Origin of the sequence: Tatumella sp. JGM94, assembly GCF_018257595.1 — a bacterium.
Classification (GTDB): domain Bacteria; phylum Pseudomonadota; class Gammaproteobacteria; order Enterobacterales; family Enterobacteriaceae; genus Tatumella; species Tatumella punctata.
Genome location: NZ_JAERJN010000009.1, coordinates 57,893 through 115,563, shown reverse-complemented (window position 1 = coordinate 115,563; position 57,671 = coordinate 57,893). Strand labels below are relative to the sequence as shown.

Sequence of the window (57,671 nt, the reverse complement as noted above, 5' to 3'; positions counted from 1 at the left end):
TCCGTGCTATCGCCTCCGGGACCGGGTGTTCAGAAAGTCTGCAACTGGAAAATATGTCCGGTACCCCTGATATCCGGGTGGGTGATATGTTAGTCAGCTCCGGGCTGGGCGGGCGTTTTCCTGAAGGATATCCGGTGGCCGTTGTCTCTTCGGTAACAGTGGACACCAGACAGGCAGCAACAATTATTCAGGCCAGGCCGACGGCCGGGTTACAGCGTCTGCGTTACCTGTTGTTGCTGTGGGGCGCGGGTGATACAGACAGCAATTCAGTAACGCCGGAAGCGGTACATCAGGCGGCGGATCAGCGACTGATGCAAATGATGCCACAGGTACTGCCACCGGCAGGTGAAGCAGGTAAGACGGCCACCAGTGATTATTCAGCCGGCACCGGCAGCACCAGCACCACGCCATCAGCAGATACTGTGCGTGGAGAACGTCCTTGAGCAGCCGTTACCGCAGCCAGGGCCGCTGGGTCATCTGGCTATCTTTTATTATTGCTCTGATGCTGGAAGTGATGCCGTGGCCGGAGCAAATTTATATGTTCCGGCCATCATGGGTACTGCTTATTCTGCTGTACTGGGTACTGGCTTTACCCCACAGAGTGAATGTGGGGACGGGTTTTTTCCTCGGGGCGGTAATGGACCTTATTGTTGGTTCGACCCTCGGTGTCCGTGCACTGGCATTAAGTCTGGTCGCCTATCTGGTGGCTTACAAATTTCAGCTATTCCGTAATCTCGCCCTCTGGCAACAGGCCTGCATGGTGACGGTATTGTCGTTGTTTGTCGATGTCGTGGTGTTCTGGGCAGAATTTATGGTCAGCGATGTTGCCTTTCGTCCGGAAATTTTCTGGGGTGGGCTGGTTAACGGTATTCTCTGGCCGTGGTTATTTTTGCTGATGCGTAAAATTCGTTATCAGTTTGCTGTTCAGTAAGGAACCCTATGCACAGCTTATATCTTGCTTCCGGTTCTCCGTGGCGTCAGGAACTGCTGGCCCTGTCAGGGCTTACTTTTGCTCGTTTAGTGACTGACGTTGAAGAGTGCCGTCATCAGGACGAATCTCCGCAGGATTATGTGTGTCGTTTGTCGGTCGATAAGGCACAAGCCGGTGTCCGTATTGCACCGCAGGACTTACCGGTGATTGGCGCGGATACCATCGTAGTGACTGAAGGCAGAGTGCTGGAAAAGCCACGTGATGAAGTCCATGCCCGACAGATGCTGGCGATGCTTTCTGGAAAAACGCATCAGGTGATAACGGCGGTTACTGTGGCAAACCGGCAATTTTCTCTGACCAGTAAAGTCATTACTGAGGTTACCTTTCGTCAGCTCAGCACGGAAGATATTGATCAGTATATTGCCAGCGGAGAACCGATGGATAAAGCCGGTGCTTATGGCATTCAGGGCAAAGGGGGGCGCTTTGTCCGCTCTATCGCTGGCAGTTATCACGCGGTGGTCGGACTTCCGTTGGTTGAGACGGAAGAATTACTCGGGCAGTTACAAAAGTTAGCGGCGGAAAAGGATAATCATGACGGCTGAATTACTTGTAAATGTGACTCCTTCGGAGACACGGGTTGCCTATATTGATGGCGGTATCCTGCAGGAAATCCATATTGACAGGGAATCCAAACGGGGGATAGCGGGTAATATTTATAAGGGCAGGGTCAGCCGGGTGTTACCTGGTATGCAGGCGGCATTTGTTGATATTGGTCTGGAAAAGGCGGCATTCCTGCACGCGTCGGACATTATGCCCCATACTGAGTGTGTTGCCGGCGAAGAACAGAAAAAATTTAATGTCCGTGATATTGGCGAACTGGTACGCCAGGGACAGGACCTGATGGTACAGGTGGTGAAAGATCCGCTGGGTACCAAGGGTGCACGGCTCACCACGGATATAACCTTACCGTCGCGCTATCTGGTTTTTATGCCAGGGGCTTCTCATGTCGGTGTTTCTCAGCGCATAGAAAGCGAGCAGGAACGGGAGCGGCTGAAAAATGTCGTTGCAGACTATTGTGACGAAAACGGCGGTTTTATTATCCGCACGGCGGCAGAAGGCGTCGGTGAAACAGAGCTGGCGCGGGATGCGGCATTCCTGAAACGGCTGTGGGGTAAAGTGTCTGAGCGCAAAAAAAGGAATCAGACCCGTTCGTTACTTTACGGTGAGCTGGCGCTGGCACAGCGGATCTTGCGCGATTTTGCAGAAGCAGAATTAGATCGTATCCGTATCGACTCGCGTCAGACCTACGAGCTACTGCTGGAATTTACCGCAGAATATATGCCGGAAGTGACTCAGAAACTGGAACTGTACAGCGGTAAGCAGCCAGTATTTGACTTGTATGATGTCGAGAACGAAATCCAGCGGGCGCTGGAGCGTAAAGTGGAGCTGAAGTCCGGCGGTTATCTGATTATCGACCAGACTGAAGCCATGACCACCATCGATATTAATACGGGAGCATTTGTCGGCCACCGTAATCTCGAAGAGACGATTTTTAATACCAATATCGAGGCGACACAGGCTATTGCCCGCCAGCTACGGTTACGTAACCTGGGGGGGATTATTATTATCGACTTTATTGATATGGCAAACAGCGAGCATCGCCGTCGCGTGCTGCACTCCCTGGAGGGGGCTCTGAGCCGTGACCGGGTGAAAACCGGTATTCATGGCTTCTCTGCGCTGGGACTGGTGGAAATGACCCGTAAACGTACCCGCGAAAGCCTTGAGCATGTGCTCTGCGGACAATGTCCCTCCTGTCAGGGGCGAGGTTCCGTCAGAACGATTGAAACCGTGTGTTACGAGATTATGCGTGAAATTGTCCGCGTACATCATGCCTACGATACGGACCGCTTCCTGGTGTATGCTTCACCGGCGGTGGGTGAGGCATTAAAGAGTGAAGAGTCTCACGCACTGGCTGAGCTGGAAATTTTTATCGGCAAACAGGTCAAAATTCATGCCGAACCACTGTACACCCGCGAACAGTTTGATGTGGTTATGATGTAATCTTCCCTGATCTGACGGGGGAAGTATTCTCCGCTGGCGGGGGGATGTTAAGCCGCTGATCGGCTATACTGCAGGACGGGCAGGGATATCTGCCAGCCATATTGGTTGTGTATTGTCGGATTCGTGTACTGAGTGCATCTCAAGGAGAATTGTGTGAGGCGTTTGCCCCGGATATTATCGCTGATCGTTGCTGCGCTGATAGTGATTGTTGCGTTGCTGATCAGCGGATTACGTATCCTGATGCCTTATATGAACGACTACCGGCCCCGTATTATGTCAGTTGTCTCTGCCATCACTGACAGCAACCTGAGCGCCGGTGAACTGACCGGACGCTGGGAAAACTTCGGCCCCGCCATCGAAATCAAAGATCTGCAAAGCACCCTTGATGATGGCACCGAACTGGAAGTCTCTCATGTCCGGCTGGCACTTGATGTCTGGCAGTCATTACTCCATGCCCGTCTGCAATTCCGTGACCTGACTTTCTGGCAACTGCAACTGACGCTTCCTGCTTTACCCGCCACCTCCTCTGCCGGCAGCGGGCATCTGGCTTCCGAACAGCTGAATAACCTTTTTTTGCATCAGTTTGACCACTTTATCCTGCGTGACAGCAGCGTTACCTTTCCCGCCCCGTCCGGGCAAATAGTCAAACTGGCCATCCCCAGTCTGACCTGGTTTAATGAGCGTAAACGGCACCGTGCTGAGGGTGAAGTCAGCCTGAGCAGCTTCACCGGACAACATGGTGTGGTGAAAGTCAGGCTGGATCTGCGGGATGTTAAACAGACCATTGATAATGGCCGTATCTGGTTACAGGCGGATGCAGTTGATGTAAAACCCTGGCTGGGGCGCTGGATGCATGACAACACAACACTGCAAACTGCAAAATTCAGCCTGAATGCCTGGGTGACTTTAAAAGATGGCGTTATGGATTCAGGAGATTTACTGCTGAGTAAAGGCAGTGCCCTCTGGCAGGCAGGACCTCAGCAGCATCAGTTAACGGTTGATAATCTGACCGCACATCTGTCCCGGTCCGGTCCTGGCTGGACTCTGGCGATCCCTCAGACGGGGCTGGAAACGGATCAGCAGCGCTGGCCGCAGGGGCTTTTATCCTTATACTGGCAGCCTGAAGGGAACAATCTGCTACCGGCGGCAGATGCCTCTGAAATCAGGTTACGGGCCACGCATCTTGATTTACAGCGTCTCGCACCACTGATGCCACTGGTTTCTCCGCTGGCACCTGAGCTTGCCGAACACTGGCAGGCACTGCAGCCTCAGGGCAGTGTGGATAGACTGGCGGTCGATTTTTCGTTACAGCATCCGCAGCAAAGCCGTTTTCAGGCCAGCTGGCATGATCTGGGGTGGCAGCAATCCCAGTCAGTACCAGCGGTCAGCGGACTATCAGGTAGCGGCAGTGGCAGTTTCGATAATGGCCAGCTGACGATTGCCGGGGGACCTCAGAATATCACGATAGGGGATATGTTCCGCGCACCGCTTGAAATGCAGTCTTTTTCCGGGGATCTGACGTGGGATACCCGGCAGGGGAATTTGTTGCTGGACGGAAAAAATATGAAAGCGGTTGCCCGTTCGGTTAACGCGGGTGGTGATTTTCGTTATCAACAGTCGGCCAAAGGGCAGCCGCGTCTGGATATCCTGGCGGGCATCAGTGTATCTGATGCCGGAGATGCCTGGCGGTATTTTCCCCATCATCTGATGGGGAAAGGGCTGACCGATTATCTGAGCGGGGCGATTAAAGGGGGGAATACCCGTAATGCGACACTGCTTTTTGCCGGTAATCCCCATGATTTTCCGTTCAGGCATAACGAAGGGATGTTTCAGGTCAGTGTACCGTTACGTGATGCCACCTATGCCTTCCAGCCGGACTGGCCGGCGCTCAAAAACCTGAATATCGACCTTAATTTTTCTAACGACGGTCTGTGGATGAAAGCACCGCGGGCACAGCTCGGTAACGCTGTCGCGACGAATGTCACCGCAGATATTCCGGACTACAGTAAAGAAAAGCTGATTATTAATGGGGATATCTCCGGCAGCGGCAGCGATATCCATGACTATTTTAAACAAACGCCGCTGGAAACATCGCTGGCAGCAGCCTTAGCTCAGTTACAGATTAAAGGTGATGTCAGCGGCCATCTGAATCTGGATATTCCGCTGGACGGAAAAGCGGTGACAGCCACCGGAAATGTGGTATTTAACCACAATGATTTATTTATCCGGCCCCTGAAAACCACCCTGAAAAACCTGCGTGGTAATTTCCGCTATAACAATGGCGCATTAAGCAGTGATCCTGTTCAGGCGACATGGTTTGGGCAGCCAGTGACTTTCAGTTTTTCCACTCAGCAACAAAAAGACGACTTTACCGTCAACGTCGGTCTGCAATCTGTCTGGTCTCCGGCAACATTAACGGTACTGCCGGATGTTCTGCGCTCACGACTCAGAGGACGTTTTCCGTGGCAGGGTAACGTGGATATTCGTTTACCCTATCACGGTGAAGCCAGCTATAAAGTGAACATCAGCGGCGATGCCGGTGGTGTAAGCAGTCACTTACCTGCTCCGCTATCGAAACCAGCTGGCGGTCAGTTCCCGTTTTCGGTTAACGTGACGGGTGACCTGCAGAGTTTTATTCTGAATGGCAGTGCCGGTAACGCTCAGCGTTTCACCAGCCGCTGGCTGCTGGAGCCGGAGCTACGACTTGAGCGCGGAATCTGGAAAAATAATACCACTAAGATCCCTGCGCTACCTGCCACAGGGGCGATGGTACTGAATTTACCGCCACTGGAGGGTGAACAATGGCTGTCATTATTCGGCAGTAATCACCTGTCATCCGCGAAATCAATACCATCTTCAGTGCCAGCTGTCGGACAGCTGAAACTGCCGGGGAATATAGAGTTACATACACAGTCACTGAATCTGGGCGGGCAGTATTGGAATGATCTGACGGTCTCCCTGTCACAGTCAGTTGCGGGGAATACACAGGTTACAGCTTCGGGTAAAGAAATTCGTGGTCAGTTACGGATAAACCAGCGTCAGCCATGGCAGCTGGATCTGAATTATCTGTATTACAATCCGCAGTCAGTATCAGGGACGCTGTTGAATCGTCAGGATACAGATACCCCGGCACTCAATTTCAGCCAGTGGCCAGCTCTGCAGATGAATTGCCAGCAGTGCTGGTTTGCCGGGCAGAATTTTGGCAGAGTTGCCGGTCGCCTGACCCCCTCAGGAAGCAAGTTAGTACTCACTAATGGCCAGGTAGATTCCGGCCAGGCCCGGCTGAAGATCAGCGGAGAATGGGACAATATTCCGGGGGCTCCGCGTTCGGCCCTTAAAGGTCAGCTGAGCAGTAAGGATATTGGTCAGACCAGTCAGTGGTTTGGTGTGACTACCCCGGTCAGGGAAGCTCCTGTGACTCTTGATTATGATTTACACTGGCGGAATGTCCCCTGGAAACCGGACATTTCAAGCCTGAGCGGTATACTGAAGCTGAACACTGGTAAAGGTGTGGTTGAAAATATCAGCACCGGCAGAGCCGGTCAGTTACTGCGGCTGGTGAGCGTGGATGCATTATTACGTAAACTCAGCTTTGATTTTAAAGATACTTTCAGCAATAAAGGCTTCTACTTTGATTCGGTCTCAGGCACCGCATGGATTGAAAACGGGGTATTACAGACTGACAATTTGCTGATCGACGGGCTGGAAGCGGATATTGCTATGCAGGGCAAAGCTGATTTTGTCAGACGGCGCTTAGGCTTTGAAGCGGTGGTTGCGCCTGAACTTTCGACCTCGGTCAGCGTGGCTACTGCATTTGTGATCAATCCGGTGGTTGGCGCGGCGGTATTTGCCGCCAGTAAAGTACTGGCGCCGCTGTGGAATAAAATTTCACTGCTACGCTATCATATTGGTGGCACGATGGACGATCCGCAAATAGAAGAAGTACTGCGTCAGCCACGGTCTGAGAAATGACTCAGATTTGACGACAGAGCAGAATTACAGCAGGCTATATCTAAACGCGATAATACGAGTGAGAAACGATGACACTGAGTCTGGTAAGTGAGCACCTGCTAACTGCTAATAACATTACACAGCAGGATCTATTTTCCCGGTTAGGCCAGCTTTCAGAACGCCGTCTGGATTATGCCGACCTTTACTTTCAGTCGAGTTACCATGAATCCTGGGTACTCGAAGACGGTATTATTAAAGACGGATCGTGGAATATCGATCAGGGTGTGGGCATCCGTGCCATCAGTGGCGAAAAAACCGGTTTTGCTTATGCCGATCAACTGACGCTGAAAGCACTGACCCGGAGTGCAGAAGCTGCGCGCAGTATTGTCCGTGAAGCGGGTAACGGAAAAATAAAAACACTGGCGAAAGTGGATCATACTCCGCGCTATCCGATACTGAATCCGCTGGATAGCCTGACCCGTGATGATAAAATAGCCTTATTACACCGGGTGGATAAGGTCGCCAGAGTAGCTGATCCGCGGGTACAGGAAGTCAGTGTCAGTCTGACAGGTGTTTATGAACAGGTACTGGTGGCTGCGACTGACGGTACTCTGGCGGCAGATATTCGCCCGCTGGTCAGATTGTCGGTCAGTGTACAGGTCGAGGACCAGGGTAAACGTGAACGTGGTGCCAGTGGTGGTGGTGCGCGTACCGGTTATGACTTTTTCCTTGCCGACGAAGACGGGGATGTCCGTGCCGATGCCTGGGCAAAAGAGGCGGTCCGTATGGCTCTGGTCAACCTCTCGGCAATCGCCGCACCGGCAGGTACCTTGCCGGTAGTGCTGGGTGCAGGATGGCCGGGAGTGCTATTGCATGAAGCCGTAGGCCATGGTCTGGAAGGCGACTTTAACCGTCGCGGAACATCGGTTTTTAGCGGGAAACTAGGACAGCAAGTGGCCTCAGAACTCTGCACTATTGTTGATGATGGCACCATGTCAGGACGCCGTGGCTCTCTGGCCATCGATGATGAAGGCGTACCTGGTCAGTATAATGTACTGATTGAAAACGGTATTCTTAAAGGTTATATGCAGGATAAGCTGAATGCCAGGCTAATGGGTGTGTCACCGACCGGTAACGGCCGCCGTGAATCTTATGCGAATTTACCGATGCCACGGATGACCAATACTTACATGCTGGCAGGGAAATCAACGCCACAGGATATTATTGAAAGTGTTGAATTCGGGCTGTATGCGCCAAACTTTGGTGGTGGTCAGGTAGATATTACTTCCGGTAAATTTGTATTCTCGACCTCTGAGACGTACCTGATCGAAAAAGGAAAGATTACTTCACCTGTCAAAGGGGCGACCCTGATTGGTTCCGGTATCGAAGCGATGCAGCAGGTTTCGATGGTCGGTAATGACCTGGCGCTGGATAAAGGAGTCGGTGTCTGCGGAAAAGACGGGCAGAGCGTACCGGTTGGCGTAGGACAACCGACATTGAAACTGGATAAACTGACCGTCGGCGGGACCGCCTGAGCAGCGTTTGCTCTCTGAGGCTGACCCGTAGTGCTGATAAAGTGATGCGGGTCAGAGTCTGGCACGATATTCCTGATACTTTACTGCCATTTCCCGGAAGTATTCTGTCAGATAATCAATACATACCTGTACTTTCAGGGGTAATTTGTCCCGTTCGGTGAACAGCGCATAAACCGGACGGGGTTCCGACTGATACCGGGGATACAGGATCTCAATTTCACCGCGTTTGATTTCATCAAGTACCCACATCAGCGGCATATAAGCGATCCCCGAACCGGCTTTCAGCCAGCCAATCAGCGTCAGGGGATCATTGGTCGCAAACCGTCCTTTCGGCGACATCTTCAGGTGATGACCGTCGGGGGCTATCAGCCTGAATTGGTTATAAGGCGAAACACTGTATTCCAGCCAGACAAAACGTTCTAATTCTTCGGGGCTGGCCGGTAAATTACGCAGTTCCGGAAAATGTGCGGATGCACAGAGTACCATTGGCATACTTCCCAGCCGTCGTGAGAATAAAGCCGAATTCTCCAGTTTGCCGGCTTTGATCACTAAATCCAGCCCATGAGCAATCAAATCCGGAGAAGGGTTACCGGTGATCAGATTAACGCTCAGTCCCGGGAAGTCATTCAGCAGTTTGGCTGTCATCGGTGACAGTACGTTCCGGGCCATGGTAGTGGTACTGCCGATACGCAGCATACCAATTGGCGTGTTATTAAACGCATAAATTTGCTCATGGACCTGCGATGCCTCGTTTAGCATCCGTTTGCAGCCCTGATAATAAATCCTGCCTGCTTCGGTTAAACCAATACTGCGGGTACTACGGTTGAGTAATTTAACCTGTAAGTCATCTTCCAGTTTCGCGATTGTCTGGCTGACTGAAGAAACACTTTGCCGGAGCTGACGAGCCGCGGCTGTGAAGGACCCCAGGTCGACAACCTTCGCAAAAACTGACATACCTTTTAACCGTTCCATTATTAACTCTGACTTAAAAGTGATTTATGTCACATAATGTAGAAAACTAACTATCAGACACGTTACTATAATGAGATCCGGTCGATAATTTATGTGCTTACCGTAACTTCTGAAATTATACGAATCCATGTGTTCTGACACAGGCTTGTGGTTAACCTGCCATCAGGCAACGTTTGCTCTGATGTTAACGACTATCGGTTACTGGTTGGCCGGGTGTAAGATATTTATTCCAAAGGATTTAAAATGAGTGTGCATCCGGTTTTAGTCGTTTTTGGGCTATCTTTTCCGCCTATTTTTGTCGAGCTGATCCTGTCATTGCTGCTGTTCTGGGTAGTGAAAAGGATCCTCACACCCAGCGGGATCTATGATCTTGTCTGGCATCCTTCTCTTTTTAACACAGCGCTGTATTGCTGTGTCTTTTATTTTGTCTCCAGTTTAATGGTCTGAGGTTTCAGTGAAAACGCTTATAAGAAAAATCGCACGCTATGGGATAACCCTGATTCTGGTGATTGTTGCCATTATTATTGTCTTCAGGGCATGGGTTTATTACACCGAATCCCCCTGGACCAGAGATGCTAAGTTTGCGGCAGACGTGGTGGCGATTTCACCCGATGTCACCGGCCTGATTACGGATGTTAATGTGCGTGATAACCAGTTTGTGAAAAAAGGTGATACGCTATTTATCGTTGACCGTCCGCGCTTTCAGGAAGCCTTAGATGAAGCTCAGGCGAATGTGGATTACTACCAGGCCGTGGTCAGTGAAAAACGCCGTGAGGCCGCACGACGCAATAAAATAGGGACTCTGGCGCTGTCTAAAGAAGCCGTAGAGCAGGCGAATAATGATCTGCAGACCAGTGAGCATCAGCTGGCTCAGGCAACGGCTGCCCGTGATTTGGCGCAGATAGACCTGACGCGTACTGATATCCGGGCGCCCTCTGATGGCTGGGTGACCAACCTGACGGTATACGGTGGTGAATTTATCAGCCGTGGCTCGGTTGCTGTTGCACTGGTGAAAGCTGACTCTTTCTATGTCCTTGCATATATGGAGGAAACCAAGCTGGATGGGGTTAAACCGGGCTACCGCGCCGAGATTACTCCGCTGGGAAGTAATAGTGTACTGCGGGGTACCGTAGACAGTATTGCTGCCGGGGTCACCAATAGCAGCAGTACTGTCGATTCAAAAGGGATGGCAACGGTTGATTCGAACCTTGAATGGGTCAGGCTGGCTCAGCGTGTACCGGTCCGTATCCGTCTGGATAAGCAACCCGGTAATCGTTTTCCTGCAGGAACCACTGCGACAGTCGTTGTGACCGGTGATAAAGATCGTCCCCATGAAAAACCTTCTTTTGTATCAGATATGCTGAACAGATTAAGAGAATTTGGTTGATTGGGGGGGCTATGGTTCAGTATCTGCGTTTCCCGGTTAAGCTGACTTTCGCCATCCTGTTAGCGCTGATGCTGGGCTTCTATTGTAATTTAGAAACCCCGCGCTGGGCGGTAATGACAGCCGGAATTGTGGCCGGCGGACAGGCCTTTGCGGCAGGGGGTGATCCTTATTCAGGAGCCCTGAGACACCGTGGGGTATTGCGGATTATCGGTACTTTTATCGGTTGTATTGCCGCCCTGACCATTATGATTTTTACCGCACAGGCACCGGTGGTGATGCTGATGCTTTGCTGTGCCTGGGCAGGACTCTGTGTCTGGCAGTCATCCCTTATTCGAGCCGAAAATTCTTATGCGCTGGGACTGGCAGGTTATACGACCCTGATTATTGTGGTGACAGTGAATGCCAGCGGTACACTGCAGCTGGTACCGCGTTTCGCCGTAGAACGGTGTTGTGAAATCATTATTGGTATTGTCTGCGCCATCCTGGCGGACATGATCTTTTCTCCCCGTTCGATAAAAAAAGTTATCGACCAGGAAGTGGAGTCATTACTGTTATCTCAGTATCAGTTGCTGCAGTCAGGGGTCAGACATAACAGTAAAGAAGAACTTGATAAGGCATGGAGTACTTTGGTTCGCAGGACCAGTGCTTTCAGCGGTATGCGCAGCCAGTTACGTATGGAATCCAGCCACTGGCAAAATGCCAGCCGGCGAATGAAGATGTTACATACTCTGTCACTGACCATGATTACCCAGGCGGCAGAAACGTTCCTTATTCAGAATACCCGCGAAAACTATATTCCGGCTTCCTTCCGGGAGTTAATCGGGCAGGATGTCAGCAATATTGTCGATCTGCGTAAACAATTAAAAGAGCTCAGGCGTCTGCTGACACTGAATACTAATGCAGATATCCCGGTCACACTCAGCAGCTGGATCGGGGCTGCGTCTGAGTACTTGTTATTAATGAAAGGTATTCAGACCAACGCACGTATTAATAAAATCGAAGAAACCATCCTGCAACGGGAAGGTGAAGTTCACGTACGCTCTGCCGAAACGCATCCGGCGATGATTAACGGTATCCGTACCTTTGTGGCGACGGCCCTTGGGTCATTATTCTGGTTATATTCGGGCTGGAATGCAGGCAGTGCCTGTATGGTGATGCTGGCAGTGGTCACTTCATTAGCGATGCGTTTACCTAACCCGCTGATGCTGGCGAAAGATTTTCTGTACGGGATGTCTGTCGCAGTACCACTCGGGGCGCTGTATTATGTTTTTCTGATGCCGGGTACCCAGCAAAGCCTGTTCTTACTGTGTCTGATTATTGGTGCACTGGCATTTGTCTCGGGTATTTTTATCCAGCGCCGGCAGCTAGGCACCCTCGGGGCTTTTATCGGAACGCTGAATATCATTGTATTGAGTAACCCGATGAGCTTCGGGATTAATACCTTTCTTGATAACGCACTGGGACAGGTGATTGGCTGTTTTCTGGCAATGCTGGTGATACTGTTAATCCGTGATAAATCCAAAGCCCGTACTGGCAGAAAAATACTGAACAGGTTTATGTATGCGGCGGTTTCTGCATTAACAACTAACCCTGACAGACGCAGGGAAAATCATCTTCCCTCACTGTATCAGCAATTATTCCTGCTGCTTAATTTATTTCCCGGGGATATTAATAAATACCGTCTGGCATTAACTCTTATTATTAGTCATCAGAGATTACGTCAGGCTAATATTCCTTGCCAGGAAGAGTTATCAGAATTTCATCGTCGTCTGAGATATACGGGAGACCGGATAATTTCGTCACACGGTGAAGAAAAAAAACGTTACTATTACCAGCGGCTATTGCAGGAGTTTGATATTTATCAGCAGAAGTTACAGCAATATGCAGCACCATTATCTGTCACCGAACCGGTTCGCCGGCTGGTGGACATACTGACCCGCTATCAAAATACGCTGATTAATATCTGATATTATCTTTGCCCCCGGGATTTACTGGCGGAGATCATTGCAGATTTGAGCATCCGAAAAAGGCCCCCCTGACAAGGGGGCTAATATGACGTTACGATGGTTCTTTATGTAATTCCCGGAGCAGCCCCGAAGAATTAACTTTATTATGATTCTTTACTGATGATTACTATTCTTGCCGACGTTCCCTGTCCGGCTACGATATTGAGGTGTTTTTATATTTACCGAAGGTAATAAATACCATTCCTCCTGAATATCGTTATTCTATAAACAACATTGCTTACTTTTGACGTATTGATAAACCTGCTCAGTAAGATAATAACTGACGCTATTTCACAGGTGAAAATTTAACATATCTGCTTTTATTATTTGTAGATACTTGCAGTCTCGTGATAATTACCGTTCATATAGGCTTCCGTGATACGGTAGGCCGTTGCTCCCATTGCATCTGCTTTATGACTTAATTGTTCACTGATCTCAGAAGGAGAAGCGTCCAGACCACTGACAGAGATAACACCGATAGACTGCATCGCTTGTGCTTGTTCGCTGGTTACTGATTGTGCAGCAGATACACCAAACGACAGTGCGGAAAGTACACCCATCATAGCCAGACCGGCTTTTATACTCACAATTTATTCCTCGTTGATTTATTCATTTTTGTGATTCAGATCACGAAGCGCATTATAGGTCTGGTAACGTAAGAAATTAATACATTGCTAATAATGTTTTTTCAAATGTAACCGTTTACCTGATATTTTTTATAACAAATTCAACTAAAAGATGACCATGTTTTAAACAATGATGTTATTTTTACATTTAAAACATAGGCATATAACAATTTATCAATTTGTGCTGTTTGGTTGATGTGTAATGCTGGCTTCATAGTTTCCTGAGTGATTATCTCTGCAGAAAGCAGAAAGCAGAAAGCAGAAAGCAGAAAGCAGAAAGCAGAAAGCAGAAAGCAGAAAGCAGAAAGCAGAAAGCCTTTATTCCCCCCGACATCCGGCTGAGGCCGGGGGACAGAGACTCAGAGCTCTTGTTCAAACAACGTCAGAATGGCGTCGTAGAGTTTTTTCACGGTAAAGCTTCTGGAAGGGGTTACGAAAATAGTGTCATCGCCGGCAATGGTACCGAGGATCCCTTCCGCTTTTCCTAATGAATCAAGTAATCTTGCAATCAATTGTGCCGCACCAGGACTGGTATGAATAACAATCAGTGCATCGTTATAATCAATATCTAATACCAGGTTTTTGAGCGGACTGCTGGTGGTCGGTACGCCAAGTTCAGCGGGGAGACAATAGACCATCTCCATTTTTGCATTACGGGTACGTACTGCGCCGAATTTGGTCAGCATCCTTGAGACTTTAGACTGGTTAATGTTAGTAAAGCCATCGTCCTGCAGAGCAACAACAATCTCACCCTGAGAACTAAACTTTTCTTCTTTTAGCAGTGCTTTAAAAGCCCTGATTAAATCTTCTTGTTTAGAGGTGGTTCGCATAGGCTACCATGTTTGTTTAAAGAGGATCCCGCAGAGACAATTACATTATTATGCACCTGGATGAATTTTTATGCAATGCGTGGTGTTGGTATCAAGGGGCGGGATAATACAAGGCGCGGATTCTAACAAATAAAACCCTGAGAGTCCAAATTACTAAATAAGCATTTTTTCGCAGTTTTTTATATTGTAGCTGACCGAAGGATAGCGTATTCGCTCTGCTGTCTGCAGGGCGTTGACAGTGAAAATAATGGACAGTGCCGGCCGGATAAGTGGGGGTTAATCTGGATAAAAAGTCAGACAATGATGAAACAGGTCGCGGATTACCAGGCTGGGACAGAGAGTGCAGCCAGCACAGGGTTGTGACTGGCTGCTATTGAATACTAATTAGTTCACTGCCGGGGTATCTTGCGGAAATTCACGGAGAGTTACCGGGATAGTCAGTTGTTTATCGTTACGCAGCAGCCGGACCTGGACCACTGACCCCGGACGGATCTCAGCCACCTGATCCATCGTCTCCTGGGCAGAAATAGCCGGTTTGCCATTAACACTCAGCAGCAGATCGTTGGCCTGAATACCCGCCAGCTCAGCAGGCCCGCCGGGGGCGACTTTACTTACGATAATTCCTTGTATCTTATCCACTGAGTTTCCGTGACCATTAAGCGCCGGGATCTCCCGCGCCGTAATACCGATAAAGCCACGTATTACACGGCCATAACGGATGAGTTTATCCATAATCTGGGTTGCCAGTGCTGTGGGTATAGCGAAGCCGATGCCTTCGGGCGTTTCTCCGTCACTGCTTTTGTCAAAGGTCAGTGTATTTATCCCCATCAGTTCTCCGCGGGAATTAATTAATGCGCCACCAGAATTTCCCTGATTGATCGATGCATCTGTTTGCAGGAAATTTTGCCGGCCGGAAGAGCTCAGTCCTACCCGTCCTGTGGCACTGATAATGCCCTGGGTGACTGTCTGTCCCAGGTTATAAGGATTGCCGATCGCCATCACGACATCGCCGATATGTGGAATACGCTGCGAATTAATCGGAATAACCGGTAAATTGGTGGCAGAGATTTTCAGTACCGCAAGGTCAGTCATTGCATCGGACCCCACCAGCGTCGCCTCATAAAACCGGCCATCCTGCAATGCTACAATAATCTGGTCAGCATTATTAATCACATGCTTATTCGTCAGGATATAGCCTTTATTGTTCATGATCACCCCGGAACCCAGCGTGGTGATCCCGTGGCTGTTGTCGGTCTGGGTATTACGGTTATAGACATTGACCACTGCCGGAGCTGCACGCCGGACACCCTGACTGAAACTGACGATAGGTTCTTCGGTACTGGTATCTGAATGATTAACTAACGCCAGCAGGCGGCTGCCGACATGGTATTCAGGCATAGCCAGCAGTATTACCACTGCCACAATAAGGCCGATAATCACTGAACGTAATAATTTGAGTAGCATACCGATAGTATAATTGCCGGGAAAGGATGGTTAAGGATAACACGATAACAGCGGGCACAGGTATTCGCTTGTGCCCGCGTCATTTGCGTTTTTCTAACGCATTAACAGATAGATACTCTCTTTACCGCGGATCACATTTAATGCAATCACGTCTGGCTTCGTGTCGAGTACTTTTTTCAGAGCTTCCAGGCTTTGCACACGCTGGTGGTTAATACTGACGATAACATCACCGGGCCGGAACCCCGTCTGTGCCGCAGCACTTTGCGGGCTTACACTCAGTACTTGTATACCTTTCTCTTTGGCCGCTGTTTGTCCGTCGCCGAACTCAGCACCCTGTAAGGCAGGGAGTGATAATTCTTTTGTCACCGGCTGAGACGCTGTGCTCTGGTCCAGAGTTACCACCAGGTTCAGTGGCTTGCCGTCGCGCAGCAGGCCGAGGCGTACCCGTTCCCCGGGGGCACTGGTTGCTACTTTGGCCCTGAGTTCGCCAAAACCGGAAATTGCCTTATCATTGAGTGTTGTGATGATATCACCGGCTTTTATACCGGCTTTTTCGGCCGCCGAACCTGGCAAAACCTGCGCAACAAAGGCTCCGTGATTGACATTAACCCTGAACGCTTTTGCCATATCAGCCGTGAGTTCAGTACCTTTAATGCCCAACTGTCCCCGTTTTACCTGACCATATTTTATTAGTTGGTCGGCGATATTAAGGGCCATATTACCGGGAATCGCAAAGCCAATACCAATGTTACCGCCACCCGAAGCCAGAATGGCCGTATTGATACCGATTAGCTCACCGCGTAGATTCACCAGTGCCCCGCCGGAGTTACCCCGGTTAATGGCGGCATCAGTCTGAATAAAATTCTCCAGTCCTTCGATATTTAACCCGCTACGGCCAAGGGCTGAAATGATCCCGGAAGTTGCCGTCTGACCTAAACCATACGGATTACCGATAGCAACCGCAAAATCGCCTACCTGTAACTGGTCTGAATTACCGGTTTTTATCTGGGTCAGATTTTTCGGGTTGCTTATCTGAATCAGTGCAATATCTGACTGGCTGTCGCTGCCAGTCAGTTTTGCATTGTACTCACTGCCGTCGCTTAATTGCACCGTGATTTTGCTGGCACCGTTAATAACATGGTAGTTGGTCAGAATATAGCCTTTTCCGGCATTAATGATTACCCCTGATCCCAGTCCTTCAAACGGCGTGCCCTGCGGATTTTGCGGGGGTTGCTGACCATAGAATTTTTTCAGGGGGCCGGGTAGCTGAGCTGTAGCTGAAGGGGTCTGGATACCGCTTACTTTTACGCTGACCACTGAGGGTAATACCTGAGCCAGCATCGGTGCCAGTGAAGGAAGCTGCTGTCCCTGAACTTTAACCGGCAGGCTGGCATGTGCAGCAGGGGTCAGGGACAGATTTAGCCCGGCACTTAGCGTCATGGCGAGCAATAGCGGTGATAGTTTTTTCATTATGCAAGTATTCTCACGGTTAAAAGCAAAGACCAGAGGCTGAGAGCAGCAGAAAAAAACCGGGCGCCTGAAGCGCCCGGAGGATTATTTCTGGTTTACCGGGCCGCTTCTGAGTAATCCGGAAGCCCCTTCGGAGTAATCCCGCGGGATTTGTACCGGAGCCTGATCGTTATCCGCTTCAGCTTCGGTTTCCTGCCATGCAAACGGGTTTTGATCTCCGGGCAAATCCGGCAGCAGATCACTGGAACCTTTCGCCATATGCTGATAAAGCTGGCGATAATCATGGGCCATATTGTCCAGTAATTCCGCACTGCGGGCAAAATGTCCGGTCAGTTCCTTGCGATAGTCTTCCAGCTCAGATTTAGATTTTTCCAGCTCATATTGTACGTTACGTTGCTCACGTAATTTTCTGTTACCAAAGCGCATGCCGACGGCACCAATAATCAGGCCGGCAACCAATCCGATTAGCCCGTATTCCCAGGTCATAATAACTCCCCTCATTTCCGTTGTTGTCCAGGGCACAACGGTTTTCTTCTTTATGCCAGTCAGTTAACAACAAGAAGATAACCTACTTCAATACCCGTCACTATACCCGTTAATCTTCCGGAAGTGGAATCCTGCGTCAGCCTGGCGTACTGTATAACGGTTTTTTTTTCGTCAAATAACACCAAACGGACTTTTCCGGACAGCTGAGAAAATACAAATGACATCACCCCTGGCCCTGTATCAGCAAGAGCTTACCCGTGGTAGTTTTCAGCCTGATGACGTACAAAAGGCTGCAATAACCCGACTTGATGAAATTTATCAGTTACTTACAGAAAAAAGTCTTGCCAGTACTCAGCCTAAAAAAGGCGTCTTTAGCCGGTTATCCGGTTTACTGGGTAAAGGAAAAGCAGATCTGCTTGCACCGGTCACAGGATTGTATATGTGGGGCGGAGTAGGACGGGGGAAAACCTGGATTATGGATCTGTTTTTTCAGTCTATTCCGGGTGAACGTAAGCTTCGTTTACACTTCCATCGTTTTATGCAGCGGGTACATCAGCAACTGACCGAATTACAGGGGCAAAGTGACCCTTTACTGATTATTGCTGACCGTTTTAAAACACAGGCCGATATACTGTGCTTTGATGAGTTTTTTGTTTCGGACATTACTGACGCGATGCTGCTTGGTACCCTGATGGAAGCGCTGTTTGAACGGGGGATTACCCTGGTAGCAACTTCAAATATCCCCCCGGACCAGCTTTACCGTAATGGTCTGCAACGGGCGCGTTTTTTACCGGCAATTGAGCAGATCAATCGCCATTGTGAAATTATGAATGTCGATGCGGGGATCGATTACCGTTTACGTACCCTGACTTCTGCACATTTATGGAAAACCCCTCTGAACACACAGACCACGGAAGAGATGGTTTCAATGTTTGGATCACTGGCCGGGTGTGACTATCAGACGGCGGAATCACCGGTACTGGAAGTCAATCATCGTCAGATGCAAACTCTGAAATCGGCACATGGTGTGGTCGCGCTGGACTTTATTACCCTGTGCGGTGAGGGGCGCAGTCAGATGGATTACATTGAGCTTTCCCGCCATTATCACAGTGTATTGTTATTTAATGTACCGGTGATGAATTATGCTCAGGAAGATCAGGCCAGACGATTTTTGGCATTAGTCGATGAGTTTTACGAACGACATGTTAAACTGATCGTCAGTGCAGAAGCAGCGTTGGAAGAGATTTATGCCGGCAACCAGCTGAAATTTGAATACCAGCGTTGCCTTTCACGTTTGCAGGAAATGCAAAGTGAAGAGTTTCTGCGCCGCCCTCATTTGCCCTGAATGCGAATGCCGGGAAGAGGGAGCGCAATTTTATCGCAAAAAGAGTCGACCTTTCGCGGTGACTTCTCTATAATCTTGCGACCCCACGTTACGGCAAATGGTTTTTTTTCCCAAAAACCTTTGTGATCCGGTAACTCTATCCGAAGGGGTAGGCTTGCTGGCAAAATGGTCGTGTGAGCCTCAATCGTTTACTTAAGCGTTTGGGATTTCACCAACGTGTAACTTATATTTGGGTAAGCTTTTCAATGAAAACTTTTACAGCTAAACCAGAAACCGTCCAGCGTGACTGGTATGTTGTTGACGCGACAGGCAAAACTTTAGGTCGTTTAGCGACTGAACTGGCTCGTCGTCTGCGTGGTAAGCATAAAGCGGAATACACTCCGCATGTTGATACCGGTGATTATATTATCGTTCTGAACGCTGATAAAGTTGCTGTTACCGGCAACAAGCGTAGCGATAAAATTTATTACCATCACACCGGCCACATCGGTGGTATCAAGCAAGCGACCTTCGAAGAGATGATTGCTCGCCGTCCTGAGCGTGTGATTGAAATCGCGGTTAAAGGCATGCTGCCAAAAGGCCCGCTGGGTCGTGCTATGTACCGTAAACTGAAAGTTTACGCAGGTAACGAGCACAACCATGCGGCACAGCAACCGCAAGTTCTTGACATTTAATCGGGATTACAGGCAATGGCTGAAACTCAAAACTACGGCACAGGTCGCCGCAAAAGCTCCTCCGCTCGCGTCTTTATCAAGCCGGGAAGCGGTAACATCGTTATCAATCAGCGCTCTTTAGAGCAGTATTTCGGTCGTGAGACTGCACGTATGGTCGTGCGTCAGCCGCTGGAACTGATCGATATGGTTGGAAAATTTGATCTGTACATCACTGTTAAAGGTGGTGGTATCTCTGGTCAGGCTGGTGCGATCCGTCACGGTATCACACGCGCTCTGATGGAGTATGACGAATCTCTGCGTTCAGAACTGCGCAAAGCGGGCTTTGTTACCCGTGATGCACGTAAAGTTGAACGTAAGAAAGTCGGTCTGCGTAAAGCACGTCGTCGTCCACAGTTCTCCAAACGTTAATTGTTTGCTGCTTATGCAGCATCGCAATTGGCATCAAAAACCCGCTTCGGCGGGTTTTTTGTGTTTTTATCCTCTGTTTTTCTGTTGTTTCAGGCATTTTATTGGCAAATCTTTAATCACCCGCCACAAACAGGCGAAGATCTGATAAACTAGCGAACTAATTTATGCTTGTCAGCAGTTAAGCGATGCGCTCAATTCAGGCAACAGTTGAAAACAACGCATCAGCACAGGTTGCAAGCGCCATGTTTACTGGCTAGTCGGCTGTGGTTGACTATTCGCAGTATCTTTTTGAGCAAAGTGGAGGTTTTCATGGCTGTCGCTGCCAACAAACGTTCGGTAATGACACTGTTTTCCGGACTCACTGATATTTTCAGTCACCAGGTACGTATTGTACTGGCTGAAAAAGGCGTTAGTGTGGAGATTGAACAGGTCGATATGGATAACCTTCCACAGGATCTGATTGATCTGAATCCGTATTGTACGGTACCGACTCTTGTTGACCGTGAGCTTACTCTGTACCAGTCCCATATTATCATGGAATATCTGGATGAACGTTTTCCCCACCCGCCATTAATGCCGGTTTACCCGGTGGCCCGTGGTGAAAGCCGTTTAATGATGCACCGTATCGAACAGGACTGGTATAGCCTGATGTTCCGGATCGAAAACGGTACGGCTCAGGAAGCAGATGATGCCCGTAAACAGCTGCGTGAACAGCTGCTGGCCATTGCACCATTATTCTCCCGTACGCCGTTCTTTATGAGTGAAGAATTCAGCCTGGTTGATTGCTATCTTGCGCCGCTGCTGTGGCGTCTGCCGTCCATGGGTGTTGACCTGAGTGGCGCAGGCTCGAAAGAACTTAAAGGTTATATGACCCGCGTATTTGAACGTGATTCTTTCCTGGCTTCCCTGACCGAAGCTGAACGTGAAATGCGCCTGCACTTCCGGGGTTGATTATGGAAATGACAGAAATGACGGCACGTCGTCCTTATCTGCTGCGTGCTTTCTATGACTGGTTACTGGATAACGATCTGACCCCGCATCTGGTGGTTGATATTAATCTGCCGGGAGTGATGGTTCCGCTGGAATATGCAAGGGACGGGCAGATTGTCCTGAATATTGCACCACGTGCGGTCGGTAATCTGGAACTGACTAACGAAGAAGTCCATTTTAATGCCCGCTTCGGCGGGGTGCCGCGTCAGGTAGTGGTACCTATGATTGCTGTTATGGCTATCTACGCACGGGAAAATGGTGCCGGAACGATGTTTGAACCTGAACCGGCTTATGAGTCAGAAGAAGGAGCCGCCTCACAAATGGCTACTGCTGATCCTGTTATGTCTGTCATTGACGGTGATCGGCCGGATGAAGCTGAAGCTGTTGAGGCAGACACCGACGACGATAATGAGCCTCCTCAGCCTCCGCGCGGTGGCCGTCCGGCTTTACGGGTCGTGAAATAACCCGCGACATTCTGCTGATATCAACAGATATTCTCTGAAGCCGGCCATATTCCAGTATGGCCGGTTTTTTTATCCGGGCATAAGGACAGGGCTGCTGAGGGAGATGCACGGCTACGGTTCCTCTCTGCCATCTGTACAGCAGTATTTGACAGTAAAAACGGCTATTCAGGACGGGTCACAGGCAATAAAAAAAGGCACATGATTGTGCCTTTTCACATGAATACTCTGTATATGACTACACTTCGAGGAAGTCCATAATACCTTCAGCGGCTTTACGACCTTCTGCGATAGCGGTGACGACCAGGTCAGACCCGCGGACGGCATCGCCCCCGGCAAAGATTTTAGGGTTACTGGTCTGGAAAGGGTTATCACTGCCTTCAGCAGCAATGATCCGTCCCTGAGCATCAAGCTCTACACTGAAATCACTCAGCCATTCCATTTTGTGCGGACGGAAACCGAACGCCATAACTACCGCATCTGCCGGGATGATATGTTCCGAACCTGCGACAATCTCAGCCCGGCGGCGTCCGGCAGCATCCGGTGGTCCCATCTCGGTGCGGGCCATTTTCACGCCACAGACACGGCCATTGCCATTAATCTCCACCCCCAGAGGCTGCAGGTTAAACTGAAACTCTGCGCCCTCTTCACGGGCATTTTTAACTTCCCGTTTGGAGCCCGGCATATTTTCTTCATCACGACGATAGGCACAGATGACGTGACTGGCGCCCTGACGAATCGACGTGCGTACACAGTCCATCGCTGTATCACCGCCCCCCAGAACCACCACGCGTTTGCCCTGCATGGAAATATAGGGCTGGTCATCGAGAGCAGCGAAGCCCATGGTATGACGGGTATTGGCAATCAGAAATGGCAGCGCATCATATACTCCGGGGGCAGATTCATTTTCAAGCCCGCCACGCATTGACTGATAGGTTCCCACGCCGAGGAATACTGAATCATACTCGACCATCAGGGTATTCAGGTGAACATCACGGCCGATTTCTGTATTCAGCCGGAATTCAATACCCATCTCAGTGAACAATTCGCGCCGTTTTATCATCACTTCTTTTTCTAATTTAAAAGAAGGGATACCAAACGTCAGCAATCCGCCAATTTCCGGGTGACGATCGTATACCACGGCTTTAACACCGTTACGGGTCAGGACATCAGCACAGGCCAGTCCGGCCGGACCGGCACCGATGATAGCCACACGTTTACCTGTCGGGGTGACGTGTGACATATCCGGCTTCCAGCCCATTTCCATCGCTTTATCATTGATATAACGCTCAATGTTACCGATGGTGACAGCCCCAAACTCATTATTCAGCGTACAGGATCCTTCGCATAGTCTGTCCTGCGGGCATACCCGCCCGCAGACCTCAGGCAGGCTATTAGTCTGGTGTGACAAATCCGCAGCTTCCATGATCCGGCCTTCATTCGCCAGTTTCAGCCAGTCAGGAATATAGTTGTGAACCGGACACTTCCATTCACAATAGGGATTACCACAAGCCAGACAGCGGTCGGCCTGCGCTTTGACCTGGCCCTCAGAAAAGGGTTCGTAAATTTCTACAAACTCAATTTTCCTGATCTTCAGCGGTTTTTTTGGCGGATCAACGCGCTGCAAGTCGATAAATTGATAAACGTTCTGACTCATCGTGACCTCTTACTGCGCCTGAACCCGCAGCTCTGCTGCGGAACGACTGCGGTGACCCAGCAATGCTTTTACATCACTGGACTTAGGTTTTACCAGGGTGAATTTTGAAGACCACTGCGGCCAGTTGGCCAGCATTTCTTCACCACGGACCGATTGTGTGCACTGAACATGTTCAGTGATCAGTCCGCGCAGATGTTCTTCATGGATTGGCAGTTGCTCAACATCCAGCACTTCTACCAACTCTGTATTCACACGCTTGCGAAATTCACCGTCTTCATCGAGAACATACGCGAATCCACCGGTCATCCCGGCCCCAAAGTTGACACCGGTACGGCCCAGCACACAGACAATACCACCGGTCATATATTCGCAGCCGTTATCACCGATCCCTTCAACCACCGTAATTGCCCCGGAGTTACGAACCGCATACCGTTCACCTGCGCGGCCGGCGGCAAATAATTTACCGCCGGTGGCTCCGTACAGGCAGGTATTACCTGCGATGGTGGCCTCGGCACTGCGGAACGCCGATCCCATCGGCGGACGGATTGCCAGCAGACCGCCGGCCATACCTTTACCGACGTAATCGTTAGCGTCGCCTGTCAGGATCATTTCCAGTCCGCCGGCATTCCATACCCCGAAACTTTGTCCGGCAGTCCCGGCAAGGTGCACGCGGACAGGATCAGCAGCCAGGCCTTGATCACCGTGAATACGGGCGATAGCGCCGGATAACATCGCACCTACTGAACGGTCCGTATTGCGGATATCAAAGTAAAAGGTCTTACTTTGTCTCTGTTCAATAAACGGTAATGCCTGTTCCAGTAAGGCCTTATTTAACAACCCCTTATCGAATGGCGGGTTACTCTCAGTACAGTGCACCGCTTTACCGGGCATTGGCTCGGCGATTTTCAGCAGTGATGACAGGTCGAGCTTCTGTTGCTTCGCGGTAAATCCGTCCAGCTCTTTGAGCAGCTCAGTGCGACCAATCAGGTCGGTCAACCGGGTCACTCCCAGTGAAGCCATAATTTCACGGGTCTCACGGGCAATAAATTCAAAGTAATTGGTCACTTTGAACGGCAGGCCGTGATAGTGGTTTTTACGTAGTTTATCATCCTGAGTGGCCACACCCGTCGCACAGTTATTCAGGTGGCAAATACGCAAATATTTACAGCCCAGAGCAACCATCGGGCCGGTACCGAAGCCGAAACTTTCTGCGCCGAGAATCGCCGCTTTAATAATGTCCAGCCCGGTCTTAAGGCCGCCATCTACCTGCAGACGAATTTTATGACGTAAGCCATTCGCGACCAGAGCCTGCTGGGTTTCCACTAATCCCAGCTCCCACGGGCAGCCGGCATACTTCACCGACGTCAGCGGGCTGGCACCGGTACCGCCATCGTAACCGGCAACGGTAATAAGGTCGGCATAGGCTTTGGCGACACCTGTCGCAATGGTACCGACACCAGGCTCTGAAACCAGTTTGACGGAAATCATCGCCTGCGGGTTGACCTGCTTCAAATCGAAAATCAGCTGGGCTAAATCTTCGATTGAATAGATATCGTGATGGGGTGGCGGCGAAATCAGAGTAACACCCGGCACTGAGTAACGCAGTCTGGCAATATAAGGTGTGACCTTATCGCCCGGCAGCTGTCCGCCTTCTCCCGGTTTGGCCCCCTGAGCAACCTTGATCTGAATAACATCTGCATTCACCAGATAAGCGGGGGTGACACCGAAACGTCCGGAAGCTACCTGCTTGATACGTGAGACTTTACCGGTGCCGTAGCGTGCCGGATCTTCGCCACCTTCTCCGGAGTTAGAGAATCCGCCAATACTGTTCATGGCTTCTGCCAGGGATTCATGGGCTTCCGGACTTAATGCGCCAATCGACATTGCGGCAGTATCAAAACGTTTGTACAGCTCGCTGGCCGGTTCAACATCGTCAATGCTCAGTGTACTTGTTCCGGGTTGCAGCTGCAGAAGGTCACGGAAGGTTGCTACCGGGCGGTTATTTACCAGAGCCGAATACTGCTGATAATCGCTATATTCACCACTCTGTACTGCCTGCTGCAGCGTATTCACTACATCAGGATTATAGGCATGGTACTCACCGCCATGAACATATTTCAGCAAACCGCCATGATCCAGCGTTTTACGCTGCAGCCATGCCCGTTTCGCCAGGTTGACCAGGTCCTGTTGGAAGTCATCAAAACTGGCACCGGCAATACGGCTGGTAACATTCTGGAAGCACAGACGTGTCACATCCTGATGTAACCCGACCGCTTCAAAAAGTTTAGAGCAACGATAAGAGGCGATAGTCGAAATGCCCATTTTGGACATAATCTTATACAGCCCTTTATTTATCCCGTTACGATAATTCAGCATTACCGCGCGGTAATCTTTTGCGATCACCCGGCGGTCTGACATCTGTGCCAGAGATTCATAAGCCAGCCACGGGTAGACCGCTGTCGCTCCGAAACCAAACAACACGGCAAAATGGTGGGGGTCACGGGCAGACGCCGTTTCGACGATGATATTGGCATCACAACGCAGATTTTTTTCTACCAGCCGTGTCTGGACTGCACCGACAATCATCGGGGCCGGAACCGGCAGACGACCGGCACTGATCTGACGGTCAGAAAGCACCAGTAATACCGTCCCCTGGCGGACCAGCTCTTCGGCCTGGTCATTCAGCCGGTGAATGGCCTGTTCCAGAGTTTCGGTTTCAGGCTCAAAGGTACAGTCAAGGGTATCTGCACGGTAATATTTACCTTCCAGCGTGGTCAGCTGGGTAAAATCAGAATAGAGCAGGATCGGTGATTTAAAGCTGACCCGGTGCGCCTGGCCTTCTGCTTCACAAAAGACATTCATCTCCTGACCGATACAAGTCGCCAGTGACATCACGTGGTTTTCCCGCAACGGGTCAATCGGCGGGTTAGTGACTTGCGCAAATTGCTGGCGGAAATAGTCATAAATGATCCGCGGACGACTTGAAAGTACGGCAAACGGAGTATCGTCACCCATAGATCCGACGGCTTCCTGGCCATTTTCACCCAGTACCCGCAGTACAGTATCCAGTTCTTCGCTGCTGTAGCCGAATTGCTTGTGATAAGTCGCCAGCATGGCATCAGACAGCTGACGGCTGCCCACCTGTTGTTCAGAAAGCTCTTCGAACGGTACCAGGCGTTTAACGTTTTTCTCCATCCATTCTTTATAAGGATGGCGGCTTTTCAGGTCATTATCCGTTTCAGCGGAATGCAGGATTCGCCCTTCACGGGTATCAATTACCATTAATTCGCCGGGACCGACGCGACCTTTTTCGACCACTTCATCCGGCTGGTAATCCCAAATCCCGACTTCAGAGGCGCAGGTAATCAGTTTATCTTTGGTGATCACATAGCGTGCCGGGCGTAAACCATTGCGGTCCAGGTTACAGGCTGCGTAGCGACCGTCAGACATGACAATCCCTGCCGGGCCATCCCAGGGCTCCATATGCATGGAATTAAAATCGAAAAAGGCACGTAACTCAGGATCCATATCCGGATTATTCTGCCAGGCTGGCGGTACCAGTAAACGCATGGCACGAATCAGGTCCATCCCGCCACTCAGAAACAGTTCCAGCATATTATCCATTGAGCTGGAGTCTGAACCGGTTTCATTGACAAACGGCGCAGCGGCCTGCAAATCCGGGATCAGTGGTGTATTGAATTTATATGCACGCGCCCGAGCCCACTGACGGTTACCGGCAATGGTATTAATTTCGCCGTTATGTGCCATATAACGGAAAGGCTGCGCCAGCGGCCAGCGGGGCACTGTGTTGGTTGAGAAACGCTGATGGAAAAGGCAAATTGCTGATTCCAGACGTAAATCTGCCAAATCCAGATAGAAACGTGGCAGGTCTGCAGGCATGCACAACCCTTTGTAGATATTCACCTGGTTGGAGAAACTACAGACATAGAAATCACTGTCATTCAGTGCTTCAACCCGTTTTTCTATCCGACGGCGGGCCATATACAGGCGACGTTCCATATCCCGCGGACGCCAGCCTGCAGGGGCGTTAATAAAGACCTGCCGGATATCAGGTAACGAGGAGAGGGCAATTTCACCCAGTACGTCCTGATTGGTCGGTACTTCACGCCAGCCCGCGACAGAAAGCGTTTCGCGAACGAGTTCTTCTTCGACAATTTGACGGGCGGCACTGGCTTTAGCCTCATCGGTGCTGAAAAACAACATTCCGACGGCGTAGTTTTTCGCCAGACGCCAGCCTTTTTCTTCTGCGACGACGCGGAAAAAACGGTCCGGTTTTTGTAATAACAGTCCGCAGCCATCGCCGGTTTTACCGTCAGCCAGGATTGCACCGCGATGCTGCATTCTGGCAAGGGCGTGAATGGCAGTACGTACTACTTTATGGCTGGGTTCACCTTCTATATGGGCGATAAGACCAAAACCACAGTTATCCTTTTCAAGGGATTTATCATACAACATTTAGTGAACCTCCCCGGGCTCTATAGACCCTTATTATTCCGGCATTCAGACAGGCTCAGTGCAGGCGTAATAGTGAATGTGCGGGTTACGCGGACATTCGTTTTTCGCCCTTACAGCCAGGACTGGTTTCGTCGATGTGACAAGTGCCGGGAACTTGCTACAGGGAACCTCTGCTACTGCATAAATATGGCGGACAGTGGATCCGCACAGAAAGCTTCCAGTGGATTTCCAACTTATCGGGAAAGTTAAGTCAGGTCAAATAGTGGCGTTTTTTCAGTACCGGTCACTGATTAATAACTATCGTTATGATTATTATAGATTTATATCAGAGAGCTGTCGGCGGGCTCTGATATTACCAGCCAGTGAAGTGTGAGCTGTCTCACTATAGTGCGCTGCCCCTGAGCCTGCACCATGCTGGTGCCGGGGTAATTCTCAGCATAAAGTGCTGGAATATTAGGTAAACTCATATGATGTATCTGTTTTTTTTTATCAATGTTTTTTTGCATTCCCCCGGGCGGGATATTAATAAAATTAATCAACTCTTTCCTGATTATTGATTCATCAAATATGAATTTATATTTATCTTCGGGGCGGGGCGGTATACCCGGCGGTTGCGGCAAAGTATCAGTATGCCTCCGGAGGCGGCCATAATTAATCGCTAACTGTGATTGATCCCGGGGAATTTTCCGGCGTGTCTCTCAGGGCTGACAATTTAGGATATGATGAAGGTCATTGTCCGGGAGCGCGTTATGAAACAAATAAGACTGTTAGCACAATATTACGTGGATCTTATGGTCAAACTTGGCCTGATCCGTTTTTCATTACTTCTGGCTTCTGCGCTGGTCGTGCTGGCGATGATCGTTCAGATGGCGGTCACGCTGGTATTACAGGGCCGCGTAGAGAGTATCGATGTGGTCCGGTCGGTATTTTTTGGCTTATTAATTACCCCGTGGGCTGTCTACTTTTTATCTGTGGTGGTCGATCAGCTGGAAGACTCGCGTCAGCGCCTGGAAAGGCTGGTGGATAAGCTGGAAGAAATGCGCAAGCGTGACTTACAGCTTAATCAGCAATTGAAAGAAAATATTCAGCAGCTTAATCAGGAAATTAATGATCGTAAAAAAGCTGAGCTGGCCCGTGAACAGGTGATGGACAAACTCAGGGAGGAAATGGCAAGTCGTGAAAAAACCCAGATTGAGCTGGAGCAACAGTCGACTTTTCTGCGATCTTTTCTTGATGCTTCACCGGACCTGGTGTTCTACCGCAATATTGACCGCCAGTTTTCCGGCTGTAACCGTGCTGTGGAATTGCTGACTGGCAGAAACGAAAAGCAGCTGGTGGGACTGTCACCTAAAGATATTTATGATGCAGATACCGCCGAAAAGATACTTGAAACAGACGAGAAAGTGTTTCGTCACAATGTGGCTCTGACGTATGAGCAGTGGATACAATATCCCGACGGCAAAAAAGCCTGTTTTGAAATCCGTAAAGTCCCTTATTACGACCGGGTAGGTAAACGCAGCGGACTGATGGGCTTCGGTCGCGACATTACTGAACGTAAGCGTTATCAGGATGCGCTGGAAAATGCCAGCCGCGAAAAAACCACCTTTATCTCGACGATCAGTCATGAACTGCGGACACCTTTAAATGGCATTGTCGGTCTTAGCCGTATTTTGCTGGATACAGAGCTCAGTCAGGAACAACTTAATTATCTGAAAACTATCCATGTCTCAGCAATCACTCTGGGCAATATTTTTAACGATGTGATTGAAATGGATAAAATTGAACGTCGTAAAGTACAACTGGATAACCAGCCGATTGATTTCACCGGATTTCTCGCTGATCTGGAAAATCTCTCCGGGTTACTGGTTCAGCCGAAAGGGCTGAAATTTGTGATGTCAGCGCAACCTCCGCTACCGCAAACGATTATTGCTGATGGTACCCGGCTGCGACAGATTTTATGGAATCTTATCGGCAATGCGGTGAAATTTACCCGTCAGGGCGAGATTGTGGTCACGGTCGGTTATGACGAGCAACAGCAGCAATTGCGGTTCGACGTACAGGATTCCGGTATTGGTATCCCGCCCGATGAACAGGATAAGATCTTTGCTATGTATTATCAGGTCAAAGATCAGCATGGCGGTAAGCCAGCGACCGGGACCGGTATCGGTCTGGCGATTTCTCACCGTCTCGCTCAGGCGATGGGTGGCGATATCAGAGTACAGAGTGAACCGGGTGAAGGTGCCTGTTTCAGCCTGCAGATTCATGCACCGCAGGTGCTCGCGGCCGCGGAAGACAGTAATGAAGATGATATTTTACCGCTCCCGGCGTTGCATATTTTACTGGTTGAAGATATCGAGCTGAATGTCGTGGTGGCACGTTCGGTACTGGAGAAACTTGGTTGCAGTACCGAAGTCGCAATGACTGGCGCTGAAGCACTGCAAATGTTTGACCCGTCAGAGTTTGATATGGTGCTGTTAGATATCCAGTTACCGGATATGACTGGCCTGCAGGTCGCCCGTACCCTGCATCAGCGCTTCGCGGGGCAGCAGTTACCACCGCTGGTCGCCCTGACGGCGAACGTCCTCAAAGATAAGAAAGAGTACCTGGATGCCGGTATGGATGATGTACTGAGTAAACCGCTGTCAGTTTCGGCGTTAACAGCGGTTATCGGCCGATTCTGGAATCAGCATCAGCCATTAGCTGAACTCCCGGCCGACAACGCTTCTCACGCAGAAGAGGGGCACCTGGATATTGAGATGCTGGAGCAGTATATGGAACTGGTCGGCCCGCAGCTCATTCGCCAGAGCCTGGACATGTTTGAGAAGATGATGCCCGGTTACCTTGATGTACTGGATTCCAACATGATGGCCCGCGATCAGAAAGGAATTGCGGAAGAAGGGCATAAGATCAAAGGTGCTGCAGGTTCTGTCGGTTTAATACATTTGCAGCAGGTGGCTAAACAGATACAGACGCCGGAGTTACCCGCCTGGTGGGATAATGTTCAGGAATGGATTGATGAACTACGGCATGAGTGGCGTCATGAAGTCGCAATGCTCAGGCAATGGGTAAATAGCCGGGGAAAATAATCGCAGGAGCAGATCGCCGGAAAAAATGACCCCGGATAGACCGGGGTGCGCGAATATTGCGCCAACACCAGGGAAACAGTGACTCTGCCGGTTAAAAAGTGATCGTTATCGGGATGTATCCCGGCCGGCAGCAGGTATTGGTTTCTCAGCACCGCTACCTTAACAAAAACTGCGGTCACTTTGCTACAATTCATTAAGATTTGTGAAGTTGAAATGTTCTCATTGTGGATAATCTTACTGTTTACAAATCATCCATTGACGGGAAAATCACCGTGACCCTTGTGGATTTTCACGGTATGTATCTGCCTGCCGAATTACCAGTACAGTAAAAAATAACCAATAAAACCCTATATTTAAAGGTGTTTTTCCTGTTGCCGTTCCTTTTCATACTAAATTGTCTTATTTATACAAAAAAACAATAAGTAAGATAATTACAATCTAAGTATTCTGTGAATACAGATCAGCTTCTGTCACCTATTGGTGCAGTCGTGGCTATCCGGTCCGGTGATAAAAGAAAGGTCTGTAGGAAAATTTATCAGGCTGAAAGCATTTATCTTAAGTATAGTTGTGGCGGCAGGCGGTAATTTCTGTAAAGTCTGCGGATTGTTTTTTTATGTTAACTATAGTGGTTGTTTGTAAAATTTGATGCAGATCAATACATAAGATAAATTTATACTTTATTTCGTGGTGAATATTAATGGAACCGATTCCTGTAATCACGGAAACACTGATACGGCAAGGGCTGCCACCTGAAAAATATCATTTTCACGTGGGTTTTTATCACGGCAGGCAGCCTAATCCGGACGGCAGACGATTAAAAAATTTATGAAAAAATCTGAATCAGGGCTACTCTGCAGGAGGAATCACTCGCAGAACGTACCCCGGGGACAATAATTGAAAACTCAGCATAATCCTCTAATGGTCAGGGTCAGACGTAAGCTGCTTTTCTTACTGTCAGGGATAATGGTAATTGCTGTCGCGGGGATCCTGCTATTTTCGGTGATACCGGTCCCCTTTTCAGCAGTGATGGCGGAACGCCAGGCCGGCGCATTATTGTCCGGCAACCTGTCTTACCGGGCCCGCTCTTCATGGGTCAGTATGGCGGATATCTCTCCCTGGATGCCACTGGCAGTGATTGCCGGCGAAGACCAAAAGTTCCCGAACCATTGGGGCTTTGATTTCGGCGCCTTGCAGTCGGTGCTGGACAGTTCCGGGCGGGGATCAATGCGCGGAGCATCAACACTTTCTCAGCAAACGGCTAAGAATCTGTTTCTCTGGGATGGGCGCAGCTGGGTGCGTAAAGGGCTTGAAGCCATACTGACGGCGGGTATTGAAACGGTCTGGAGTAAAAAAAGGATACTGACCGTCTATCTGAATATTGCCGAGTTTGGTCCGGGAATTTTTGGTGTTGAAGCGGCTTCGCAGGCGTACTTTCACAAACCGGCCAGTCAGCTCACCCGGCAGCAGGCAGCATTACTGGCGGCAGTATTGCCTAATCCGATTGTCTATCACGTCAGTGCGCCTTCTGCGTACACCCGTGAACGCCAGCAATGGATTTCACAACAGATGGGACAGTTGGGTGGCCTTGAATTTCTGAACAAATATCATCTGTACTAGTCTGCGGGCCCCCGCGAACTAATCTTCATCAAAACCGGCATTAAATAACTCAATGACAGCCTTAAGGACTTCAGCCTCCCCGGGGCCAGTGGCTTCAACTTCAATTTGCCCGCCCTGGGCGGAATCCAGCATAAGCAGGGCGATGACACTGCTGGCATCAGCTTCAGTACCTGATTCATTACGCAGGATCACTTCGGCATCATAGCTTTGTACCAGTTCGAATAACTTCATTGCCGGGCGGGCATGCATACCCAGCTTATTTCTGATTTCTACTGATTGTCTGACCGTCATGATTTTTTCTTTTCCAGTGTTCGATGGCGTGACTGAACATTTTTTCCCCGTGAACGGAAATAATCAGCCAGCTGTTCGGCAATATAAACAGAACGATGTTTCCCGCCGGTACAACCAATAGCTACCGTCAGATAACTGCGGTTATTGGTTTCCAGCATAGGTAACCATAGTTCAAGATAGCTGCGGGTCTGATAAATAAAATTGTGTACTTCTGTATGGCGATCAAGAAACGCAGCGACCGGGCGGTCCAGTCCTGTCAGAGGACGTAACTTAGGATCCCAGTGCGGGTTTGGCAAAAAGCGGACATCGAAGACATAGTCAGCATCGATAGGGATACCGTATTTAAACCCGAAGGATTCAAATACCATTGTGAGCTCCCGTTCCCGTTTGCCCAATAACCGTGCTCTTAACATTTCTGCCAGTTCATGTACCGACATTTCTGATGTATCGATAATCAGGTCTGCTCTGGTACGCAGGGGTTCCAGCAGATCGCTCTCTTCGTCAATGGCACTTTCCAGGGATAGATTTTTACTGGAAAGGGGGTGCAGGCGGCGGGTATCACTGTAGCGGCGGATCAGAGTATTTCGGTCGGCATCAAGAAACAACAACTGCGGAGAAAATTGTGCTGACAGGCGGTTAAATGCATCTTCAAAAATTTCCGGAGATTCCGGCATATTACGCACATCAATACTGACTGCGGCAGAAATATTGCGTTTCTCCAGCGATTTCGCCAGCTCCGGCAGTAAATCGACAGGTAAATTGTCGACACAATAAAAGCCCATATCTTCCAGGGCCCTGAGTGCAACAGATTTTCCAGACCCTGAACGACCACTTACGATCATCAGTACCATGATCCTTCTCCCGTAATTATCCCTGCAGTACAGGTTAATTTATTATTGTTTTTCGTCCGTATTATCCGGCTGTTCCATGATGATATTAAACAGCTCCTGATCACTCTGTGCGGCCCGTAACCGGCGACAGACAGTTTTGTCGGCCAGGCGTTTAGCGACCTGAGATAACGTATGTAAGTGCGTTTTGCACTGATCTGCCGGCACCAGTAATGCGAACAGCAGGTCTACTGGCTGATTATCGACCGCATCAAACGGAATAGGGTGTTCCAGCCGGATCAGTACACCTATGGTTCTCAGAGTATCTTCTTCCAGCTTACCGTGCGGGATAGCAATACCGTTACCGATACCGGTACTCCCCATTCTTTCGCGGTTGAGGATCGTTTCAAAGATAGCCTGGTGCGGCAGGTTCAGCTGTGTTGCTGCCAGTTCACTGATGATCTCCAGTGCACGCTTTTTACTCTGGCAATCCACATTATTACGGGTGCATTCCGGAGTAAGCACATTACTCAGTTCAAGTATCAGATCACTATTCATATTATTTCGCTTGCCGGTTTATCTGACCATTTTCATGGTGCCTGGCGGTTATTTGTCGCAGGCTGTTAATCCTGAAACGAATGACCGTTACCTTAGGTAGTGAACGAAAGCAGCCGCAGGCTGGCGTTAACTGCTTTCTTTTTATGGATACATCGATATAAAACCTGTCTCGTTTCACATCTGTTGCATGGGCGGGTCAACCGGCGCCGCCAATGACTGTTGTTGCCAGTGCATAAGCCCTGCTTCAGGGCATCAAAGCAACTGTTTCCGCTGGTTTGATGGCGGAATAGATAACGATTCACGATATTTAGCGACGGTACGTCTCGCAACCATAATACCCTGTTCCGATAACATAGAGGTGAGTTTACTGTCACTCAAGGGTTTTACCGGATTTTCTGACGAGATTAATTTTTTTACCAGCGCGCGGATAGCGGTTGATGATGCTTCGCCGCCACCTTCGGTGCTGACATGGCTGGAGAAAAAGTATTTCAGTTCGAAAATACCGCGCGGACTGTGCAGATACTTTTGGGTCGTAACCCGGGAAATCGTTGATTCATGCATCTCCACGGCCCGGGCAATATCAGCCAGAACCATTGGCCGCATATATTCTTCACCCTGCTCGAAAAATGCCTGCTGTTGCTCCACGATACAGCGTGATACCCGCAACAGAGTATCGTTACGGCTTTCAAGGCTTTTGATCAGCCAGCGGGCTTCCTGCAAATTACTGCGGATAAACTGGTTATCGCTGTCATTTCTGGCGCCACCACTCATTGCTGCATAATGCTGATTGATTCTTAGTTTTGGCAGACTGTCCGTATTCAGTTCGACCGCCCAGCGATTGGCAACTTTGCGCACCAGTACATCAGGAATAACGTATTCGGAGTCACCCGTATTAATTGACTGGCCGGGGCGGGGATCCAGAGACTGAATCAGTAACATGGCTTGTTTCAGCACATCATCTTTCAGGCGAGTAACACGCATCAGACTGCGGAAATCGTGACTCGCCAGTAAGTCCAGATGCTGGCTGATAATCAGACGGGCTTCTTCCAGCATCGGTGTATCAGGACTGAATTGTGACAGCTGAACCAGCAGACAGTCTTTTAAATCACGGGCACCTGCACCGACAGGGTCAAAGTGCTGGACCCGTTTCAGAACGGCTTCCACTTCTTCCAGACTGAGTTCGTCATCGCCAATACTCTCGAGAATATCCTCAAGCGGAACTGTCAGGTAACCGGTGTTATCAATGGCATCGATAATCGATGTTGCTATTGCCCGGTCCGTATCACTGAACGGGGTCAGTTCGGCCTGCCACATCAGGTAATCCTGCAGTGACTGGGTGGTTTCACCCTGGTAAACGGGCAGTTCATCATCCTGATAATCGGTGCCGGTACCTGAAGGCGTACCGGCGGTATAAATTTCATCCCAGGTGGCATCCAGAGGTAATTCTTCCGGCATCTCTTTTTGTTCTAATGCTTCGCGGGTATCCAGAGAAGCGGTTTCACCCGACTCCTCAGAATCAACTTCATTAAGTAACTCAGCCTGGTCCAGCAAGGGATTACTTTCCAGCGCGACCTGCAATTCCTGTTGTAACTCATGCGTGGAAAGCTGCAACAGTCGTATCGCCTGTTGCAACTGGGGGGTCATTGCCAGTTGTTGGCTGAGCCTGAATTGCAAACTTTGCTTCATAGTAAGAAGTGCATTTCCCGAAAAAAATTCAATAAGAACACATTAACAGAGTCAGAGCCGGAACTCTTCACCCAGATAAACACGTTTTACATGTTCATCTGCCAGAATTTCACCCGGAGTACCGTGAGCGATCAGTTTACCCTGGCTGACAATATAGGCGCGTTCACAGACTGCAAGGGTTTCACGGACATTATGGTCCGTAATCAGTACCCCGAGGCCGCTGTCCCGCAGGTGCTCAATAATCTTTTTGATATCAATGACCGAAATCGGGTCAACACCGGCAAAAGGTTCATCCAGCAGAATAAACTTAGGGTTTGCTGCCAGAGCTCTGGCAATCTCCACTCTGCGTCGTTCCCCCCCGGAGAGAGCCTGTCCCATACTGTCACGCAAATGTTCAATATGAAATTCTTCCATAAGTTCATTGGCGCGATCAGCCCGTTGTTGTGCATTCAGATCCTTACGGATTTGCAGCACGGCCATCAGGTTATCGTACACACTTAACCGCCGGAAAATAGAAGCTTCCTGTGGCAGGTAACCAATACCGAGCCTCGCGCGGGCATGCAGCGGAAGCAGACTGATATCTTCATTGTCGATAGTAATCTTACCGGCATCACGCGGTACGATCCCAACCACCATGTAAAAAGTGGTGGTTTTACCAGCTCCGTTAGGGCCGAGCAATCCGACAATCTCGCCTGACTTCACTTCCAGGCTGACATCTTCAACGACCCGCCGCCCTTTGTAAGCTTTCGCCAGATTCTGTGCAATTAAAGTCGCCATAACGATTATTGACTCTGTTTAGGATGTGCGGTGGTGTTATTGTTCTGCAACTCAGAAGGCATCAGGGTTGTGGTGACCCGTTTCTGCTGCCCCTGGCTGTAGGCCTGCATTTTCTGTTCTTTCACCAGATAGGTAATTCGATCGCCTTTAATATTACTGTTCAGCTGTTCGATATAGGCATTACCGGTAAGTTCAACCAGGTCTTTTGCCAGGTCGTAATGCAGTTTGCTGGCGCGGCCTTTGACCGGTTTGCCGTTATCCTGCATCTGGTAGAAAGTTGCCGGGGAGCCGAAAGCATCGACCAGTGTCTTCTGACTGTCTCCGCCTGGCCGGGTGACTACGACTTTGTCCGCCGTAATTTTGATGGAGCCCTGAGTGATAATGACATTACCGGTGAACGTGGCGACATTGCCCTGCATATCCATAGACTGGTTTTCTGAGGTAATGTTTACGGGTTTATCCGAGTCACCAGTCAGAGCCAGCGCGGGCAGGCTACAGCTCAGGAGTGTTGCCAGCACCAGCAACCTGAAGCTATTTTTTTTGGTTTTGAATTTCATAATCGGTTTTGACCTTTTCAATTAATTCGGCGGTTTTGGCCCGTAAATTGCCACGTAATTTCATTCCGGTGGACTGGAACCCCTGACCATACAAGGTGACCTGGTCATCAGAGGTAACATCCTGAGTGACCAGATTCACCTGCGCATTATCTGTAATGATACGTTCAATCTTTGCATCTGCATTCAGGGCGTTAACTTCAACATGACCATAAAGATACAGCATCCGGTTTTTAGTTAATTTTGCTTTATCTGCTTTTACCGACCAGGCAGGGGCTTTTTGCTGATCGTAAGTGGTCATCACCGGATTATCGAACCAGCTGACCTGCGGGGTATCAAAATATGACACTTTGTCGGAATCGAGCTTATATGCCAGCCCGCCTTCCGGGTTGTAGGCCACAGTGTCAGAGGTAGCGATGGTATAGGTCGGACTCTGATCGTCCTGCACCACCGAAGAAGGCGGGGTATCCTGGTTTGTCAGGTTCCAGCCAATCAGTACTACCGCAATAATTGCCAGCAGAAGGGTAATCCAGCGCCTGCTTGTACTCATATTGATAACCCTTTGGCATCCTCAAATTTATTTTGTGCCATTAAAATAACATCACAAATCTCACGCACCGCACCACGTCCGCCATTAATACGGGTGACGTAATCGGCACGCTGAATTAACAACGGATGGGCATCAGCGACCGACACACTGAGTCCTGATCTTTCCATTACTGGCCAGTCAATCAGGTCATCCCCGATATAGGCAACCTGTTCCGGACTGAGGGACAGTTTATCCAGAAGGTCGGCAAAGGCCAAAAGCTTATCTGACTGGCCCTGATACAAATGTCTGATGCCGAGCGTCTGGCAGCGGTCTTCCAGAAGTCCGGCTTTTCTGCCGGTGATAATAGCAACTTCAACATTATTGGTTAACAGACAGCGAATACCATAGCCATCACGGACGTTAAATGCTTTCAGCTCTTCACCATTATTTCCCATATAAATCAGGCCATCAGACATTACCCCATCGACATCGCAAATCAGTAATTTTATTTTTTCAGCACTGGCCATGATCTGCGGGCTGACAGGCCCGTAGCATGTATCAATGGGGAGTTTATCTTTCATCTCGCTTTCCCTCTCAGACAACACCGGCACGCAACATATCGTGCATATGTATCACACCCACAAGACGATTGTTATCGGCAACCAGCAGTGAGGTTATGTTTTTGTTTTGCATTATATTTAATGCATCGACAGCCAGAATTGTCGCTGGCACGCGGATCCCGCCGGGTGTCATCACCTCAGCAATCGGGGTGGACTGGAAATTAATATCCATATCAATGACCCGCCGCAGGTCACCATCTGTAAAAATACCGGCAATGGTCATATCGTCTTCCGTAATCACTGTCATACCCAGTTTTTTGCGGGTAATTTCCAGTAAGGCATCGCGCAGGGTCGCATGGCGCGACACACAGGGGATTTCGTCTCCTGAATGCATCACATCACTGACATGCAATAACAGTTTACGCCCCAGAGCTCCGCCGGGATGAGACAACGCAAAATCTTCGGCGGTAAAGCCCCTGGCTTCCAGCAACGCGACGGCCAGGGCATCACCCATCACCAGGGTGGCGGTAGTGCTGGTCGTCGGGGCCAGCCCTAGCGGACAGGCTTCCTCAGGAACTTTGACTGTCAGGTGCAAATCGGCTGCTTTTCCCATCGCACTTTCCGGCCTGCTGCTGATACAAATCAGGGTGATATTGAGGCGCTTAATCACCGGGATCAGTGCCAGAATTTCATGTGACTCACCACTATTGGAAATAGCAATCACCACATCGTCACGGCCGACCATCCCCAGGTCACCGTGACTGGCTTCGGCCGGATGAACGAAGAAAGACGGGGTCCCGGTACTGGCAAAGGTGGCAGCCATTTTGCGGGCAATATGGCCCGACTTGCCCATCCCCATCACGACGACTTTTCCCTGGCACTGGTGTAGTATTTCACAGGCACGGGAAAAGTCTGCATTAATGTATTGTTCCAGTTGCGCAAGACCTTCACGCTCGATACGCAGAACTTTCCTGCCTGCTTCCTTAAAATCAAAACCGGTAGTGGGTGATTGATCAGACATTTCAGCGCGTCCTTTTAAAAATCATTAATCATCGGGCAAAACCAGAGTATGGCGACCCAGATAAAAAATCCGCAGAGTAAAACAGCGCCGGTCAGCCTGCCGATAGTCCGGTTTTTCTTCAGGCAAATCAACGCAAAAACAGTACTGACGCCCAGCATAATCCAGTAATCACGGGAGAATGCATTGCTGTCGATACTGCCGGGAGAGACTAATGCCGGCAGCCCTAAGACAATCGCGGTATTATAAATGTTAGCACCCAACAGGTTGCCGACGGCAATATCCCCTTCACCTTTCAGAGTACCGGCAATAACGGTGGCAAGCTCGGGCAGGCTGGTACCGATGGAGATAAAAATTAATGCCATCACTAATTCACTGATCCCCAGATAATCGCCGACCACTGTCGCATTATCGAGGATCATCCCTGTTGCGACCGGTAATAATACCAGAGCGACCCCAAGCCAGAGGAAAGCGACTGTATTACCGGCATCTTCGCCGGGTAATTCTGCGACCTGTTCGCGTGTCAGCTGGTCTCCGGTGGATGCCTGAGTTTTGCCCGCGATACGGAGAATACCCCACAGATAAACCACTGCCATGACTAACAGGCAGGCACCTTCGGTGCGGGTCAGCATATTATCGGCTAATAATAACCCGCTGAGTAATGTGACCAGCAACATCAGTGGCAGTTCACGGCGCAGCAGAGCAGAGTGTATTTTCAGAGGATGGAGTAATGCGGCACCGCCGAGGATCAATAATATATTAGTGATATTTGACCCGAGAGCGATCCCCACGGCAAAATCCCGCTGACCATGCTGTGCGGCGGACAATGAAAGTATGATTTCCGGTAATGAGGTGCCGATACCGACGACAGTCATCCCGATTATCAGGGGCGGGATCCCCAGCGTCCGGCAAAGAATAGATGCGCTAAAAACAAGACGGTCTGCGCCATAGGCCAGCAACAGTAAGCCGAGAACCAGCAGAACAATAGCGACAAGCATGGGAATTCCTTTGCCAAAAGCCCGTAATACAGCCTGACTGCATCACAGTAAAAAGTAAGATCAACAGTAAACAAACGATGATTTTGACTGCCGAAACGTGAAAAGTAAATTTTATGACGGAATTACACAAAAACAGCCTGTAATTTTCTGTAAAAATGACAAGATGCCCTTCTCCGGACTGGCATCATAGATAACTAAAATTCCCGGTCACCTGTGAGGGGTTAACATGGTCCAGCAACAAAAAGGTTTGGTTGAAATCCGGGGAATGAGCTTTTCCCGCGGATCCCGAAAAATCTTTGATGACATTTCTTTAACGGTGCCTGAAGGAAAAATTACTGCCATTATGGGGCCTTCCGGTATCGGTAAAACCACCTTATTACGTCTTATCGGTGGTCAGTTACAGCCGGATAACGGAGATATTTTCTTTCATAATGAAAATATTCCTAGCCTGTCACGTAGTAAGCTGTATGAAGTCCGCAAGAAAATGAGCATGCTGTTTCAGTCAGGGGCACTCTTCACGGATTTAAGTGTATATGAGAATGTGGCCTGGCCATTGCGGGAACACACCTCTCTGCCGCCGGCACTTCTGCACAGTACCGTGATGATGAAACTGGAAGCTGTCGGGTTACGGGGGGCAGAAAAACTGACTCCGGCTGAACTGTCCGGGGGCATGGCGAGGCGTGTTGCCCTGGCCCGTGCTATTGCTCTTGAGCCGGAACTGATTATGTTCGATGAACCATTTGTCGGTCAGGACCCTATTACTATGGGGGTGTTGGTGAAGCTGATTGATGAACTTAATCATGCTCTGGGGCTGACCTGTATTGTGGTTTCCCATGATGTACCTGAAGTTCTCAGTATTGCGGATTATGCTTATATCGTGGCGGGCCAGCATGTGATTGCCCAGGGAGACGCGGCAGAGTTACGGAAAAATACGGATCCACGTGTTCGGCAGTTTATTGATGGTCATGCGGATGGCCCGGTACCTTTCAGGTATCCGGCCGGTGATTATCTCACCGATTTGCTTAGCCCCGGGAGACATTAAATTCATGTTGTTGAAAGCATTAGCATCATTAGGGCGCTGGGGGATCCAAAGCTGTGCGTCATTCGGACGTGCAGGCGTCATGTTGTTCCATGCCCTGGTGGGGAAACCGGAATTTGCAAAACACAGTCGGCTGGTGGTGAAACAACTCTATAGTGTCGGTGTGCTTTCTCTGTTGATCATCCTGGTATCGGGCCTGTTTATTGGCATGGTGCTGGGGTTACAGGGATACCTGGTCTTGCAAACCTACGGCGCGGAAACCAGTCTCGGTATGCTGGTCGCGTTATCGTTATTACGTGAGCTGGGACCGGTGGTGACGGCGTTATTATTTGCCGGCCGGGCCGGTTCAGCACTGACCGCCGAAGTCGGGCTGATGAAAGCGACCGAACAGCTGTCGAGTATGGAGATGATGGCTGTCGATCCTCTGAGACGGGTAGTGGCACCCCGGTTCTGGGCCGGGGTCATCAGCATGCCGTTGCTGGCGATTATGTTTACGGCGGTAGGGATTGCCGGTGGCGCACTGGTCGGTGTCAGCTGGAAGGGCATTGATGCGGGGTTCTTCTGGTCGGCGATGCAGAGTGCCGTCGATTTCCGTATGGATATTGTTAACTGTGTCATCAAGAGTATTGTTTTCGCGATCGCCGTTTCATGGATAGCACTCTTCAATGGCTATGATGCGGTGCCGACTTCTGAAGGTATCAGTCGTGCGACGACACGAACCGTAGTTCATTCGTCTCTTGCCATCCTTGGGTTAGATTTTGTGCTGACAGCACTGATGTTTGGGAATTAACGCAATGCAAAGTAAAAAAAGTGAAATCTGGGTAGGTATTTTCCTGTTACTGGCGCTGGCCGCGGCGCTGTTTATTTGTCTGCGTGTCGCTGACCTTAAATCTTTTGGTACCGAGCCGACATGGAAACTGTATGCCACTTTCGACAATATCGGCGGTCTGAAGGTCAGCTCTCCGGTAAAAATTGGCGGGGTAGTTATCGGTCGTGTCACCAATATTTCTCTGGACGACAGTACATTATCCCCGAAAGTTACCATGGCGATTGATGATGCTTATGCCGGAAAAATCCCTGACACCAGTTCGCTGGCTATCCGTACCCAGGGCCTGCTGGGGGAACAATTTCTGGCGCTTAATCTGGGCTTTAATGACCCGGATTTAGGATCTTCGATCCTGAAAAATGGCGATACTTTACGTGATACCAAATCAGCCATCGTACTTGAGGACCTGATCGGCCAGTTCCTGTATAAAAACGGCAACAGTAGTAGTGATAAGAGTTCACCGGCAGGTGCTGACAGTTCGTCTGCAGCAGTACCGGCCCATTAAGAGGATAAGTTTATGTTATTTAAGCGTTTAATTATGGCAGCATTGCTGGTTATTCTGCCTGTTGCGGCATCACAGGCAGCAGATTCTGTCGATCAGAGTAATCCTTACACACTGATGAATCAGGCTGCGGCGAAAACCTTTACCCGTCTGAAAAATGACCAGGCAAAAATCAAACAAAATCCTGACTATCTGCGTGATGTGGTACGTGAAGAGCTGATGCCTTATGTCCAGGTAAAATATGCCGGTGCATTAGTGCTGGGACGTTTCTACAATGAAGCAACCCCTGCACAGCGCGATGCGTATTACAAAGCATTTGGTGATTATCTGGCACAGGCTTACGGGCAGGCGCTGGCGATGTATCACGGTCAGACTTATCAAATCGAGCCGGCACAGCCGCTGGGTAATGCCAATATTGTCGCTATCCGCGTCACTATCATTGACCCGAATGGACGTCCTCCGGTTCGTCTGGATTTCCAATGGCGTAAAAATACCCGTACCGGTGCCTGGCAGGCCTACGATATGGTGGCAGAAGGTATCAGTATGATCACCACTAAGCAGAATGAGTGGGGTGATCTGTTACGGACTCAGGGTATTGACGGATTAACCGCGCGGTTAAAAACCTATGCAGCACAGCCGATTACTCTGGGTCAGCAAAACTGATGAATGCTGAACTCCACTGGCAGCAACAGGCTGCTTCGCTGCGGCTGACCGGAAAACTGGATCATGAAACTTTGCTGCCGTTGTGGGAACAACGCGATACGGTAATGCAGGGGATCAGTGACATTGATCTTTCCGGTCTGGAGCGGGTCGACTCATCCGGACTGGCACTGCTGATCCATTTGCAGGATATTGTCCGCCGCCACGGAGCAGTGCTGACATTCACGGGGATATCTGACAAATTACAGTCATTAATCACTCTGTATAATCTGCAACATATTATTGTTTCTTCTCAGGAAACTCCCTGACCTCAGCCTTTTCCCTCTCAGGCCCCCGGCAGCCACGGGGGCTTTTGTGTATTTAAGATAATGCCACTTTCTAATAAGATATGGGCTGATTATTATTATCGGAAGCTAAAAGCAATGGAAAATAATGAGATTCAGGCAGTCCTGATGCAGGCACTGTCGCTGGACGAAGTACATGTCAGTGGTGATGGCAGCCATTTCCAGGTGATCGCCGTCAGTGATATTTTTGAAACCATGAGCCGTGTGAAAAAGCAACAGACCGTCTATGCTCCGCTGATGGAGTATATCGCGGATAACCGTATTCACGCGGTATCAATTAAGACCTATAGCCCGGCTGAATGGGCCCGGGATCGTAAACTGAGCGGCTTTTGAGCCTGTTAGTCAGGTAAACGCAGGCCGGCAGGTCAGTACCTTTTATAAATGCTAATTGAGATCGGTGTTAATGGATAAATTTCGAGTGCAGGGTCCGACCCGCTTAAGTGGTGAAGTTACCATTTCCGGAGCAAAAAATGCAGCGCTGCCGATTCTGTTCGCAGCTTTACTGGCTGAAGAACCAGTAGAAATCAACAATGTCCCTGAATTGCGTGACATTGATACGACCATGAAATTACTGGGTCAGCTGGGTGTGAAAGCCACACGTAATGGCGCTGTTCATCTGGATGCCAGCGAGGTTAATATTTTCTGTGCTCCTTATGACCTGGTAAAAACCATGCGTGCCTCAATCTGGGCTTTGGGTCCGCTGGTGGCTCGTTTTGGTCAGGGTCAGGTCTCTTTGCCTGGTGGCTGTGCGATTGGTGCCCGTCCGGTCGACCTGCACATCAGCGGACTGGAACAGCTGGGTGCTGAGATCAGACTGGAAGAGGGCTATGTTAAAGCCTCTGTCGAAGGCCGCCTGAAAGGCGCGCATATTGTCATGGATAAAGTCAGTGTCGGCGCGACAGTGACAATTATGACTGCCGCGACCCTGGCGACCGGTACCACCGTGATCGAAAATGCTGCCCGTGAGCCGGAAATTGCCGATACTGCCGGTTTCCTGAATGCCATTGGCGCAAAAATCAGTGGTGCCGGTACCGACAGAATCACCATTGAAGGGGTTGAACGTCTGGGGGGAGGCAGCTATGAAGTAGTTCCTGACCGTATCGAAACCGGCACCTTCCTGGTCGCGGCGGCCATTTCCGGCGGTAAAGTGATTTGCCACAAAACCCGTCCGGACACCATGGATGCGGTACTGGCAAAATTACGGGAAGCCGGTGCGGATATCGCTACCGGTGAGGACTGGATCAGTCTCGATATGCACGGACGTCGTCCGAAAGCGGTGAATATTCGTACTGCACCGCATCCCGGTTTTCCGACGGATATGCAGGCCCAGTTTACCCTGCTCAATCTGGTTGCCGAAGGCACCGGAGTCATTACTGAAACCATTTTTGAAAACCGTTTTATGCACATCCCTGAACTGATTCGGATGGGTGCCCATGCTGAGATTGAAAGTAATACCGCGATTTGTCACGGTACGGATAAACTTTCCGGTGCCCAGGTGATGGCTACAGATTTACGTGCCTCAGCGAGTCTGGTGCTGGCGGGCTGTATCGCCGAAGGTGAAACCCTCGTTGACCGTATTTATCATATTGATCGTGGCTACGAACGTATAGAAGATAAACTGCGTGCGCTGGGTGCAAATATCGAGCGTGTACGCGGCGAAGAAGACGCTTCTCAGGCTGAATAATCCGTTACCGGACCATCAGCTACAAGGCCTGTTGCTTATGCACAGGCCTTTTTTATCGCCGCAGAAAATTACGCTGGCGGGAGATGCGGTTGCTGATTACGTGGCAGACGACGCATCAGTTTTTCTCTGTCCAGTAATTCATGGGTTACCGGATGGTAATAACGGCTGGGCCAGATTTCGGCAGGATGGATGTCAATTGCTTTGGCTATCAGCCATTCGCCTTTAGGCCATGGGCGGGATAAGGCATTAGCCAGTGTTGAAGAACTGAGTCCGGCATTTCGCGAGACAGCGGCCAGAGAGGTACCTTTCTTTCTCAGGGCAGCAATAATATCGGCAGTATGCCAATCCTTTTTCAGCGTATTCATCTTATTCTCCTTTTCAGATGCCGGTAATACTCTCCGGGATATCACACCATTTAACGCGATAAAATTACATTGTTTATGGCAACAGATATAGCAAAAAACGACCAATTATTTCATAAAAATTATCTAAAAAGCGCTAAATTACTACGGTGGTCGCAAATATGAAGAAAAGAACGCTGAAATCATCCGAAAATCAGGCGTCAGGGATCACAGGCAAAGCAGGGTAAGAAAGGATGGAGGCAATATGGGCTTATCGCCGGATCGTTATCCGGCGATATAACACAGAAGGATCCGGCTGCAGAAAAGAGTGATCCGTCGGGGGAGATCAGTGATCGCGCTGTACTGACATGTGTGCCAGAGATTCTAACGCTTCGCGCCACGGGCTGGCAGGCAGCACCTGTAATGCGCGAATCGCCTTATCGGCTTCGGCTTCAGCACGCTGACGGGTCCAGTTTAAGGAACCACATTGCTGCATGGCCTCCTGTACCTGATCTAACAGATGCCGGCCATTACCTTGCTCGATCGCCTGACGGATCATGGCAGATTGTTCAGGAGTACCATGTTGCATCGCATGTAATAATGGCAGGGTAGGTTTCCCTTCACTCAGGTCGTCGCCGACATTTTTACCCAGGGCGATATTGTCAGTACTGTAGTCGAGTAAATCATCGATCAGCTGAAAGGCTGTACCAATATAACGGCCGTAATCGCGCAATGCCTGTTCCTGTCCGGCGGTGGCATCAGCCAGAATTGCAGACGTCTGGGCCGCAGCTTCAAATAAGCGCGCCGTTTTACTGTAAATCACCCGCATATAGCTTTCTTCGGTAATATCCGGATCGTTACAGTTCATTAGCTGCAGAACTTCGCCTTCGGAGATCACATTCACCGCTTCAGACATCAGTGCAAGGATCTTTAACGATCCCAGGCTGGTCATCATCTGAAAAGCACGGGTGTAAATAAAATCGCCGACCAGTACGCTGGCAGCATTACCGAAAGTCGCATTCGCAGTCGCTTTACCACGGCGCATATCTGATTCGTCCACCACATCATCGTGCAGCAGGGTAGCGGTATGGATAAATTCAATCAGTGCTGCGTTCAGCACATGCTGGTCGCCCTGATAATTAAGTGCTCTTGCTGACAGCACTGCAATCATCGGACGAATACGTTTGCCGCCGCCGCTGACGATGTAATGGCCCAGTTGGCTGATAAGCGCAACATCGGAATCAAGCTGGTCAAGAATGGTCTGATTGACGGCCGCCATATCAGCGGAGGTGATTTCTGTAATTTGTTCTAAGTTCATACGTCTGTTCAGTTTTGACTCGGTTTTAGCCATCATATGGCCGTTTAAACAGGAGTGTCCAGATAGTTTGTATCGGCGTATATCTGAATAAATTTCTCTGTCGGCAGTAGCGGCAGCTCCCGGCAAGATCAACAAACGCCAGTGAACTACGAATGAAGCCTATTGTACTGGAAATTTGGTTACAGGAAACACCCGGCTGTGCCCTGTGTTTTTTTTCTGCAATACCCTGCAAAGGAGACTTGTCTTCTGCCTGATATTTGCGTAGAATTCGCGCCCTATTGTGAATATTTATAGCGCCGCCTGATTTAATCATAAGGGCTAGCGCAGAAGCGGAGTTTTATATGTACGCGGTTTTCCAAAGTGGTGGTAAACAACACCGAGTTAGCGAAGGTCAGACCGTTCGCCTGGAAAAGCTTGATATCGCAACCGGTGAAACTATTGAGTTTGACCAGGTTCTGATGATTGCCAACGGCGAAGAAGTTACCATTGGTGCTCCACTGGTTTCAGGTGGTGTTATCAAAGCTGAAGTCGTGGCTCATGGTCGTGGTGAGAAAATTAAAATTGTTAAGTTTCGTCGCCGTAAACACTATCGTAAGCAGCAGGGTCACCGTCAGTGGTTCACTGATGTGAAGATCACTGGCATCAGCGCTTAACAGGAGATTTGACAAATGGCTCATAAAAAGGCTGGCGGCTCCACACGTAACGGTCGCGATTCCAACGCAAAACGTCTGGGCGTTAAACGCTTCGGCGGCGAAACTGTACTGGCAGGCAGCATCATCGTTCGTCAGCGCGGAACCAAATTCCATGCAGGCAACAACGTAGGTTGTGGTCGTGACCACACCCTGTTTGCAACTGCAACTGGTCAGATCAAATTCGAAGTTAAAGGCCCGGACAACCGTAAATACGTCAGCATCGTTGCTGAGTAAGGTTGAAAGGTCCTGACAGTATAATCACTGTCTGACTTAACGAATTAAAGCCCCGCAGCTTGTGCGGGGCTTTTTACATTCTGCTGTCATACCCACACTAAATCCCCGCGTACCTCAGCAGAATGCTGTACACTGGACAGATAAAATACTGAATACTGATATCACTGGCATCCATGCCGGTATTATCCGCCGCCGGTCAGCAGAGTCGACCCTGGCGGGCCCGTTTGCAGGACCGTTGTCTGTGCAGGCGAAAGAGTGACGGAGAAGAGAAATGAAGTTTGTTGATGAAGCGACAATTCTGGTGGTCGCAGGCGATGGCGGTAATGGCTGTGTCAGCTTCCGCCGCGAAAAATATATTCCGCGGGGCGGTCCTGATGGTGGTGACGGTGGCGATGGCGGCGATGTCTGGCTGCTGGCTGACGAAAACCTGAATACCCTGATTGATTACCGCTTCGAAAAAGCCTTCCGCGCCGAACGTGGCCAGAATGGCCAGAGCCGTGACTGTACCGGCAAACGTGGTAAAGATGTCATTGTTAAAGTCCCGGTCGGTACCCGTATTATCGACCAGGATACAGGCGAAACCATGGGTGATATGACTCGCCATGAACAGCGTCTGATGGTCGCGAAAGGCGGCTGGCATGGCCTGGGTAACACCCGCTTTAAATCTTCTGTTAACCGTACACCGCGTCAGAAAACCATGGGTACCGAAGGCGAAAAGCGTGACTTGTTACTGGAGCTGATGCTACTGGCAGATGTCGGTATGCTGGGTCTGCCAAATGCCGGTAAATCAACCTTTATCCGTGCCGTTTCTGCGGCTAAACCCAAAGTCGCTGACTATCCGTTTACCACTCTGGTTCCCAGCCTGGGTGTGGTGCGTATGGATCATGAGCAGAGTTTTGTCGTGGCAGATATTCCGGGACTGATCGAAGGTGCTGCGGACGGCGCCGGTTTAGGGATCCGTTTCCTTAAACACCTTGAACGCTGCCGGGTATTATTACACCTGATCGATCTGGCACCGATCGATGAATCTGATCCGGTAGAGAACGCGCGTATTATTCTGGCTGAGCTGGAAAAATACAGCGATAAGTTATACCAGAAGCCACGCTGGCTGGTATTTAACAAAACCGATCTGCTGGATAAACAGGAAGCTGAAAGCCGTGCTAAAGCCGTTGCCGAAGCACTGGGCTGGGATGATAAGTATTATCTGATTTCTGCGGCCAGCCGTGATGGCGTGAATGCGCTGTGCTGGGACGTGATGAGCTTTATTAACGCGAACCCGAAAGAAGCAGAGAAAGAAGAGCAGAAGCCGGAGAAAGTCGAGTTTATGTGGGACGACTATCACCGTGAAACGCTGGAAAATAATGCTCAGCCAGCAGAAGAAGAAGATGACGATTGGGATGACTGGGACGAAGATGATGATGAAGGTGTGGAGATCATCTATCAGCGTTGATCCTTAAGGATCTTAACCCCTTTTCAGTCATAGCCGGAGCAAGACTCCGGCTTTTTTGTACCTTTAGCCTAACACCGACACTGTCAGCCTGGCAGTACAGCACAGCTTACCTTTACTGTTACGGATCTCGGTCTGCCAGACTTGTAACTGTGCACCAATATGCAGCGGATGACAGTTTGCATACACCAGTCCTTGTGAAACGGCGCGATGGTGGCTGGCATTGACTTCAATACCGACGACGCTTTTCCCTTCTTCGGTGGCGAGATAAGCCGCCACTGAGCCCATCGACTCGGCCAGAACCACCGATGCCCCGCCATGTAATAATCCGAATGGCTGCCGGGTCCGCGGGTCAACAGGCATTGTCGCTTCCAGATGCTGTTCACCGATAACGGTAAACTCGATCCCTAAGTGGCTGACCAGACACTGTTGTCCGAGGGCGTTCAGTTCATCCGGAGTCATTATCCGCTTCCAGAACCGTGACATATTCTCAGGCCCCCAGGGTGGCTCCGCCATCGACGACGATATCCTGTAATACCACATGACTGGCCTTATCGGAGGCCAGGAACAGAATCGTATCGGCTATTTCCTGTGGCCGGGCGATCTTCTTCAATGGGATCCCCAGCTTAAACTGCTCCGGAAAGCCATCAATAGTCTGCTGCTCGGCCTGTGGCGTTTTCCACAGACTGCGCTGCATTTCTGTGTCAGTTGAACCCGGAGAGACGATATTACAGCGCACGCCATAAGGTGCCATTTCCAGACCCACCGTCAGACATAAACTGCGTAATGCCGCTTTAGATGCTCCATAAGCGGACATCCCCAGCCGCGGCGCATGGGCAGAATTAGAGGCTACTGTGACTATCGCGCCCCGCTGTTGTTTGCGGAATACAGGTAATGTCTGCTGAAACAGGTTAAATGCGCCGCCGGCATTAACGCTGAGACACTGTTGCCAGTTTTCAAACGAAATCTCATCTGTTGCACCGGTCCGCAGGATCCCGGCAGCGTTGATCAATATATCCAGTTGTGGCTGTTGATGAAGTAATGCCTGGCAGGTTTGTCTGACCTGTATCGGATCGGCGACGTTCAGTAGCTGGCAGGTAAACGGGTAGTTGTGCTGATCAAATTTAATATCAAAAGCCGTCACCGTGGCACCAGCCTGGTGAAAAGCCAGCGCGGTATGATAACCAATCCCCTGGCCCGCACCGGTTACCCAGACCTGTTTCCCCTGAAATTCCGGTGAGTGGCTCATTGCTGTTCTCCTGCCAGTAATCTCCACCAGCCATCAATAGATGCATTTCTGGCCAGAGCCACAAAATCAATCTCCGGGCGTGCCATTCGCCAGCGTGCAGCCAGTGCCATAACTCTCACGGAGTCCAGGCCGTAGTCTGTCAGGTTCTCATCATCTTCCGGCTGATCGTCATCCTCAAGTAAAGGTAACACCATAGCCCGTAAGGCGGCTTTACTTTCCGGCAATAAAATAAGCTCATTACAGGTAACCACTTTTCCGCAGCGGCCGGCAGTATATTTCAGCGCCATCAGATGTTCTTCCCGGCTGAAGTCCGCCAGTGCATCGGCTACCATAAAGGGTTTTATATTACGCATAAAGGCATCTGTTGCTGTCGTCAGGCAGCCAATATGGGCATATACCCCGGTAATTATCAGCTGATCCCGCCCGGCATTTTTCAGTTGCTGTTCAAGATCTGCACGGTGGAAAGCGCTGTACCGCCATTTGGTCAGCACCTTGTCGTGTTCGCCAGGGGTCAGTGCATCAGTAACTTGCTGTTGTTCAGGATGACGGTTTAAGCCGGGTCCCCACATATCATTCAGCAACGCGCGATCTTCATCACTTTGCTGATCTGGTTGCGCGGTATAAAACACCGGGATCCCGAGGGCATAGCATTGGGCACGTAAACGGGCAATATTGTCCACTACCTGATGAATTAACGGGCTGTCACTGGCCCAGAAATTCAGGAAATAGTTCTGCATATCATGGATTAACAATGCTGCCCGTGCGGGTTCAAATACCCACTGTACTTTATTGTCGGGAAGTTCATCTGCGGCAGGCAGAGCATAGGATTCAAGTTTAGGGATACTCATGGTAACTCCATTGTCCGGTCGTCATTGGGTTATTTGGGCTGCTGGTTCAGCCATTCACGCAGGGCTTTTTTATCCACTTTCCCGACATGGGTTAAGGGCAGTGTGTCCTGCTGTACTATCCGGTCAGGCAGTTTAAATTCGGCGATACCCTGTTCACGCAGATGACGACGTAAATGTGCCGGTTTAACCGGTTGAGTCGCGACAATAAATGCGCAACTTTTCTCTCCCATCAGTTCATCATTCATTGATACCAGAGCAGCATGAATAATCTCCGGGTGACGTTGCAGCAGATTCTCTATCTCTTCGGCTGCGATCTTCTCACCTCCGCGGTTAATCTGATCTTTTTCCCGTCCCTGAACTTTGATGTTTCCTTCTGCGGTGATCTCAATCAGGTCGCCGGAACAGTAAAAGCCTTCGGCATCAAAGCAGGTCGCATTGTGAGCCGGGTTATTGAAATAGCCGCGGAATGTATAAGGCCCGCGTGTCAGCAGGCGGCCGGTAGTCCCCGGCGGTAACAGCCTGCCGTTCTCATCAGCCACCCGCACCTCGTCATCTTCAGACATTGGTCGTCCCTGGGTCGAAACAATAACCTCTTCGGGATCGTCGAGCCGTGTATAGTTCACCAGCCCTTCGGCCATGCCAAATACCTGTTGCAGCTGGCAGCCGATATCAGAAATTATCCGTCGTGCCAGAGATTCACTGAGCCGCGCCCCGCCGACCTGTAACACTTTTAAACAGCGAAGCTGCCGGGCATTTCCCTGATCACTGATCGATTGCAGCCACAGACTGACCGCCGGAGGAACCAGCGCGGTCATGGTGATCTGATGTTTCTCTATCAGCGGAAAGCATTGTGTGGCACTGGGGTCAGATGCCATTACCACGAAACCACCGGCATAAAATACCCCCAGACAGCCCGGAGAACTCATCGGGTAATTATGTGCAGCGGGCAGGGCGCACAGGTAGCGGGTATCCGCGTCGACGGCACAGATATCGTTGCTGGCACGGATACTGTAGTAGTAGTCATTATGGGTACGCGGGATCAGTTTCGGTGTACCGGTACTGCCGCCGGATAACTGGAAAAAAGCGACTTCATCTGCCGCAGTGGGATCAGCAACAAAATGCTCGCCGGGGGTGGTCAGCCAGTCCGTCAGACAGTTATCACCGGTGAGAGCATGGTGCATGACCACGGTTTTCAGTGACGGAACCTGTTGTATAAACTGGTCATCAGCAAACAGACCATGCCGGCGGTCAGCGATTAACAGTGCCGGGGAAATCTGTCCGGCGTAAGACAGTAATTCACTGCGCTGATGGCTGTACAGGGCATTGACCGGAGCCACGCCCAGTTTCAGGAGCGCAAAAAATACCAGGTAAAACTCGCAGTTATTACCCAGCTGTACTAAAGCGGTATCACCTTTCCTGAGTCCGGCCTGTTGCAGTTTTGCTGCCAGACGCGAACTGTAAAGTGCCAGCTGGCGGTAGCTCAGGCGGCTGTCATTATCAATGATGGCGATAGCATCATTATTCTGCTGGCGGTCTGAGATATCACTGAGTGGCCGATCCAGCCAGTACCCTTTACTGCGGTAACGGCTGGCCAGCGCGTCGGGCCAGCGGGTATAAGGGATAGTCATGGGAGTTACCTTTATTGGTCAAGCCCGAAAGCTTTCAGCATTGTTGTCAGTTTAACGCCGGTTTCCTGCCATTCAGCCTCCGGCACTGAAGCCGGTACAATGCCTGCCCCGGCAAACAGGGTGATGTCCTGCTTGTCTACCGTTGCACAGCGGATAGTGACGGCCCATTCACCATTTCCCTGGTCATCGCACCAGCCCACCATCCCGCCAAATAACTGGCGGTCAAAAGGTTCCAGCTGCCGGATTAATGTCAGTGCCTGAGTATGGGGGAAACCACTCAGGGCTGGGGTCGGGTGCAGCAATGCCGCCAGTTCAAGCGCATTTTGCTGCCGGTGGCTGACGGTTCCGTGGATCCGGGTCGCCAGATGCCATAATGTTCCGGTGGTCACCAGTTCCGGTACCGAGGGTACCGACAGTGTCTCGCTTACCGGTTGCAGCGTATTGCGCATCGCATCGGTGACCAGCCGGTGTTCATGGCGGTCCTTTTCTGAATTCATCAGCGTCTGGCCTGACTGCTGATCTGCGGCAGCCTCCGGATAACGGCGTGCTGACCCGGCCAGCGGGCAGGACCAGAAGTCAGTGCCTGCTTTTCTGAGCAACAATTCCGGACTGGCACCCAGTAACGCTGCGCCCGAAGACAGGGGGACATGGAAGTGATAATTATCCGGGTTTTGCTGCACAATCTGTGACATCAGAAGCTGCAGATCCGGTGGCTGCTGGCAGCGGGTCGTCAGTAACCGTGACAGAACGACTTTATCCAGTTCACCGCGTGCCATGGCCCGGACTGCTGAGGCGACCATTGCTGTAAATACGCTTTTTTCCGGTATCTGACGGGCAGGTAATGCTTCAATCCCGCCCCGTGGCGTGGTCTCAGTCACAGCGTTAAGCTGTCGACGATGGAAGAATGTACTTTGTTGCGGAATATACAATTCTGAAGGCTGGCGGGTATCAAAGGGGATAGCCCCGACAACCACCGGTCGCGTAATCCCGGCGGCCCGGGCATCCCTGAACGCCGTATCCAGCTGTTGTGCGATAAGAGACGGTGCGGAGGAGGTGGCGGATAACGGGCCAGACAAACGCCGGAAGCAACCCCGGGTAATCAGGCTTTTCCAGCCTGAGGTAAACAGAAAACGGCCTTGTAAGGAGGGAAATTCCTCAAAACAGGGATTTTCAACCTGTTCCTTTTCTACCATAATCGAGTCCTGGAATGATAAAATATCTAATAATGATTATCATTTGTATTGTTTCGTGTAACCTAACCGGATCCTTATAATGTGTCAATGAAATCGTCCTTTACAGGTGAAAATCCGCAGGAAATACGACAATCTCAATCAGTCAACCCCGGGGCTAAGCAATGAAAACAGTATGGTCAGGTTACAGAAGATGGTTAATGGTGCTTTTACTGCCTTTAAGCATACAGGTCAGCGCGATGGATGGCTGGCCGAGACAAATCAAGGCTGAAAACGGCACAGTCACTCTTCAGCAGCCACCTGAGCGTATTGTCTCCACCAGCGTGACTCTGACCGGATCACTGCTGGCGATTGATGCTCCGGTAGTCGGGAGTGGTGCCGGGGCCCCGGGCAGTCGTTTTACCGATGCTCAGGGTTTTTTCCGCCAATGGGGAGATATTGCCCGGCAGCGGAAGGTTAAACCCTTATATATCGGTGAGCCCAATATCGAAAGTATTGCCAGTGAAGCACCGGATCTGATTCTGGTCAGTGCGACAGGAAATGACAGTGCTCTGCGCATGGTCAGCCAGTTATCGGCGATTGCCCCTGTGCTGGTAGTGAATTATGACGATAAAAGCTGGCAGCAACTGGTGACTGTGCTGGGGCAGGCGACCGGTCATGAGGCTCAGGCAGCACAGAAAGTTGCAGAATTTGATCAGCGGGAAAAAGCATTAAAACCCGGGTTACGCCTGCCACCACAGCCAGTCTCTGCCATGGTGTGGAATGGCGGCGGACGTGAAGTCAATCTGTGGACCCGTGAGTCAGCCCAGGGAAAACTGCTGGAACAACTTGGATTTAGCCTGGCGATACCGCCATCCTCTGTCACCGGTAACGTTAGTATGGGGCAGCGTAAAGATATTATTCAGTTATCAGGGGAAAACCTGGCCACGGGGCTGGACGGTAAAAGCTGGCTGTTATTCGCCAGTACTGACAGCACGGTTCCTTCAGTGCTCAGTGACCCGTTTCTCTCACAGACAGAAGCGGTCAGCAATAAAAACGTCTATGGGATGGGGGCTGACAATTTCCGACTGGATTATTATAGTGCCAGCCATCTGCTGACGACCCTGCAAAAACTCTTTGCAGATTAAGCCCCCGTAACCGGGGACAGCCGGTATTTCTCTGTTGCTGACGGTATATTCATTTCCTGCGGGCAGCGAGTATTTTAGTGCGATGAAGGTTCTGAGAGTGATGCGCCAACCGTATTTGCTGATATTGCTGTTACTGTTGTTTATTTTGCTGACCACCCTGAGTCTGATGGCCGGGGCGAAGCTGATCCCGGTGACGGAAAGCTGGCAGGCGCTGGTATCGTCAGGCCCCTGTAGCTCTCAGGACTGTACGATTATCCGTTTTGCAAGACTCCCCCGGACTCTGGCCGGAATTGCCGCCGGTATTTCGCTGGGGGTGGCCGGGGTACTGATGCAAACGCTGACCCGTAACCCGCTGGCCGACCCCGGTCTGCTTGGTATTAACTCCGGTGCGTCTTTTGCCATTGTTCTGGGTATTGCCCTGACCGGGGCTGATACCCCGCAGGCCTGGCTTGGCTTTGCCTTTGGCGGTGCAGTGTTTGCCTTACTGATCGTCGCCCTGACAGGGGCGGCGGCTGGCGGCCGTGTTAATCCGGTCCGGCTGACTCTGGCCGGGGTTGCCCTGGCAGCGGTACTGGAAGGCATCACTAACGGGTTCTCACTGATGAATCCTGATATCTATGATCATCTGCGTTTCTGGCTCAGTGGCTCGCTGGATATCCGTCAGTTCTCTTCTCTGGCCGTTGTTACCCCGGCCATTGTTGTGGCTGTATTACTGGCCTTATTACTTAGTAAATCCCTGAATAATCTCAGTATGGGGGGAGATATGGCAACCACTCTCGGCACCCGGGTGCTGGGTACCCAGCTGAGTGGTCTGCTGGCGGTGGCTCTGCTGGCCGGTTCAGCCACGGCACTGACCGGGCCGATAGCCTTCGTCGGCCTGATTGCGCCTCATCTGGGCCGCTTACTGGCAGGTGCCGATCACCGCCGTTTGTTACCGGTCACGCTGTTCCTGACACCTTGTCTGTTGCTGTCAGCCGATATCGCCGGGCGGTTTATGGCTGCCGGAGAACTGCGGGTGTCGATTGTGACAGCATTTATCGGCGCGCCGGTATTGATCTTTCTGATCCGTCGTCAGCCCGCGGGAGGTCTCTGATGGCTGGCCGGACCCTGACAGTATTACTCTGTTTACTGGCCGTTATGATTGCTGTCAGTGTGCTGTCCCTGAGCCGCGGCACTCTGGTACTGAGCAGTAGCCAGCTTTGGCAAGTACTGAATGGCAGTGCACCACGGGCTGTTACGATGATAGTGATGGACTGGCGATTACCGCGGGTAGTGACTGCACTGTTGACCGGTGCCGCACTGGCTCTCAGCGGTGCAATATTTCAGTCACTGTTACGTAATCCGCTTGGCAGTCCGGATGTTCTGGGGTTTAACACCGGCGCATTTTCGGCCGTCTTGCTGGTGATGGTATTTTTACCGGGACAGCCTGCTGTTCTGGCGCTGGCGGCGCTGGCTGGCGGACTGATCACGGCAGTTTTGGTCTATATATTCTCCTGGCGGCGGGGAGTGGATACTTTCCGGCTGATTATTGTCGGCATTGGTGTCCGTGCCTTACTGATGTCTCTGAATAGCTGGCTTATCACTTCAGCTTCACTGGATACGGCATTATCCGCCGGATTATGGAGTGCCGGTTCACTGAATGGCATCAGCTGGCACAGCCTGCCACCGGTTGCCCTGATCCTGTTACTGGCCAGTGTCGCGACCGGATTACTGGCCAGACGTATGCGTTTACTGGAGATGGGGGATGATATGGCAGCTGCGCTGGGGGTTCCGGTTGAGCGCAGCAGGATGCTGTTAATGCTGACGGGAGTCATACTGACCGCGGTATCGACGGCGCTGATTGGTCCGGTTTCTTTTATCGCGCTGGTGGCCCCGCAAATTGCCAGCCGCTTATGCCGTAACGGACACTCCCGGCTGACCGCCAGTGCTTTCTGTGGGGCGATTTTATTGCTGGCAGCAGACTATATTGCCAGCCATCTGTTTGTTCCGTATCAGCTGCCGGTGGGAGTGGTCACGGTGAGTCTGGGCGGGATTTACTTAATGAGTTTACTGGTCAGAGAGGCCCGTCGTAAATGACTGACAGACAATCACCGCTGCTGGGACAGCATCTGACACTCGGTTACGATAACAAGATTGTTGCCCGCGATCTATCCGTGGCTATCCCCCGGGGGGAAGTGACCGTGATTATTGGCCCCAATGCCTGTGGTAAGTCGACCCTGTTGCGGACGATGAGCCGGTTACTGACACCGGTTGCTGGCCATATTGTGCTGAACGGTGCCGATATCAACAGCTATCCGACAAAAGAGGTTGC

The 57,671-nt window shown here is 50.4% G+C and carries 55 protein-coding genes (2 of these 55 running past the window's edge); 30 read left to right on the top strand and 25 right to left on the bottom strand.

What is annotated here, in order from left to right; genetic code table 11:
• The 6 genes from mreC to tldD all read left to right on the top strand — a co-directional run.
• Nucleotides 1-443: the 3' portion of a rod shape-determining protein MreC gene (gene mreC, locus JK216_RS08615; protein WP_212707588.1), read on the top strand. It extends 568 nt beyond the left edge of the window; only the last 443 of its 1,011 coding nucleotides appear in the window; the start codon falls outside the window, past its left edge; it ends in the stop codon at nt 441-443.
• Between the two features lie 59 nt (nt 444-502).
• Nucleotides 503-931 (top strand): rod shape-determining protein MreD, encoded by a 429-nt coding sequence (mreD, locus tag JK216_RS08610; protein ID WP_249213077.1) that lies wholly within the window; start codon nt 503-505, stop codon nt 929-931.
• Between the two features lie 8 nt (nt 932-939).
• Nucleotides 940-1,533 (top strand): nucleoside triphosphate pyrophosphatase, encoded by a 594-nt coding sequence (locus tag JK216_RS08605; RefSeq protein WP_212711519.1) that lies wholly within the window; start codon nt 940-942, stop codon nt 1,531-1,533.
• Nucleotides 1,523-2,992 carry a ribonuclease G gene (gene rng, locus JK216_RS08600; protein WP_212707591.1) on the top strand — a complete coding sequence of 490 codons (1,470 nt, stop codon included), beginning with the start codon at nt 1,523-1,525 and terminating at the stop codon, nt 2,990-2,992. The genes JK216_RS08605 and rng overlap by 11 nt, the downstream gene beginning before the upstream one ends.
• Before the next feature lie 153 nt (nt 2,993-3,145).
• Complete coding sequence (yhdP, locus tag JK216_RS08595; RefSeq protein ID WP_212711520.1) at nt 3,146-6,964, top strand: AsmA2 domain-containing protein YhdP; 3,819 nt, start codon at nt 3,146-3,148, stop codon at nt 6,962-6,964.
• A 68-nt stretch (nt 6,965-7,032) separates the two neighbouring features.
• Nucleotides 7,033-8,478 carry a metalloprotease TldD gene (tldD, locus tag JK216_RS08590; protein WP_212711521.1) on the top strand — a complete coding sequence of 482 codons (1,446 nt, stop codon included), beginning with the start codon at nt 7,033-7,035 and terminating at the stop codon, nt 8,476-8,478.
• 51 nt (nt 8,479-8,529) lie between these two features.
• Here the strand turns inward: tldD and aaeR are convergent, their stop codons facing one another.
• Nucleotides 8,530-9,450: an HTH-type transcriptional activator AaeR gene (gene aaeR / locus JK216_RS08585; protein WP_212707594.1), complete on the bottom strand. Its 921-nt coding sequence runs from the start codon at nt 9,448-9,450 to the stop codon at nt 8,530-8,532.
• A gap of 243 nt (nt 9,451-9,693) precedes the next feature.
• Between aaeR and aaeX the strand changes: the two genes are divergently transcribed.
• From aaeX to aaeB, 3 genes are read left to right on the top strand one after another with little or no spacing between them, the layout of a single operon-like run.
• Nucleotides 9,694-9,897, top strand: a complete 204-nt coding sequence (gene aaeX / locus JK216_RS08580) for a p-hydroxybenzoic acid efflux pump operon protein AaeX (RefSeq protein WP_212707595.1) — start codon at nt 9,694-9,696, stop codon at nt 9,895-9,897.
• 7 nt (nt 9,898-9,904) lie between these two features.
• Entirely contained in the window at nt 9,905-10,837 is a 933-nt protein-coding gene (aaeA, locus tag JK216_RS08575; protein ID WP_212707596.1) for a p-hydroxybenzoic acid efflux pump subunit AaeA, read from the top strand.
• Nucleotides 10,838-10,848: 11 nt separating this feature from the next.
• The gene (gene aaeB / locus JK216_RS08570; RefSeq protein WP_212711522.1) at nt 10,849-12,804 is read left to right on the top strand and encodes a p-hydroxybenzoic acid efflux pump subunit AaeB; all 1,956 of its coding nucleotides are present in this window, start codon (nt 10,849-10,851) and stop codon (nt 12,802-12,804) included.
• Nucleotides 12,805-13,166: 362 nt separating this feature from the next.
• Here aaeB and JK216_RS08565 read toward each other — a convergent pair whose 3' ends face one another.
• The 5 genes from JK216_RS08565 to zapG form a co-directional block, all read right to left on the bottom strand.
• Nucleotides 13,167-13,430 (bottom strand): YdgH/BhsA/McbA-like domain containing protein, encoded by a 264-nt coding sequence (locus JK216_RS08565; protein WP_212707598.1) that lies wholly within the window; start codon nt 13,428-13,430, stop codon nt 13,167-13,169.
• Between the two features lie 398 nt (nt 13,431-13,828).
• Complete coding sequence (argR, locus tag JK216_RS08560; RefSeq protein WP_212710565.1) at nt 13,829-14,299, bottom strand: transcriptional regulator ArgR; 471 nt, start codon at nt 14,297-14,299, stop codon at nt 13,829-13,831.
• 384 nt (nt 14,300-14,683) lie between these two features.
• The gene (gene degS, locus JK216_RS08555; protein WP_212707600.1) at nt 14,684-15,763 is read right to left on the bottom strand and encodes an outer membrane-stress sensor serine endopeptidase DegS; all 1,080 of its coding nucleotides are present in this window, start codon (nt 15,761-15,763) and stop codon (nt 14,684-14,686) included.
• A 93-nt stretch (nt 15,764-15,856) separates the two neighbouring features.
• Complete coding sequence (locus tag JK216_RS08550) at nt 15,857-17,233, bottom strand: Do family serine endopeptidase (protein ID WP_212710564.1); 1,377 nt, start codon at nt 17,231-17,233, stop codon at nt 15,857-15,859.
• Nucleotides 17,234-17,317: 84 nt separating this feature from the next.
• Entirely contained in the window at nt 17,318-17,719 is a 402-nt protein-coding gene (zapG, locus tag JK216_RS08545) for a Z-ring associated protein ZapG (protein ID WP_212707602.1), read from the bottom strand.
• Nucleotides 17,720-17,930: 211 nt separating this feature from the next.
• On the opposite strand from zapG, the gene zapE reads away from it, so the two are divergent.
• The 5 genes from zapE (at nt 17,931) to sspB (ending at nt 21,600) form a co-directional block, all read left to right on the top strand.
• On the top strand, nt 17,931-19,064 hold the full coding sequence (gene zapE / locus JK216_RS08540) for a cell division protein ZapE (RefSeq protein WP_212710569.1): 1,134 nt from the start codon (nt 17,931-17,933) through the stop codon (nt 19,062-19,064).
• Between the two features lie 245 nt (nt 19,065-19,309).
• Nucleotides 19,310-19,738, top strand: a complete 429-nt coding sequence (gene rplM / locus JK216_RS08535) for a 50S ribosomal protein L13 (protein ID WP_038016830.1) — start codon at nt 19,310-19,312, stop codon at nt 19,736-19,738.
• Nucleotides 19,739-19,753: 15 nt separating this feature from the next.
• Nucleotides 19,754-20,146 carry a 30S ribosomal protein S9 gene (rpsI, locus tag JK216_RS08530; RefSeq protein ID WP_038016832.1) on the top strand — a complete coding sequence of 131 codons (393 nt, stop codon included), beginning with the start codon at nt 19,754-19,756 and terminating at the stop codon, nt 20,144-20,146.
• Nucleotides 20,147-20,455: 309 nt separating this feature from the next.
• A complete protein-coding gene (gene sspA, locus JK216_RS08525) occupies nt 20,456-21,097 on the top strand; it encodes a stringent starvation protein SspA (protein ID WP_212707604.1) in 642 nt (213 codons plus the stop codon).
• A gap of 2 nt (nt 21,098-21,099) precedes the next feature.
• A complete protein-coding gene (gene sspB / locus JK216_RS08520) occupies nt 21,100-21,600 on the top strand; it encodes a ClpXP protease specificity-enhancing factor (protein ID WP_212707605.1) in 501 nt (166 codons plus the stop codon).
• Between the two features lie 235 nt (nt 21,601-21,835).
• Here the strand turns inward: sspB and JK216_RS08515 are convergent, their stop codons facing one another.
• Entirely contained in the window at nt 21,836-23,254 is a 1,419-nt protein-coding gene (locus JK216_RS08515; protein WP_212707606.1) for a glutamate synthase small subunit, read from the bottom strand.
• A gap of 9 nt (nt 23,255-23,263) precedes the next feature.
• Complete coding sequence (gltB, locus tag JK216_RS08510; RefSeq protein ID WP_212707607.1) at nt 23,264-27,730, bottom strand: glutamate synthase large subunit; 4,467 nt, start codon at nt 27,728-27,730, stop codon at nt 23,264-23,266.
• Nucleotides 27,731-28,479: 749 nt separating this feature from the next.
• Between gltB and arcB the strand changes: the two genes are divergently transcribed.
• Together arcB and mtgA are read left to right on the top strand one after the other, a co-directional pair.
• A complete protein-coding gene (gene arcB, locus JK216_RS08505) occupies nt 28,480-30,816 on the top strand; it encodes an aerobic respiration two-component sensor histidine kinase ArcB (protein WP_212711523.1) in 2,337 nt (778 codons plus the stop codon).
• Nucleotides 30,817-31,734: 918 nt separating this feature from the next.
• Complete coding sequence (gene mtgA, locus JK216_RS08500) at nt 31,735-32,433, top strand: monofunctional biosynthetic peptidoglycan transglycosylase (protein WP_212707690.1); 699 nt, start codon at nt 31,735-31,737, stop codon at nt 32,431-32,433.
• A gap of 18 nt (nt 32,434-32,451) precedes the next feature.
• Here the strand turns inward: mtgA and npr are convergent, their stop codons facing one another.
• The 10 genes from npr to JK216_RS08450 all read right to left on the bottom strand — a co-directional run bounded on the left by npr (nt 32,452) and on the right by JK216_RS08450 (nt 40,231).
• Nucleotides 32,452-32,724 carry a PTS phosphocarrier protein NPr gene (npr, locus tag JK216_RS08495; protein ID WP_212707609.1) on the bottom strand — a complete coding sequence of 91 codons (273 nt, stop codon included), beginning with the start codon at nt 32,722-32,724 and terminating at the stop codon, nt 32,452-32,454.
• Nucleotides 32,721-33,575: an RNase adapter RapZ gene (rapZ, locus tag JK216_RS08490; RefSeq protein ID WP_212707610.1), complete on the bottom strand. Its 855-nt coding sequence runs from the start codon at nt 33,573-33,575 to the stop codon at nt 32,721-32,723. Before rapZ ends, npr begins: the two co-directional genes overlap by 4 nt.
• A gap of 42 nt (nt 33,576-33,617) precedes the next feature.
• Nucleotides 33,618-34,109, bottom strand: a complete 492-nt coding sequence (ptsN, locus tag JK216_RS08485) for a PTS IIA-like nitrogen regulatory protein PtsN (protein ID WP_212707611.1) — start codon at nt 34,107-34,109, stop codon at nt 33,618-33,620.
• Between the two features lie 252 nt (nt 34,110-34,361).
• Nucleotides 34,362-35,795, bottom strand: coding sequence for an RNA polymerase factor sigma-54 (gene rpoN / locus JK216_RS08480; RefSeq protein ID WP_212710561.1), 1,434 nt, complete (start codon nt 35,793-35,795; stop codon nt 34,362-34,364).
• Nucleotides 35,796-35,846: 51 nt separating this feature from the next.
• Nucleotides 35,847-36,572, bottom strand: coding sequence for an LPS export ABC transporter ATP-binding protein (gene lptB, locus JK216_RS08475; protein ID WP_212707613.1), 726 nt, complete (start codon nt 36,570-36,572; stop codon nt 35,847-35,849).
• Between the two features lie 5 nt (nt 36,573-36,577).
• Entirely contained in the window at nt 36,578-37,129 is a 552-nt protein-coding gene (gene lptA, locus JK216_RS08470; protein WP_212707614.1) for a lipopolysaccharide ABC transporter substrate-binding protein LptA, read from the bottom strand.
• Nucleotides 37,104-37,676, bottom strand: a complete 573-nt coding sequence (gene lptC / locus JK216_RS08465; protein WP_212707615.1) for an LPS export ABC transporter periplasmic protein LptC — start codon at nt 37,674-37,676, stop codon at nt 37,104-37,106. Before lptC ends, lptA begins: the two co-directional genes overlap by 26 nt.
• Nucleotides 37,673-38,236 (bottom strand): 3-deoxy-manno-octulosonate-8-phosphatase KdsC, encoded by a 564-nt coding sequence (kdsC, locus tag JK216_RS08460; RefSeq protein ID WP_212707616.1) that lies wholly within the window; start codon nt 38,234-38,236, stop codon nt 37,673-37,675. The genes lptC and kdsC overlap by 4 nt, the downstream gene beginning before the upstream one ends.
• Nucleotides 38,237-38,249: 13 nt before the next feature.
• A complete protein-coding gene (gene kdsD, locus JK216_RS08455) occupies nt 38,250-39,236 on the bottom strand; it encodes an arabinose-5-phosphate isomerase KdsD (protein ID WP_212711524.1) in 987 nt (328 codons plus the stop codon).
• Between the two features lie 14 nt (nt 39,237-39,250).
• Nucleotides 39,251-40,231: a calcium/sodium antiporter gene (locus JK216_RS08450; RefSeq protein ID WP_212707618.1), complete on the bottom strand. Its 981-nt coding sequence runs from the start codon at nt 40,229-40,231 to the stop codon at nt 39,251-39,253.
• Between the two features lie 226 nt (nt 40,232-40,457).
• Between JK216_RS08450 and mlaF the strand changes: the two genes are divergently transcribed.
• The 7 genes from mlaF to murA all read left to right on the top strand — a co-directional run bounded on the left by mlaF (nt 40,458) and on the right by murA (nt 45,286).
• The gene (gene mlaF, locus JK216_RS08445; protein ID WP_212707619.1) at nt 40,458-41,273 is read left to right on the top strand and encodes a phospholipid ABC transporter ATP-binding protein MlaF; all 816 of its coding nucleotides are present in this window, start codon (nt 40,458-40,460) and stop codon (nt 41,271-41,273) included.
• Nucleotides 41,274-41,277: 4 nt separating this feature from the next.
• Nucleotides 41,278-42,060: a lipid asymmetry maintenance ABC transporter permease subunit MlaE gene (gene mlaE, locus JK216_RS08440; RefSeq protein WP_212707620.1), complete on the top strand. Its 783-nt coding sequence runs from the start codon at nt 41,278-41,280 to the stop codon at nt 42,058-42,060.
• A gap of 4 nt (nt 42,061-42,064) precedes the next feature.
• Complete coding sequence (gene mlaD, locus JK216_RS08435; RefSeq protein ID WP_212711525.1) at nt 42,065-42,601, top strand: outer membrane lipid asymmetry maintenance protein MlaD; 537 nt, start codon at nt 42,065-42,067, stop codon at nt 42,599-42,601.
• Nucleotides 42,602-42,613: 12 nt separating this feature from the next.
• Nucleotides 42,614-43,261: a phospholipid-binding protein MlaC gene (mlaC, locus tag JK216_RS08430; RefSeq protein WP_212707622.1), complete on the top strand. Its 648-nt coding sequence runs from the start codon at nt 42,614-42,616 to the stop codon at nt 43,259-43,261.
• Entirely contained in the window at nt 43,261-43,566 is a 306-nt protein-coding gene (gene mlaB, locus JK216_RS08425) for a lipid asymmetry maintenance protein MlaB (protein WP_212707623.1), read from the top strand. The genes mlaC and mlaB overlap by 1 nt, the downstream gene beginning before the upstream one ends.
• 114 nt (nt 43,567-43,680) lie before the next feature.
• Nucleotides 43,681-43,935, top strand: a complete 255-nt coding sequence (ibaG, locus tag JK216_RS08420) for a BolA family protein (protein WP_212707624.1) — start codon at nt 43,681-43,683, stop codon at nt 43,933-43,935.
• A gap of 70 nt (nt 43,936-44,005) precedes the next feature.
• Nucleotides 44,006-45,286: a UDP-N-acetylglucosamine 1-carboxyvinyltransferase gene (gene murA / locus JK216_RS08415; protein ID WP_212707625.1), complete on the top strand. Its 1,281-nt coding sequence runs from the start codon at nt 44,006-44,008 to the stop codon at nt 45,284-45,286.
• A gap of 68 nt (nt 45,287-45,354) precedes the next feature.
• On the opposite strand, the gene JK216_RS08410 is transcribed toward murA, so the two are convergent.
• Together JK216_RS08410 and ispB are read right to left on the bottom strand one after the other, a co-directional pair.
• Nucleotides 45,355-45,651 carry a helix-turn-helix domain-containing protein gene (locus JK216_RS08410; RefSeq protein ID WP_212707626.1) on the bottom strand — a complete coding sequence of 99 codons (297 nt, stop codon included), beginning with the start codon at nt 45,649-45,651 and terminating at the stop codon, nt 45,355-45,357.
• A 322-nt stretch (nt 45,652-45,973) separates the two neighbouring features.
• Nucleotides 45,974-46,945, bottom strand: a complete 972-nt coding sequence (gene ispB / locus JK216_RS08405; protein ID WP_212707627.1) for an octaprenyl diphosphate synthase — start codon at nt 46,943-46,945, stop codon at nt 45,974-45,976.
• Nucleotides 46,946-47,286: 341 nt separating this feature from the next.
• On the opposite strand from ispB, the gene rplU reads away from it, so the two are divergent.
• The 3 genes from rplU (at nt 47,287) to cgtA (ending at nt 49,321) form a co-directional block, all read left to right on the top strand.
• Complete coding sequence (gene rplU / locus JK216_RS08400; RefSeq protein WP_038016880.1) at nt 47,287-47,598, top strand: 50S ribosomal protein L21; 312 nt, start codon at nt 47,287-47,289, stop codon at nt 47,596-47,598.
• 15 nt (nt 47,599-47,613) lie between these two features.
• Complete coding sequence (rpmA, locus tag JK216_RS08395; protein WP_212707628.1) at nt 47,614-47,871, top strand: 50S ribosomal protein L27; 258 nt, start codon at nt 47,614-47,616, stop codon at nt 47,869-47,871.
• Between the two features lie 271 nt (nt 47,872-48,142).
• Complete coding sequence (gene cgtA / locus JK216_RS08390; protein WP_212707629.1) at nt 48,143-49,321, top strand: Obg family GTPase CgtA; 1,179 nt, start codon at nt 48,143-48,145, stop codon at nt 49,319-49,321.
• Nucleotides 49,322-49,384: 63 nt separating this feature from the next.
• Here the strand turns inward: cgtA and JK216_RS08385 are convergent, their stop codons facing one another.
• The 5 genes from JK216_RS08385 to JK216_RS08365 are packed head-to-tail and all read right to left on the bottom strand — an operon-like array spanning nt 49,385 to nt 54,236.
• The gene (locus tag JK216_RS08385) at nt 49,385-49,804 is read right to left on the bottom strand and encodes a hotdog fold thioesterase (protein WP_212707630.1); all 420 of its coding nucleotides are present in this window, start codon (nt 49,802-49,804) and stop codon (nt 49,385-49,387) included.
• Between the two features lie 4 nt (nt 49,805-49,808).
• Nucleotides 49,809-50,567, bottom strand: a complete 759-nt coding sequence (dhbA, locus tag JK216_RS08380) for a 2,3-dihydro-2,3-dihydroxybenzoate dehydrogenase (RefSeq protein WP_212711526.1) — start codon at nt 50,565-50,567, stop codon at nt 49,809-49,811.
• Complete coding sequence (locus JK216_RS08375; protein WP_212707632.1) at nt 50,564-51,415, bottom strand: isochorismatase; 852 nt, start codon at nt 51,413-51,415, stop codon at nt 50,564-50,566. Before JK216_RS08375 ends, dhbA begins: the two co-directional genes overlap by 4 nt.
• 29 nt (nt 51,416-51,444) lie before the next feature.
• A complete protein-coding gene (locus JK216_RS08370) occupies nt 51,445-53,043 on the bottom strand; it encodes a (2,3-dihydroxybenzoyl)adenylate synthase (RefSeq protein ID WP_212711527.1) in 1,599 nt (532 codons plus the stop codon).
• 11 nt (nt 53,044-53,054) lie between these two features.
• Nucleotides 53,055-54,236: an isochorismate synthase gene (locus JK216_RS08365; RefSeq protein WP_212707634.1), complete on the bottom strand. Its 1,182-nt coding sequence runs from the start codon at nt 54,234-54,236 to the stop codon at nt 53,055-53,057.
• Nucleotides 54,237-54,433: 197 nt separating this feature from the next.
• Between JK216_RS08365 and fepB the strand changes: the two genes are divergently transcribed.
• The 4 genes from fepB to JK216_RS08345 form a co-directional block, all read left to right on the top strand.
• Nucleotides 54,434-55,360 (top strand): Fe2+-enterobactin ABC transporter substrate-binding protein, encoded by a 927-nt coding sequence (fepB, locus tag JK216_RS08360; protein ID WP_249213076.1) that lies wholly within the window; start codon nt 54,434-54,436, stop codon nt 55,358-55,360.
• Nucleotides 55,361-55,460: 100 nt separating this feature from the next.
• Nucleotides 55,461-56,453, top strand: coding sequence for a Fe(3+)-siderophore ABC transporter permease (gene fepD / locus JK216_RS08355; protein ID WP_212711529.1), 993 nt, complete (start codon nt 55,461-55,463; stop codon nt 56,451-56,453).
• Nucleotides 56,454-56,497: 44 nt separating this feature from the next.
• Complete coding sequence (gene fepG, locus JK216_RS08350) at nt 56,498-57,436, top strand: iron-enterobactin ABC transporter permease (RefSeq protein WP_249213081.1); 939 nt, start codon at nt 56,498-56,500, stop codon at nt 57,434-57,436.
• On the top strand, nt 57,433-57,671 hold the 5' portion of the coding sequence (locus JK216_RS08345) for an ATP-binding cassette domain-containing protein (protein ID WP_212707638.1). 568 nt of this gene lie beyond the right edge of the window; the window shows 239 of its 807 coding nt (coding positions 1-239); the start codon lies at nt 57,433-57,435; its stop codon lies off the right edge, out of view. Before fepG ends, JK216_RS08345 begins: the two co-directional genes overlap by 4 nt.

Excerpts from the sequence above, each read along its gene's own strand:
- mreD (WP_249213077.1), top strand. The coding sequence starts at position 503 with ATGCTGGAAGTGATGCCGTGGCCGGAGCAAATTTATATGTTCCGGCCA.
- JK216_RS08605 (WP_212711519.1), top strand. The coding sequence starts at position 940 with ATGCACAGCTTATATCTTGCTTCCGGTTCTCCGTGGCGTCAGGAACTG.
- rng (WP_212707591.1), top strand. The coding sequence starts at position 1,523 with ATGACGGCTGAATTACTTGTAAATGTGACTCCTTCGGAGACACGGGTT.
- tldD (WP_212711521.1), top strand. The coding sequence starts at position 7,033 with ATGACACTGAGTCTGGTAAGTGAGCACCTGCTAACTGCTAATAACATT.
- aaeR (WP_212707594.1), bottom strand. The coding sequence starts at position 9,450 with ATGGAACGGTTAAAAGGTATGTCAGTTTTTGCGAAGGTTGTCGACCTG.
- aaeX (WP_212707595.1), top strand. The coding sequence starts at position 9,694 with ATGAGTGTGCATCCGGTTTTAGTCGTTTTTGGGCTATCTTTTCCGCCT.
- aaeB (WP_212711522.1), top strand. The coding sequence starts at position 10,849 with ATGGTTCAGTATCTGCGTTTCCCGGTTAAGCTGACTTTCGCCATCCTG.
- argR (WP_212710565.1), bottom strand. The coding sequence starts at position 14,299 with ATGCGAACCACCTCTAAACAAGAAGATTTAATCAGGGCTTTTAAAGCA.
- degS (WP_212707600.1), bottom strand. The coding sequence starts at position 15,763 with ATGCTACTCAAATTATTACGTTCAGTGATTATCGGCCTTATTGTGGCA.
- JK216_RS08550 (WP_212710564.1), bottom strand. The coding sequence starts at position 17,233 with ATGAAAAAACTATCACCGCTATTGCTCGCCATGACGCTAAGTGCCGGG.
- zapG (WP_212707602.1), bottom strand. The coding sequence starts at position 17,719 with ATGACCTGGGAATACGGGCTAATCGGATTGGTTGCCGGCCTGATTATT.
- rplM (WP_038016830.1), top strand. The coding sequence starts at position 19,310 with ATGAAAACTTTTACAGCTAAACCAGAAACCGTCCAGCGTGACTGGTAT.
- rpsI (WP_038016832.1), top strand. The coding sequence starts at position 19,754 with ATGGCTGAAACTCAAAACTACGGCACAGGTCGCCGCAAAAGCTCCTCC.
- sspA (WP_212707604.1), top strand. The coding sequence starts at position 20,456 with ATGGCTGTCGCTGCCAACAAACGTTCGGTAATGACACTGTTTTCCGGA.
- sspB (WP_212707605.1), top strand. The coding sequence starts at position 21,100 with ATGGAAATGACAGAAATGACGGCACGTCGTCCTTATCTGCTGCGTGCT.
- JK216_RS08515 (WP_212707606.1), bottom strand. The coding sequence starts at position 23,254 with ATGAGTCAGAACGTTTATCAATTTATCGACTTGCAGCGCGTTGATCCG.
- gltB (WP_212707607.1), bottom strand. The coding sequence starts at position 27,730 with ATGTTGTATGATAAATCCCTTGAAAAGGATAACTGTGGTTTTGGTCTT.
- arcB (WP_212711523.1), top strand. The coding sequence starts at position 28,480 with ATGAAACAAATAAGACTGTTAGCACAATATTACGTGGATCTTATGGTC.
- mtgA (WP_212707690.1), top strand. The coding sequence starts at position 31,735 with ATGGTCAGGGTCAGACGTAAGCTGCTTTTCTTACTGTCAGGGATAATG.
- npr (WP_212707609.1), bottom strand. The coding sequence starts at position 32,724 with ATGACGGTCAGACAATCAGTAGAAATCAGAAATAAGCTGGGTATGCAT.
- rapZ (WP_212707610.1), bottom strand. The coding sequence starts at position 33,575 with ATGGTACTGATGATCGTAAGTGGTCGTTCAGGGTCTGGAAAATCTGTT.
- ptsN (WP_212707611.1), bottom strand. The coding sequence starts at position 34,109 with ATGAATAGTGATCTGATACTTGAACTGAGTAATGTGCTTACTCCGGAA.
- rpoN (WP_212710561.1), bottom strand. The coding sequence starts at position 35,795 with ATGAAGCAAAGTTTGCAATTCAGGCTCAGCCAACAACTGGCAATGACC.
- lptB (WP_212707613.1), bottom strand. The coding sequence starts at position 36,572 with ATGGCGACTTTAATTGCACAGAATCTGGCGAAAGCTTACAAAGGGCGG.
- lptA (WP_212707614.1), bottom strand. The coding sequence starts at position 37,129 with ATGAAATTCAAAACCAAAAAAAATAGCTTCAGGTTGCTGGTGCTGGCA.
- lptC (WP_212707615.1), bottom strand. The coding sequence starts at position 37,676 with ATGAGTACAAGCAGGCGCTGGATTACCCTTCTGCTGGCAATTATTGCG.
- kdsC (WP_212707616.1), bottom strand. The coding sequence starts at position 38,236 with ATGAAAGATAAACTCCCCATTGATACATGCTACGGGCCTGTCAGCCCG.
- kdsD (WP_212711524.1), bottom strand. The coding sequence starts at position 39,236 with ATGTCTGATCAATCACCCACTACCGGTTTTGATTTTAAGGAAGCAGGC.
- JK216_RS08450 (WP_212707618.1), bottom strand. The coding sequence starts at position 40,231 with ATGCTTGTCGCTATTGTTCTGCTGGTTCTCGGCTTACTGTTGCTGGCC.
- mlaF (WP_212707619.1), top strand. The coding sequence starts at position 40,458 with ATGGTCCAGCAACAAAAAGGTTTGGTTGAAATCCGGGGAATGAGCTTT.
- mlaE (WP_212707620.1), top strand. The coding sequence starts at position 41,278 with ATGTTGTTGAAAGCATTAGCATCATTAGGGCGCTGGGGGATCCAAAGC.
- mlaD (WP_212711525.1), top strand. The coding sequence starts at position 42,065 with ATGCAAAGTAAAAAAAGTGAAATCTGGGTAGGTATTTTCCTGTTACTG.
- mlaC (WP_212707622.1), top strand. The coding sequence starts at position 42,614 with ATGTTATTTAAGCGTTTAATTATGGCAGCATTGCTGGTTATTCTGCCT.
- mlaB (WP_212707623.1), top strand. The coding sequence starts at position 43,261 with ATGAATGCTGAACTCCACTGGCAGCAACAGGCTGCTTCGCTGCGGCTG.
- ibaG (WP_212707624.1), top strand. The coding sequence starts at position 43,681 with ATGGAAAATAATGAGATTCAGGCAGTCCTGATGCAGGCACTGTCGCTG.
- murA (WP_212707625.1), top strand. The coding sequence starts at position 44,006 with ATGGATAAATTTCGAGTGCAGGGTCCGACCCGCTTAAGTGGTGAAGTT.
- JK216_RS08410 (WP_212707626.1), bottom strand. The coding sequence starts at position 45,651 with ATGAATACGCTGAAAAAGGATTGGCATACTGCCGATATTATTGCTGCC.
- ispB (WP_212707627.1), bottom strand. The coding sequence starts at position 46,945 with ATGAACTTAGAACAAATTACAGAAATCACCTCCGCTGATATGGCGGCC.
- rplU (WP_038016880.1), top strand. The coding sequence starts at position 47,287 with ATGTACGCGGTTTTCCAAAGTGGTGGTAAACAACACCGAGTTAGCGAA.
- rpmA (WP_212707628.1), top strand. The coding sequence starts at position 47,614 with ATGGCTCATAAAAAGGCTGGCGGCTCCACACGTAACGGTCGCGATTCC.
- cgtA (WP_212707629.1), top strand. The coding sequence starts at position 48,143 with ATGAAGTTTGTTGATGAAGCGACAATTCTGGTGGTCGCAGGCGATGGC.
- JK216_RS08385 (WP_212707630.1), bottom strand. The coding sequence starts at position 49,804 with ATGTCACGGTTCTGGAAGCGGATAATGACTCCGGATGAACTGAACGCC.
- dhbA (WP_212711526.1), bottom strand. The coding sequence starts at position 50,567 with ATGAGCCACTCACCGGAATTTCAGGGGAAACAGGTCTGGGTAACCGGT.
- JK216_RS08375 (WP_212707632.1), bottom strand. The coding sequence starts at position 51,415 with ATGAGTATCCCTAAACTTGAATCCTATGCTCTGCCTGCCGCAGATGAA.
- JK216_RS08370 (WP_212711527.1), bottom strand. The coding sequence starts at position 53,043 with ATGACTATCCCTTATACCCGCTGGCCCGACGCGCTGGCCAGCCGTTAC.
- JK216_RS08365 (WP_212707634.1), bottom strand. The coding sequence starts at position 54,236 with ATGGTAGAAAAGGAACAGGTTGAAAATCCCTGTTTTGAGGAATTTCCC.
- fepB (WP_249213076.1), top strand. The coding sequence starts at position 54,434 with ATGGTGCTTTTACTGCCTTTAAGCATACAGGTCAGCGCGATGGATGGC.
- fepD (WP_212711529.1), top strand. The coding sequence starts at position 55,461 with ATGCGCCAACCGTATTTGCTGATATTGCTGTTACTGTTGTTTATTTTG.
- fepG (WP_249213081.1), top strand. The coding sequence starts at position 56,498 with ATGATTGCTGTCAGTGTGCTGTCCCTGAGCCGCGGCACTCTGGTACTG.